Genomic DNA, 56722 nt, shown 5'->3' with positions numbered 1-56722 from the left:
TGCTCTGCGTGAGCTGACCAGCAGGGGTCAACAGGGCGGATCCGCCTACGCGTCGGCGTGAGCCGGTGGGTCGCCGTACCGCATGTCACCGTCGATGTACCGCTGTTGTACGGCCGTGACGGCGCGGACGACGAAGATGCCGGCCACGGCCGCGCCGATGACGGCCGCGTCGGAGGCGAGCAGCATCCACAGGTCCGTGTAGGCGCGGGCGATGAGCTCGTCCACCTCGTCGCCGTACAGGAGACCCACCCCGCTGATCAGCCCGATCAGCCACAGGGCCCACCACACGTTCAGGGAACGCGGCAGCCGCTCGCCCGGTGCGCTGTCCTGATGGACGTCCGCCACGATGCCGCGCGGGATCCACAGGTTGAGGACGGGTATCAACCAGCCCGCGTAGAGCCAGAAACCCGAGTGACGCGGCTGCTGTCCGGACAGGGTGCGTGCGTTGTCCCGCACGTTGTCCAGCCACAGCAGGAACACGATGGCGCAGAGCAGTGCCACGACTCCACCCGCCGTGTTGACCAGGTGGAACGAGTCCTCCAGCGAGGTCAGCGGCCGGTGCTGGCCGCCCCCCTGGTCCGGCGGTCCGGAGGCCGGTTCCCCTGTCACGGCCAGCCGGACCTCCCAGACGGCCCGCACCGCCCAGGCGGCGCCGGCAAGAGCGAGAAGGACGACGGCCAGCCGGGCCGAACCGCGAACGCCGCGCAGGCCGGAATCGGGGGTCTGGTCGGGGGGGCGGGGGGTTATGTGATCGTTCACAGGGGCATCTTCGCCGACGGCGAGCCGCCGACGCCAGGTCGGCATGCCCGGGCTGCGGGGCTCTTCACTCCTCTCTTACGCTCCGTACAGGTGCGCGGTGCGGTCCCAGTTCCCGCAGCACGTCGCCGAGTTGGGCCGTGGTGAGCGCTGGGCCCGGCAGAACGGCCGGCGCCGGGCGCAGGCCGTCCAGGAACAGGGCGAGAGGGCGGCACCAGGCATCCGGTGCGGTCGAGGCGGTCCCGGCGGTCGACGCAGCCGCGGCGGTCCCGGCAGTCGCGGCGGTCAGGGCCGGGACGGCTCGGCCCAGGGCGGCGAGGGCGAACAGAACGTCCTCCGTGGTGACGTCCCCGCGGATCGTGCCCTCCTCGCGCCCGCGCTCCAGCAGCAGCTCCATCGTCTCCCGGTTGTGCGCGTGCACGTCGTCCAGCGCCTCGATGCCCTGGACGTGGGTGGTCATGAGGTCGTTGGTGCCGCGGTCGGCGGCCAGGGTGCGGAAGACGGCCCGGAGATAGGTGTCGAGGCCGGTCCAGGCATCGGGCGCGGTCCGGGCCAACTCGCCCGCGGCGACCGTCTCGCCGAGCCGGCCGCGGAAGACGGCGTCGATGAGGGCGGCACGGCTGGGGAAGTGCCGGTAGAGCGTCGCGTTGCCGACGCCCGCCCGACGCGCGATCACGTCCAGCGGGGCCTGCAGCCCCAGCTCGGTGAACACCTCGTGGGCCGCCTCCACCAGGAGCTCCCGGTTGCGTCGCGCGTCGCGCCGCTGCGGGGCCGTTGCATCGCCTGCGCCGACGGGCATCGTCATCCTCCGGAAGAAGTGGGGAGCGATCCCCGGTACTGATGTTATCGTCGGAACATGAAGTGGGGACTACTCCCCGTTTCATGGCGGGTGGTCCCCACAGGGGAGGGACCACCCCCGACTTCGTCCCTGATCCTTCCTCCTTGATCGTTCATCGTTCGTCCTTCATCGGTCGTCCCTTCATCCATTCGCTCGGGAAGGCCTGGCGTGAGCGGAAACAGCAGCGGAACCGCACTCGTACTCGGCGGCGGAGGCCCGGTCGGCGGCGCATGGCTGACGGGGGTGCTCGCCGGCCTCGCGGACGCGGGCGTCGACCTCGACCGAGCCGACGTGGTGATCGGCACCTCGGCGGGCGCGGTCTTCGGCTCCCGGCTGGCGTGCGGGCAGTCGCCGCGGGAGCTGTACGAACGCCAGCTCACCGGCGACGACCGCATCGACCTTCACGTCACCCCGGCCCAGACGCTCCGCTTCCTGTGGGCGGCCCTCGGCTCCCGAGACCCCGAGCGCTCCGTACGGCGCCTCGGCCAGGCCGCCCTGGCCGCGCGCACCGCACCCGCGTCCGAGATGTACGCCGCCGTACGAGAGCTGCTCCGCGGGGCGACGGACTGGCCCGCACGGGCTCTGCGGATCGCCGCGGTCGATGCCGTGAGCGGCGAGGTGGCGGCCTTCGACGCGGACACGGAGGTCGGCCTCCTCGACGCGGTCGCCGCGAGCTGTGCCGTACCCCTTGTCTGGCCGCCCGTCGCGCTCGACGGCCGCCGCTGGATCGACGGCGGCAGCCGCTCCACCGCCAACCTCCAACTGGCCTGCGGATACCGGCGGGTGCTGGCCGTCGCCCCGATCCCGAGCGCCGTCGGTCCGCACCCGAGCGCGCAGCAGCAGGCCGCCGCGCTCACCGCCGAGGGGGCCGCCGTATCCCTCCTGCGGCCCGACCGCGCCGCCCGCCGCGCCATGGGCCGCGACCTGACCGCGAACACCCGCGTGCCCGCCGCCGCGCGTGCCGGATTCGCCCAGGCCACGGCGGCTGCGGCCGAGGTGGCGGACGTATGGCACAGCTGATCCCCGGACTGAAAGGCGATCCCGTGCAGGCGCCCACACTTCAGGAACTGGCCCCCGAGGGCCATGACCTGGCGACCGACCCGTACCCCGTCTACGCGGCCCTGCGCGCCAAGGGTCCCGTGCACCGCATCCTCGTCCCCGACAGCGGGGAGTGCTGGCTGGTCGTGACGCGGGACGCGGCCAGGTCCGCGCTCACCGATCCGCGGCTGCGCAACGACATCCGGCACTCCTCGTCCTGGCGCACGGACGGCGGCTACGCCCTCGGCCGCAACATGCTCCAGAGCGATCCGCCCGACCACACCCGGCTGCGCCGGCTGGTGGCGGAGCACTTCACGCCGGGGCGGATCGCCGCACTGCGGCCGGGGATCGAGGCGGCCACGGCCGAGCTGCTCGCCGCGCTGCCCCGGCAGGGAACCGCCGACCTGGTGAGCGGGTACGCGCTGCCACTGCCGGTCACGGTGATCTGCGACCTGCTGGGCGTTCCGGCGGCAGACCGCCCCGGCTTCCACCTCTGGTCGAACGAGCTGGTCCTGCCCACCTCGCCCGAGGCGGCGACCGCCGCGGCCGACGACCTGGCCGGCTACCTCACCGAACTGACCGCCCGGAAGGCCGCGGCCCCCGACGGCACCCTGATGAGCGACCTCGCATCCGACGCGTCCGGTCTCACCGCCGAGGAACTCCTCGGCATGGCCTTCCTGCTCCTGGTCGCAGGCTACGAGACCACGGTCGACCTGATCTCGGCCACGGTGTACGCACTGCTCGCCGATCCGGCCCAACTCACCTTGCTACAGGCCGACTTGAGCCTCGTACCGGCCGCGGTCGAGGAGTCCCTCCGCCACAACTCCCCCGTCCACTCCGCGACGTTCCGGTTCGCCGCCGAGCCCCTGGACCTCGCGGGCACCCACATCGCCGCCGGTGACGCGGTCCAGGTCTCCCTCGCCGCGGCCTCCCGCGACCCGCACCACTTCCCGGACCCCGACCGCTTCGACCTGACCCGCCGCCCGCAGGGCCACCTGGGCTTCGGCCACGGCCTCCACCACTGCCTGGGCGCCCCGCTGGCCCGCGCGGAGACGACGATCGCCGTGCGCATGCTCGTACGGCAGCGCCGCACGCCGGCCTTCGTCACCGACCCGGCCCAACTGACCTGGCGGACCGGCACGCTGCTGCGGGGGTTGACGGAGCTGCCGGTCGCCTTCGGCTGACGCAGAACGCCGGGGCGATGGGCCGGCCATCGTCCCGACGTTGCGAACTACCGCTTATCCGCCACTAGTTGGAGAAGTAGATGTACTTCCAGCCGGTGTACGTCGTCGAGTTGACCGTGTCGCCCGACGTGCCGTTGATGTACGCCGCCCGGACGCGGGCCTTGATGCCGGACTCGCCCGGGGCGCCCAGGTTCACGGCCGACTTGCCGTTCGTGCCGAGCGTGAAGTACTGGGGGCTGCCGTCGGTCTCGTACCACTTGCCCGCGTAGTAGACCTCGAGGTCGAGGCGCTGCTTGCGGCCCTGGTAGTACGTCATGGTCGTCGTGACCACCGGGGCCGTGTTCTTGTGGAACCAGTAGTACGTGTGCGAGCCGATCGCGGCCTTCTTGTAGTTCTTGGTGACGGCCGTGGAGACCTTGACCTTCGCGTAGCCGGTCGACTTGACGGTCTTCGGCTTGTAACGGGAGTCGCCCTTGAAGACCGCGGTGACGTCGGTGTCGCGGGTCATGTCCACCCACGCGGAGATGTTGCCGCTGGAGTCGACCGTGCCGCTCTTGATCAGCTTGTTGGGCTTGTCGCCACCGAAGGGGTTGGCCCAGATCTCGACGACGCGGTTCTTGTACGTCGTGCCGAGGTGCGCCGTGAACTTCACGTCGGCGCCGTACGAGTAGACCTTGCCGTTGTTGTTCACGGACAGGCTCGTCGAGGCGCGGGAGACGTCCACCTTGTCGGACGCCGTGACCGCGGAGTGGTCGGCGTCGCCGGCGTAGGTCACCTTGTAGGTGACCGTGCCGCCGGCCGGCGGGGTGTCGGAGAAGGAGTACGTGCCGTCCGCCTTCACCGTGACGACGGGCAGCGCCTTGCCGTTCGGGGAATCCAGGTCGGTACGGGTGACCTGGAGCTGCGCGCCGGCCGGCAGCGGGACCGTCGCGGACAGCTTGCCGGTGACGGTGAGCTTCGTGGCGCGGGTCGCGGTCGACGGGGCGTTGACCGTGAGGGTCGGGTTGTTCAGCGCCGTGTCGCTGAGCACCTTGAGGCTGTAGCCGCTCTCCGAGCCGACCAGCGCGAAGACCCGGGAGTTGTCCGGCGCCCAGGTGAGGCCGGCCGTGTTGGACGTGCCCAGGTCGTAGGTGTGCAGCGCCAGGGTGGCGTTGGGCTGGTACGTGAGGATCTTGTTGCCGTTGACCTGGGCGACCAGGCCGTTCGAGGCGATGTCGGCGCGCTGGCCGCTCGGGTAGGAGCCGGCCGCCTTGAACGCGCCGTCCGCGTAGGCGTCCCGGTCCTTGCCGTTGACCAGGACCTGTGAGCCGCCGGGCACCAGGTCGATGTCCCCGATGCCGTTGTTCAGGGAGTAGTCGCCGTTGTGCCAGGCGACCTGCGTGGGCTTGCCGCTCGACACGTCGAGCACGGCCATCGAGTCCGTCGACAGACCGGTCTCGCCGACGGCCAGGATGCCCGGCTGGGTCGGGTCGGTGTCCAGCAGGGCCTGGCCCCAGACCCTGGACGAGAACTGCTTCAGCGCCACCGGGTCGGTGCCGCTCGCCGGGTCCACCGTCGGGTCGACCGAGCCCAGGTCGCCGTCCCACTGGTCGCCGTAGGAGAACCACACCTTGCCGCCGCTGAAGGCGACATGGCGCGGGCCGGTGGTGGTGGAGACGGTGTAGCGGGCCTTGACGTCGAGGGTGGCCGCGTCGATGGCCCAGATCTCGTGGATCTCCGGCGCGGCCGCGTACACGGTCGCCCCGTCGTCCGAGACGGTGAGGTCACTGACCCCGGTGACTCCCCCCACCGAGCCGAGGACGGCACCGGAGTAGTCGGCGGCCGCGACGGTGCCGGCGGAGCTGTCGCCGACGAACACCCGCTTCAGGGCGCCGTCCGCCACGATGCCGCCGGGCGAGGTGACACGGGCCGTGGCCGCCGAGGCGGTGCCGGCCGCGACGACGCTCAGCGCCGCCGAGCTGAAGAGGACCGCGAGCGCTGTCGCGGTCGAAATGCTGCGCGTACGCACAGTGTTGTAACCCCCACGAAGAAACCCGGTGTGTGACCGGGGAGATGAGTGCGCCGCGCAGCACCCGGACATGACCGCTGGACTGCGGTGACGCGCGGGGCGCGGCTGCTGGGAGCAGCGTATGACATGGCTGTGACAGTTGAGGAGGGGGTTTTGGGTGTGAGGAGGTTCGGAGGAGAGCTTTTCTCTGCCGAATCGGCTCTCCGCTTGTCCGCCTCCGTCAGTCCCGGTCGTCCGCCAGGCCCGTCCGCCAGGCCCCGCCGTCCGCCAGGCCCCGCCGCCCGTCAGGCCGGGCCTCGCCGTCCGTCAGGCCCCGCCGCCCGTCAGGCCGGGCCTCGCCGTCCGTCAGGCCTCGTCCGCCTCGTCGCGTTGGAGCACCGTCACTCGGTGGAAGTTGCACAGGGCCATCAACGGTTCCGTCGCCGCCGGCAGGCTCTGCGGGCCCGTATGGGCCTTGAGGGCGACGCTGACCAGGCTGAGCAGCAGGTCGACGTCGGCGTCGCAGTCGAGGTGGATCGTCACCCAACGTGAGCCCGGCACCAGGCGGATGGCGGTCGACTCGGCGAAGTCGTAGTGCAGCCGCTGGATCGCGCGGGCGGTGAGATGGAGGTCCACATCCCGGTCGGAGTGGAAGTGCACGATCTCGTCCCGTGCGGAACGCAGCGCCCGGCCCGTGCCGCAGCCGGCCTCGCACGGGCTGAGGTCGGGCCAGGCGGCCAGCTGGTTCATGGCTTTCTGGGCCGGTGTCATGTGCCCATGGTGCGGTGCTCACCGCGCGGACACCAGACATTGTGGGATCCGTAACGCGTAGGAGACGTTGCTCACTTCGCCCCCTTTTCCCACGTGCTTCTCCCACGTGGGCACGGGCGGCAGGGCGAGTGCGGCGTTCCGGCCTCCTGCGGCCTGCCGGTCTCCGACACCTGGCGCCCGGCACGCGACACCCGGCACCCGGCACCCGGCACCCGGCCCGTGACGCAGCGGTCCCCCGCCCCCCGGATCACCCCCGTGACCTGCGGAAACGCGGAAGGCTCCGCAAACGCTCCCTTTCGGCGATAATTGGGGCATGAGTACGGCGACGCTTGTAACAGCGGCCACGTCGAGTGAGGTACTCAACGTGATCGCCGCCTTTGTCGGTGGCCTGATCATCGCTGGCGCATTGATCTGGGCCGTGCAGTTCGGCATGAGGGTCCGGGACCGCGAACTGCCGCGACCCAACCCGGACGAGCAACCCCACCTTCCTGACAGCGGTGCGGTCCGGGAGATGCGCGAGATGCGGGAACCGGACGAGGTTCCGCACGCGGAGGGCGGGCAGCGGCTCACGCCGTACGAGCTCCACACATCGGGAAGCAGGACACGAAAGGACCAGCACCGCCGGCGTTGGCTGCCCGGCTCCAGCGGCTCCTTCGGCAGTGGCGGCGTGGGGCGCTTCTGACGCACCAGGGCCTGACACCGACCGGCAGGGCTCACGCCTCACACCGACTGGATGGACGCGGGTCTCACACCGACTGGATGGGCGCGGGTCCCATGCCATCCGCAAGGACGCAGGCCTCACGCCATCCAGAAGAAGACCGCCGTCATGCGCTTGTCCTCCAGCGTCCGGCCGGAGTAGCCCGTCGCGCTGTGCACGAGGTTGGCGTTGTAGAGAAGCAGGCGGTTGTACTTGTGCGGGACGCGTACGTCCTCCTCGAAGGCGTCCGGCGCGACGAACCGTGTGCCCAGGGCCTCGACGAGGTTGTTGTGCGGGGCCTGGACGACGTTGCCGCCGAGCCGACCGCGGGGGAGCGACTGGCGGTAGAACGCGGTCCCGCAGTCCTTGGGGACGTCGGGGTTGAGGTACAGCACCGCCGCGTAGCGGCACAGCGCCCGCGAGTCGGTGTGCGGACGCGGCTCGCTCTCGCCCTCGCCGACCACCTGGATGCAGTTGTGGTTGAGGGTCCCGCCGCCGGGAGCCTGCTGCACCCACAGCTCCTTCGCCCCGGTCGACTTCTTCACCAGCCGTTCGACACGGGCGAGTTCGGCGGGTTCGAGGCCCGGCATGGTGCGCAGGCCCGGCCAGGTCTCCGAGGTGTACGGATACCCCTTGACCCAGTCGTCCTTGGCGAGACAGCGCTCCCGTACGGCGTCCACGTCCGGCAGGACGTCGTCCAGGACCCAGTAGTCGCGGCCCTTGGTGGGCTTGCGGTAGGGCAGGACGGGCAGAGCCGTGGGGAGTCTGCGGGGCTGTGGGGGCATGGGCCGAATCTAGGTCGGGGGGTCGTTTCGACTCTCCCGTGACTTGGTCAACTCCTCGTGGAGTTGGTCAACATTCCGTCAACCGGCCGGGGCCCGAGGGGCGTTACCTGCCTCACATCCCGAGGTTTTTACCAAATCAAAAGGTTCCGTGGCGCACCCCGACCGTACTCCTCTCCGTCCGACCCCGCAGATCTTCGGCGGGACCCTCGACCGGGCAGGAGGCACGGTGCGCTTTTCGCGGAATGCGATGGGAACCCTCTTCGTGGGCGGTGCGCTCAGCGTGACGCTGGTCGCGCTCGCGTATCCCGCGATGCTCGGAGTCAGCACCACATCGAGCTCGGGGACACGCATCATCGCGCAGACCCAGTGGGGGCCTCTGACGGAAGCGGACCGGGACTTCGTGGTCAAGGTGCGCGCGGCCGGGCTGTGGGAGTACCCGGTCGGGCAGATGGGCCTGAAGAAGGGGCAGAGCAAGGGGGTGCTCATCGCGAGCAAGCACCTGATCGACGGGCACGCGGCGCTGGACGCCAGCTGCCGCAAGATCAGCACGATGCTCAACATCACGATCCCGAACGTGGCCAGTCCCCAGCAGGTCGGCTTCGTCAACACGCTCGCCGCGGACCAGGGCGCGCAGTTCGACACGGACTTCGCCAACATCCTGCGCGTGACGCACGGTTCGATCTTCAACACGATCGCGAAGATCCGCTCGACGACCAAGAACACCGTGGTGCGGACCCTGGCCGACCAGGCGAACGCGACGGTCCTCGACCACATCACGGTCATGGAGCAGACCGGTCTGGTCAACTTCGACCAGGTCCTCTTCCAGGAGACGACCCCGCCGAAGCTGCCCTCCACGGACCTGACCCCGCCACCGCCGGCCCCGGGCCAGCCTGAGATCGTGCTCACCCCGCCGGTGGACAGCACCACCCAGCCGCCCATCCTGCCGGGCGAGTCGTCCGGCCAGGCGGCCGCCCCGAGCCCGTCGGTGAGATGAGGTGCGGGGCGGCCGAACGGATATGGAGCCGCCCGTTCCCTCTGTGGCGAAATCGTGATCGAACATTGAACCATCCTCGCGTCACCGCAGGTTGACACCGTTCGATCAGTGCATTCACCATGTGAGCACGCTGAGGCGCATGTGACCAGTGAGCCCGGTGTTCCTCAGACCATTCACCCCGGTACAGCCGGCTGCCGCATGCTGTCCTGCGCCGCCGTCGCCGGGTCTGTACACGTAAAAGTGGGGATCCTGCATGTCCATAGCGAGACGTGTCACCGCGCGGCGTTTCCTGGGTACGGGCGCCGCGTCGCTCGCCCTCTGTGCCGCCACCGTCGCCGCCGCCTCGGGCGCCTGGGCCACCGACGCTCCCGGTGGTGACGGCTGGAAGTCCGGCGGCGGCTACCAGCCGGGCACGGGCGCCGGCACCAAGACGGAGACGGACCGCTGCCAGTTCTCGCTGGACGGCTCCAACTTCTTCGACTCGGTCAAGGTCGACGACCAGACCCTGAAGCCGACCGACGGCGGCAAGATCCACGTCAAGGTCCGGGCGGCGGGCGACGCGACGACCTGCACGGCCTCCCTGGCCTCGTACCTGGCCCACGGCTCCTCCTTCGCCACCTCGGGCGAGCAGGTGTTCGTCGACTTCGACTCGGTGACGGTCAAGCAGGGGCAGACCGACTCGCTCGACATCGCGGTGCCGGACGCCGGCTGCTTCGCGCAGATCGACCTCTACCGCGGCGCCGTCAAGTTCGACGGCAAGCTCGACGCGAAGGACGGCTTCGAGCACGGCGACCTGCCCAAGGGCCCCGACCACCCGGTCATCAAGGACAAGCTGATCGCGTCGTGGAACGGCGGCACGAAGGACTGCACGACGTCCGAGGAGTCCCAGCCGCCGGCCACCCCGCCGGCGTCGACCCCGGCGACCGACCAGCCGTCGACGCCGGCGCAGGAGACGACCCCGCCGGCGTCCGAGACCCCCTCGACCGAGGCCCCGACCCCGTCCGCCTCGGCGCCCGCGCCCACCCCGAACGGTGGCGGCGGCGGTGACCTCGCGGAGACCGGCGGCGGCAGCGACTCCGGCATCATCGCCGGCGGCGCCGCGGCCCTCCTGGCCGCCGGTGCGGCGATCTTCGTGGTGACGAAGCGGCGGCGTACCGCCCGCTCCTGAACCATCCCCGATACGAACGCCCCGGAGACCCCCGCTCCGGGGCGTTCGTCATGCCAGGTCCGCGAACGCGCCAACGGCGTGGGGCCCTTGACCGCGCTCGGGTCGGTCCGCGAACGGTTCAGGCCCAGGGCTGGTCCGCAAACCCGTCAGCTCCCGCGCCTGCTCCCGGATCGGCTCGGCGCCGTGGTGCCGGGCACGCACTCCCCCATGGTGGCGCGGGTGGAGCAGCGCTGAGCGTTCCGGCCACCGAGGCGGCGTAGCGCCCGGTTCGGCCCGGTTCAAGGGCCCGGTTCAGGAGCCCGGAATCTCGACCGTCTCCAGGTACAGCTTCACAAACCGCTCCACGTCCACCTCCAACGCCACGTCCACGAGCGGCTGTTCGCGCACCCCCTCGTGGATCTCGGACTCTCCGGGGCGCGGGCGGCGGTCGACGACCGTCTGGCCGCGGGCCGGGCCCGGGGCGAGGGAGACCTCGACGGGCAGCAGGCTGGTGGTGATGCCGGCCGGGTCGACGACCGAGCACACCGCGCCCGCGTCGCCGAGGCCGCCCGCCTCCTCTGCCTCGGGGGCCTCGCCCGGGTGGGCCGGCCGGTGGGCGAGGAGTGCGCCCGCCAGCCGGGCGCCGGGCTCGGAGCTGGCGCGCAGCCGGTGCACGGCGGCGCTGGGGACGACGACCTGCGTGAACACGTCCAGGCCGTACATCGTGATCGGCACCCCTGCGGTGAGCAGGACCGCGGCCGCCTCCGGGTCGTGCCAGACGTTGAACTCGGCGACCGGCGTGGCGTTCCCGGTGGCCACAGCGCCGCCCATGAACACGATCCGCTCGATGTTGCCGGTCACCTCCGGGTGGGTGCGCAGGAGCAGCGCGATGTTGGTCAGGGGCGCCGTGGGGATCAGGGTGACCGGGCGCGGGGAGGCGAGGATCTCGCGGCGCAGCAGGGTGACCGCGTCCACGTCGGCGGGGGTGCGGGTGGGCGCGGGCAGGCCGAGGTCGCCCATGCCGTCGACGCCGTGCACGTGCGCCGCGGAGCGCGCCGGTTCGAGCAGCGGGCGCTCGGCCCCCCGGCCGACCGGGATGTCGGGGGCGCCGGCCTGCTCCAGCACGGTCAGGGTGTTGCGGACCACGCCGTCGACATCCGTGTTCCCGGCGACGCAGGTGACGGCCCGCAGGTCGAGCGCCGGGTGGCGTACGGCGAACAGCAGGGCCAGGGCGTCGTCGACACCGGTGTCGCAGTCGATGATCACCGGGATGGGCTGACCGGTCACGGCCGCGCTCCTCTCTCTCCGAGTGCCCCGGCAGGCAACGTCTGCCCGTCAAGAGCGGCGTCCGGTGCACGCTCTCGCCCGTGCCGGGTGCGGGCCCTCGTACGGAACGTACTTGGGCCGGTGCCCGGTGCCCGGTGCGGCGAGTGGGCGGCGCCTCCCACCCCCTTGAGGCGGTGGGAGGCGCGTGCCGGGCGTCGCGGCGAGGCGAACACTGCCTGTCGCGGGGCACTGGCTACGAGGACGACCCTACGCAGCCGCCCACAGTTCGGCGCCACGGGCTGCCGCACATACGCCGATCCGCTCCAGCAGCCGCTCCACCGGTACGGCCCCCGGACGCCGCCCGTCCCGCAGTCGTACGGCCGCCAGGTCGCCCTCGGCCTCCCGCTCGCCGATCACCGCCTGGTACGGCACGAGGCGTGCCGCCCGGATGCGGGCGCCGAGGGTGCCCTGCTCGGGCCCGGCGAGCTCGGCCCGCAGCCCGCGTGCCACGGCCCGGCGCACCACCTCCTGGCCCTGTGCCAGCTGCGCGTCCGACACGGGCAGCACGACGAGTTGCACGGGCGCGAGCCACGCCGGAAAGGCCCCGCCGTGCTCCTCGACCAGCTGCGCCACCGCCCGCTCCACGCTGCCGATGATGCTGCGGTGGACCATGACGGGGCGGTGTTTCGCCCCGTCGGGGCCGATGTAGTGCAGGTCGAAGCGTTCGGGCTGGTGGAAGTCGATCTGGACGGTGGAGAGGGTGGACTCGCGGCCGGCGGAGTCGGTGATCTGGACGTCGATCTTGGGCCCGTAGAAGGCGGCCTCGCCCGCCACGGCGTCGTACGGAACGCCGCTGCCCTCCAGCACCTCCTTCAGCAGCCCGGTGGCCCGCTCCCACAACGCCGGGTCGGCGACGTACTTGCCGCCCTCCCCCGGCAGGGACAGCCGGTAGCGGGCGGCGCGGATGCCGAGGTCGGCGTAGGCGCGGCCGATGAGTGCGAGGGCGTCGCGTGCCTCGTCCACCGCCTGTTCCAGGGTGCAGAAGATGTGGGCGTCGTTGAGCTGGATGGACCGTACGCGGGTCAGGCCGCCGAGGACCCCGGACAGCTCCGACCGGTACATGCCGCCCAACTCGGCGATGCGGAGGGGCAGTTCACGGTAACTGTGGGATCGGGAGCGGTAGATGAGGGCGTGATGGGGGCAGAGACTGGGCCGCAGCACGACCTGTTCGCTGCCCAGTTCCATCGGCGGGAACATGTCGTCGCTGTAGTGGGACCAGTGCCCCGAGATCTCGTAGAGTTCGCGCTTGCCGAGGACGGGCGAGTACACGTGCCGGTAGCCGGCCGCGCGTTCCTGGTCCCGGATGTACTCCTCCAGCGCGTGGCGCACGATCGCCCCGTCGGGCAGCCAGTACGGCAGCCCCGCGCCCATCAGCGGATCGGTGTCGAACAGGTCCAGTTCACGGCCGAGCCTGCGGTGGTCGTACATGGTCGGTCTCCTCGCGATTCAGGGGTCTCACGGGCGAGCGACCGACGACGAAGCCCCGGGGCACTCGCCCCGGGGCTTCGGACATCCAGTCCAGTGATCAGCGCGCCGGGACACTCTCCGGCGTCGTCGTGAACAACGAATGGGCGCGCTTCATGGGAGGACGGTAACGCGGGGCGGGGGAGAGGGCGACTCGTTTTCGGGGGTGGGGCGGGGCGGTCGTGAGTGCCCTTCCGGGCGGGAACGCGAGCGCCCTCCCAGGCGGCGCGGGTGGTGGGGTCGGCCGTGGGTGTGCCGCGGGTAACCCGGACGGACCGGCGCGCTGGTGAGGTGGCTCGGGGAGTGATCCCTTAAAGAGGCAACCGACCGTGACCAGGGAGGACTCCGATGACCCGCACCCCGCACCGTGTCCTCCTCGCCTCCGTGCTGTCCCTGGGGACCCTGGTGGGCGCGAGCGCGTGCAGCCTCGGTGCGCAGGTGCGAGTCCAGACGCCCGCCCCTTCGCGCAGCGCGAAGCCGGCGCCGACCGCGACCGCCCCTCCTTCCTCCCGCCCCCTCACCGAGGCCCAGGCGAACGCCGCGCTGGTGACCGAGGGCGATCTGGGAGCGCCCTGGGCGCCGACACAGGGGACCGCGACCTGGCGGGACGGTGTACTCAAGGCGACCGCCCAGGCACCCGACTGCCGACGGCTTCTCGACGCGCTGTACACCGACGACCTGTTCGGGGCCGCGAGCGGGCCACGAGCCGTGACCGGGCTCGACGACTCCATGGACCAGGCACAGTTGCGCTACCAGGTGCTGGCCCTGTCTCCCGCGGACGTGGACCGGACGCTGGCGTGGATGAAGACCTTGCCGGCGACGTGCGGCCGGTTCACGGCGGTCACCGACTACGGCTCCGTGCAGAGCGTCCAGGTCAGCGAGGCCGAACTGCCCGAGGTCGGGGACGTCCGGCAGGGGCTGCGGCTCACCTTCGCCGGGCGGACGGCCGATGGCGAACCGACCATGCTCACCCTGGACGTCGCCGCGGTCCGCATCGGTGACGACACCATCGCCCTCACCCACGGCGGCCCGGGCGAGGTGTCGGCCGACGCCACGAAGGCCTTCGTACAGGTGGGCGCACAGCGACTGGCCGACGTGCGCAAACAGGCGCGGCTGCGCGTGTAGCGCCGGAGTGCTCCTCCACGCCTGAGTCCGAGGTCGAGTGTGCGCCCGAATCCGCCCTTCGCGCCCGCGTCCGGCGTCTAACCGAGCTTGTCCACCGCCTCCTTGGCCTCCTTCAGGCCCGCGCCCGTCGCCTCCCGGTACGCCTTGATCGCCGCGATCTTCTTGCCGTCCCGCAGCAGGGCGTCCACCTCGTCCGACCACGGCTCCCGCTCGCGCAGCCCCAAGTGGTCAAGGATCAGGTCGAGTTTGTGCTCGACCCGGGCAACTCGCTTGTCCTGGCGGGAGATCCGGCTCTCGATGCTGCCGATGCCGAAGAGTATGAGCAGGGCGATCAGGGAGAAACCCAGTATGTCCATGCCACGATCTTAGGAGGGCTCAGCCGCCTTCCAGCGTCACCCGGTGCGCGACCACGTCGCGCGCCACCTCGAGCACGGTGCGTCCCTGCGTGAAGGCGCGGGCCCGCAGTCGGGCCGTCGCCTCGTCGGCGTCGACCCCGAGCAGCGCCATGATCATGCCGATGGCCTGGTAGACCTTGTCGTGGTCGGTGGCCAGCCCGCCCAGCCAGGGCTCTTCCTCGCCGCTGCCGTCCTCCTCCCGCGGCAGGACCATGAGGGCCAGCGTCATGACACCGGCCACCATCAGCGCACGGTGCAGCTCCTGTTCGGTCAGCCCGCCAGGGGTGGCACGGTAGAGGTCGAGGGTGCCCACGGTCACCGTGTCATTGCCCAGCGGCAGCGAGTACACCGCCCGCACCCCCGCCGCCGTCGCCTGCTGCGCGAACACCGGCCAGCGGCGCACGTCCCGGCCGGCCGTCAGATCGCAGGCGAGCACGGGGGCACCGGACTCGGATGCGTACAGAAACGGCCCGTCGCCGAGAGTGGCCTGGAGTTCCGCGAGATACGAGGCCTGGTCGCTGCTCGCGCCGAGTTGGACCGACATCCCCTCGCCGCGCAGCGACACGCTCGCGCCGACGACCGGCAGCAGCGTCACCGCGACCCTGCACAACCGGGCCGGAATCTCCCCGGGTTGCGCGTCACGCACCCCCTCGGCAATCACCTCGGCGGTCCTGAGCCGGTCCGGGTCGTGCTCCGTCCTTCGCGAACGGGCGTCGTGACCGGACGAGCGGGGCCCTTCCCCGCCGGGGCGGGGGCCGCCGCCAAAGAAGCCGTGACGGTCGTCCTCGGGCCGCACGACCACCGCCTCCTTCGGTCGCAGCGGGGCCAGCTTCGTGTCCGGGCTCCCGATGCGGACCCGCCGAAGCAGGGGGTCGAGGGGATCGGAACCGGCGTCACGCCCGCTCGGGACCGTTGCCCGAGTAACCCTGCCCGCAGGGGTGAAACGCCAGGAAGGGCAGCACAGCACCGTGGGGTCCGCACTGGTCACAGAGGAGGCTGTGCGGGTGCGGGGCCGAGGGTGGTGGTGCCGGGCTCCGTACGGTGGCCGAGGCCCGTCCGGTACGCGTCCAGGGCCGCCTCCACCCGGCCGGTACGGCGCAGCAGGTCGCCGAGCAGCCGGCACAGGTCGGCCAGGTCGCCGGCGGCACCGGCCCGCTCCAGCAGACTCAGCGCACGGACGTAGTGCTCCTCGGCGGCCTCCGTGTCGCGGGCGTCCTCGGCGATGATGCCGAGGAGGCGGTGGGCGGCTGCGGAGTGCAGGGCGCCGCGTTCGGGGCTGAGGTCGCTGAGCACGTCGTGCAGAAGGACCGCGGCCTCGTCGGACCTGCCGCGCCGGTGCAGCACGTCGGCGAGTTCGACGGCGACCTGGCTGCTGTAGAGGGCGGCACGCTTGGCGGAGAGCATGGTGAGCGCCTGCCTCAACTCACCCTCCGCGCGCTCCAGCTCGCCGTTCTGCGCGCACACGTATCCGCGCATCCAGTGGCAGTTGGCGAGCTCGGTGCGCAGCTGGAGTGTCCGGTACAGCTCGGCGGCCCTGGCGAGCGAGGCGTCGGCCTCGTTGATGCGGCCCTCGGCGAGCAGGGTGCGGGCGACCGAGCGGTGCATACGGGCGACGAGCGCGGGATCGCCGGACTGCGGGGCCAGCGCGAGCGCGAACTCGGCGGCCTGCGCGGCCCGGGCGTGGGCGCCCATGTCCATGTAGGGGCCGATCACGCTGGCGTAGAGCAGGAGGAGCGCGTCCGGATCGTGCAGTCCGCCGCGGTTGAGCTCGTCGAGCGTGGACTCCAGCAGGTAGACGGCGTAACGGAGTTCACCGGCCAGGTAGTGGGAGACGGCACGGCCGCGCAGGGCGGGTACCCGGCCGGGCAGCGGTACGTCGGCGAGGGCCCGCTCGGTGCGCTCGAAGTACTTCCGGGCGGCGGCCAGTTCACCGGTGTCCAGGGCGCACTCGCCGAGGCCGAGGAGGGCGACGGCCGACACGTCGGCCAGCTCGTTCTCCTCGGCCTCGGCGAGCAGCGCCGCGTACTGCTCGGCGGCCGCCTCCGCCTCGCCGCCCGCGAGTGTGCGCTGTGCCTCGGTCAGCCTGAGGCGCAGGTCGGTGGCGAGGCGGGCCGGACGCCCGGTGACCAGCTCGTCGTAGGCGATCCCGAGGCGCTCGGCGATGTGCCTCAGCGCCTCGCCGGAGGGGCGGACCCGGCCGGCCTCCAGGGTGGAGATGTAGGCGGGGGTGTAGGCGGGCTCCGCCAACTGCCGCTGGGTGAGTCCGCGTTCGGACCGCAACTGCTGCACTCTGCGACCGATGGTCACCGGATCGTCACGTTCCGACACGACAACTCCCCCTGGCCTCTTGCCGTTGCCCCTCGCCGACCCCTACGTTAAACGGCGTCTTAAGCACGTTTAACACAGCACTGTTGAGACGCTGTTGAGAGGTTGCCGTGCTCCGACACATCTCCGAGCGTTACGCCCGAGGGTTCGGCGCAGCCGTCGTCGCAGTGGCCGCCCTGGTCCTGGCCGCCAACGCGGGCCCGGCCAGGGCGGCCGACGCGAGGCCGGCCGCCCAGGTGCAGCAGGTTCACCACGGGGGCCAGGACGCCCACTGATCAGCAGTTCCAGGTCGCCCAGTACCACTGGCCCTTCAGCTCGCCGCTTGGGAGGAAGACCGGGGCCAGGACGTTGATGCCCGGGAGGCCGCCGTTGTGGCCGTAGTACCAGATGTAGTGGCCGTGGTTGCGACTGCCGTAGTGGACCTCCAGGTAGCCCTGGGAGTGGCGGACGTACGGCGCGAAGAACCAGGCGCCCTGCTGGCCGGCCGGGATGATCGAGGTGTGGGTCTCGGTCGCGGTGTGGGCACTGCCCACCATCCAGGTCTCGGTCTGCGAATCGCTGGACTTCACCCCGGCCTCGAACACGTCGCTGAAGCCGGTGGACACCTCCAGGGACGTCGCCTGCTCGTAGGAGTACTCGGTGCTCGTGGTGTTGGTGTCGGTGCGGGTGAGGGTCACGGGCTGGTTGCTGGCGCAATTGCTGATCACGTTGGAGGCCTGACGCCGCTTGCCGAGTTCGGTCTCGGCGTTCTGCTCGTGGTACTGGCACGAATCGGCGTTGTTGTTGTTGCAGTCCCAGATCACGTCCGGCGCGTCGTCACCCCAGCCGGGGGTGGTGTTGGCGCTGGCCGTCCCCGCGGAGAAGGGGACCAGCAGGAGGGCGAGGGCGGGGACCAGGACGGCCAGTTTTCCGCGGCCGGGCTTCTTGAGCTTCATGTGGGGGGGTTCTCCCGTCGAGGCTGTGGAAGTGCAGCGACGAGATGATGGTCGGAGCCACGGAGTTGTTCGGGCACCCGTTTCATCAGGGAAATCAATCCAATCAATCGCCGCTCGATCACCGTGTGTCACTCACCGCACACCTTCTGGTACGGCACGCCCGGCAGATACGTCTGCCACTGCGTCCGGGTCAGGCCGTTCCCTCCCGTCCGCGCGCACACCGTGTCCACGGCCCGCGCCGGATCGATCGGGTACCGCTGCAGCGGGACGTGGGCGCTGCCCGCGTACACCGTGCGGCCGTCGGAGCTGAAGGCGACGGTGTCGATCTGCTCGCCGGACGTCGTCAGGGGGGAGCCCAGTGGCTGCTGAGTGTGGATGTCCCACAGCTGGAGGCTGCCCGCCTCGCCGCCGACCGCGAGCGTGGTGCCGTCGGGGCTGATCGCGAGGGCGGTGACCGCCTCCGAGGTGTCGCCGAAGACCGCGTCGCCGATGTTCTCGGGGAGGGCGGCGAAGACGCTGGGCAGGGTCCCCGACCGCTGTCGCACCTTCCCGTCCCACAGCGCCACACGGCCGGTCTGGTCGCCCGCGGCCAGCAGCGAGCCGTCCGCGGCGAAGGCGAGTGCGCCGATGTCCTCGCTCTGGACCAGGTTCCGGCCCGTGACCCGGCCGGACGGCAGGGCGGCAACCCGGTTGTCGCCGACCAGCGCACTGCCGTCGCGGTTGACGGCGAGGTGGATGCTGGACAGGGACTTGAGAACGGCCGTCCGGCGGTGGTGCACCAGGTCCCAGACCTCGTCGGTGCAGGTGCCGATGCCGGGTGTGCGGGCGGCGTAGAGCGTGCCGGCCTCCCGGCCCAGGGCGATGGTCACCACCGCACCGGCCGATGTCCCGGTCGCGAGGTTGAGCGTCGTACGAACCCGGCGCCCGGTGAGGTCCCAGACCGTGAGGCGCTGTGCGGACACCTGGCTGCTGGGGGCCGCGACGGAGTACGCCAGCGTCCTGCTGTCGGGGGAGAAGGCCAGCAGAGCGGACGTGTACTCGGGGACCACCGGGGAGGAGGGGTCGCGGGAGACGGGGACGGGCGGGGCGGGCAGCGTGTGCAGCAGCCGGCCGTCGGCGGTGTCGCGGAGCCGGACGGTGTAGTGGTCGCCGGTGCGTTCGGCGGTGGCGAGGGTGCGGCCGTCGGGGCTGAGCAGCACGTTGTCCTGCGGGGTGCCCTGCCAGTCGGTGGTGACGGCGGCCGGGATCCACAGCGAGTGCACGGTGCCGCCCTCCAGATAGCGCAGCACGGACTGCTCGCCGTCCCAGGCCAGAGCGCCGTACAGGTGCTGGTTGTTCAGGGAGTACCGGAAGAACGGGGCGTTGGTCTCCGGCCGCCACACCCTGACCTCCCGGCCGTCGACGGTCGCCAGCAGCTTGCCGTCCTTGCTGAAGGCGAGGGACTTCACCCCGGTGTCCGCGAGGTCGGCCTGCCGTTTCCCGGACCTCAGGTCCCAGACGCGGACCCCCGTCGAGGTCACCGCGGCGAGCCTCCCCCCGCCTTCGGCCGGGGCGACCCCCGTCTCGCTTCGCTCGCCGCCGCCCAGGACCAGGTTCGACCGGCCCTCGCCGCAGGCTCCGCTCTCCTTCTCCCAGTGCCCGTGCACGGTGCGCCCGCTGCTCAGGTCCCGTACCCGCGGTGCCCTGGCGCCGACGGGGCAGACCGCGAGCAGCCGACCGTCGGCGCTCATCGCGACCACGTTCAGGCTCGCCGCCTGCGTCCGGTACAGCAGGCCGCCGTCCGCAGCCGAGCGCACCTGGACCGTGGAGTCGTCCATGTCGGTCACGACGTAGTTGCTGCCGCTGAAGTCGACGACCGCGTGCGCCGCCAGCCGGTCGCCGCGCCATCGCCCGGTGGCCGTGTCCCACAGCTGTACCCCGTGCTCCTGGGCGACCGCCAGCAGCCGTCCGTCGGGGCTCGCCGCCTGCACGCTGCCATCCGCGGGCAGCCGTCCGGAGGCGATGCGGCGGTGGTGTGCCACGTCCCAGGTGCGCCAGGTGCGGCCGTCGACGCTGAGCAGCGTACGGCCGGAATTCGTCAGGTGGCGGACGACCCCGTCGCCCGTCGCCGGGTCGCTGAGGGAGTCCGCCTCCGGCTGCCCGAGCGCGCCCAGCAGCGCCCCGCGGGTCTCCGGCAGACGGGCCGTGCGCCAGGCGCCGACGCCGAGCAGCTGAGCGGTGCGCGGGTCGGTCGTCCGCAGACCGTCCGAAACGGAGGCGATACGGCGAGCCGCGTCCTCGGTGCTCCGGCGCTCGTTGTCCCGGCTCTGCGTCCACGCGGACAGGCCGGCGATCAGGGCGATCGCGAGGACGGCCGCCAGGACGCCGACCGCGGTGCGTGCCCGGAGCGTGGAGCGGGCGGCGACCCGGCGTTCCGCGTCGCGGGCCGCGAACGCGGCGGTCAGGAAGTCCCGCTCCGTCGCGGTCAGCGAAGGCTCCTGCGTGGGATCCGGGAAGTGCTCCTCGGCGCGGTCGAGCCGGCTGCCCCGGTACAGGGCGCCGGGGTCGCGGTCGTGCTCCAGCCAGGTGCGGGCGTCATCGGTCAGCGCCCGGTGCCTCAACAGCCGCTCGCGGTCCTGCTCGATCCAGCCCTGCAGCCGCGGCCAGCAGGTGATCAGTGCCTCATGGGCGAGGTGGACGCCCTCCTCGTCGGCGGTCAGCAGCCGCGCCCGGGCCAGCCGCTCCACGACCACCGGGACGTCGGGGTCGGCCCACTCGTCCCGTTCGGAGAGGGTGAGGGGGCGGCGGGTGTCGGCGGTGCCCCGGCCCGGCTCGATCAGGCGCAGCAGCAGGTGGCATGCGGCGTCCCGCTGCGGTGCGGTGAGCTGCCCGTACACCTCCTCGGCGCTCGCCGCGATCGCGCCGCGGACCCCGCCGGCCGCCTCGTACGCGGCCAGTGTCAGCATCCGGCCCTTGCGCCGGCGCCAGGTCTCCAGCAGGACGTGCGAGAGCATCGGCAGGCCGCCGGGCTGGTCGAGGACCTCCTCGACGATCTTCGCGGTCAGTTCCCGCTCCACCAGGTGCCCGACCGCCTGCGCCGGTCTGACCACCGCGTCCCGCAGCTCGTCGGCGGTCATCGGGCCGACCAGGAGTCCGGCGCCGGACAGGGCGTCCGCCAGTTCGCGGTGCTCGGCGCAGCGGGCGTAGAAATCGGCCCGTACGGCGATGAGGACCTTCAGCCGGCGGTCCGGGTCGCGGGCGGCGAGCAGCAGGTCGAGGAAGCGGGCGCGCTCGGCGCGGTCCCGGCAGAGGGTGAAGACCTCCTCGAACTGGTCGACCACCACCCAGCTCTCCGGCTCCCCCTCGGCGGGTGTGAGCAGATGACCGTACGTCTGCGCGGGCCGGTCCCCCGGTGTGAGGACACGCAGGACCGCCGGCCGGCCGCGGCTCGCGATCTCGTCCCTGAGCCGCGGTATGAGACCGGCCCTGAGCAGGGACGACTTTCCGCTGCCCGAAGCGCCGAACAGCACCGCGAAACGGTGGTCGCACACCAGCCGGCTCAGCTCCTCGACCAGCCGGTCCCGGCCGAAGAAGAGCTGCCGGTCGTCCGGCTCGAACCGGGTGAGGCCCCGGTACGGCGGCGGCATCTCCTCGTCCTCTTCGCGCGCCGTCCCCGCCGCGTCGGCCTCGGCCTCCTTCAGCCGCGCCTCCCACTCGGCGGGATCAGCCCCGCAGGCGGACGCGAACCCGCGGACGGCGGCGAGCGACGGCAAGCGCTCGCCGGCCGCGGCCTGCGACAGCGTTGTCGCGGAGAACCCGGCGGTCTGGGCCATCGCCCGGTACGAGGGGCTGCCGGCGGCCTTGCGCAGCTCGCGCAGTTGATGTGCGAGGCGCTGCACGGGACCGGCCTCGGGATCCACAGGTCTTTCGGGTCGACCCACGGCACGCTCCTCTGCACCACTGGCGGCTTTCGTAAGACTTTCGTATGCGTCCGGAGTGACGAAAACCTTACGTCCCGACAAATTACGCGTTACTGGCTCACCGGAACTGAAGTGAATTGATTGCTTTGACACATGGGACGTGCCAATCAACCTTCCGGTTGCGAGTCTCGGCAGTGACTTCAGCAACGAGGAGAACGGCACCCCGTGTACGCCAGCGTCCTTTGCCATCTCGGCTTGGCGGCAGTCGTCTCATCCGCCCTGGTCGCGGGGATCGCGGTGTCCGCGTTGTCATCCCCGTCCACCGCCGCACCGGTCGTGCGGCTTCGCGCGGAACCTGCTGCTCCGCAGACCGCCGCGCCCTGCCCGACGTTGATCAGTTCGGTCAAAATCCGTCTCGAGTTCGATGGAAAGCCCTTCCACTGAACTCCCGGCTTGCCAGTCTTCGTCCCGACCTCCCGGATGTCATGTCCGGAACGAGTGGACCGTCGACTGGAGCCCCCCATGCCCCCAGCAGTCAGCACCACCACGCCCCACCGTCTCGCCAGGACCGCCGCCGTGGCCGGCAGCGCAGCCGTCCTCGCCCTCGCCCTGCCGGGCAGCGCCTGGGCCGGCGTCCTGCAGAACCTGCCGGAGAACGCGACCGCGTTCCAGAAGAACTTCGAGCCCCTGTACGACTACGACACGGACAGCTGCTACCCGGCCGCCGCCATCGACCCGAGCGGCACCCTCAACGGCGGACTCAAGCCGACCGGTCCGATCACCGGCGAGTGCCGCTCCGGCCACCTCGGCCGGGCCAACACCTACTCGCGGGCCAAGTGCAACAACGGCTGGTGCGGGATCATCTACGCCGGCTACTTCGAGAAGGACGAGGCGTCCCCGGGCATCGGCCACCGCCACGACTGGGAGTGCATGGTCGTCTGGGTCGAGCAGGGCGCCGACACCCCGTCGTACCTGTCCGCGTCCGCCCACGGCGGCTTCAGCACACACCCGGTCGCCGACGTCCCGATGAGCGGACAGCGCGTCGAGGCCGTCTACCACAAGGACGGCGCGTCCACCCACGCCTTCCGCTTCGCCAAGTGGGGCGAGACGCCGGAGAACGACACGGGTGCCTGGCACCAGGAGAACCTGATCACCTGGGACAACCTGGCGTCCAACCTCCGCGACATCCTGAACGCCTCCGACTGGGGCAACGCCAACTTCCCGCTCCAGGACGGCAAGTTCGCCGACCACCTCAACAAGGCCAAGCCGAGCGGCATCGCGTTCGACCCGTACGCCTGACCCGAACGGGCGGTGGCCGCCGGGCCACGGAATTGATTGCCCGCATGAACCGGCGTGCCTATCAACCATCCCCCTGCCAGGCTCTTGTACCGGGACCCCCACCCACGGCCGCCGACGCACACTCCCCCCGTAGCGTCGGCGGCCGTTCTGCGTACGCTGCCGTGGTGACCTCTCCCGCCGCCCGCACCGCGCTGGATCTCACCGCCGCCCTCCCTGTCGCCGGCCTGGAGGACTTCTACCGGGATCTGCACCGGCACCCCGAACTGTCCCTCCAGGAGCACCGCACGGCCGCCAAGCTCACCGAGCGGCTCACCAAGGCGGGGTACGAGACCGCCGAGGGCATCGGCGGCACCGGAGTCGCCGGGCTGCTGCGCAACGGCGACGGGCCCGTCGTCCTCCTGCGCGCCGACATGGACGCGCTGCCCGTCCAGGAGGAGACCGGGCTGCCGTACGCGTCCGAGGTGCCCGGTGTGATGCACGCCTGCGGGCACGATCTGCACGTGACCTGGCTGGCGGGCGCGGCCGAGGCGCTGGCCGCCGGGCGGGACGCCTGGTCCGGGACGCTGCTCGTGGTGGGCCAGCCCGCCGAGGAGACCGGACAGGGCGCGGCACGGATGGTCGCGGACGGGCTGTACGAACGTTTCGTACGGCCCGACGTGCTGCTCGGGCAGCATGCGGCTCCCGGTCCGGTCGGCTTCTACGCCCATTCGCCGGGCCTGATCATGTCGGCGTCGACCGACGTCGACATCGTCGTGCACGGCACGGGCGGACACGGTTCGCGGCCGGAGACGACCGTCGACCCGGTGGTGACGGCCGCGTACCTGGTGACCCGGCTGCAGACGGTCGTCTCCCGGGAGATCGCCGCCCGCGAGTCCGCGGTGCTGACCGTCGGGCGGATCGAGGCGGGCACCCGGCACAACATCATCCCGTCCGAGGCCCGCATCTCCCTCAACCTGCGCACCCAGTCGGACGAGGTGCGCGAGCGGATGATCGCCGCGATCCGGCGCATCGCGGCCGGCGAGGCGCTCGCCGCCGGATGCCCGCGGGAGCCCGAGGTGATGGTGGGTGCGACCTTCCCGGTGACCATGAACGACGCCGACACCGACCGCCGGGTCGCGGCCGTGCACGAGGAGGTGCTCGGGGCGGGGACAGTGCTGGACTTCGGCCCCGTGATGGGCAGCGAGGACTTCCCGATTCTGGCGCGGGGCGGGATCCCGTACTCCTACTGGTTCGTCACGACGACCCCGGCCGAGGTGTGGGACGCGGCGCCCGGCACCGACCTGATGGAGAAGTTCCTGGCCGTCCCGAGCAACCACAGCCCCCGCTTCGGGCCGGACCTGTCGACGATCACCCCGGGCGTGCGGACCCTGGTCTCGGCCGCCCTCGAATACCTCGCCTAGCCCCCGCCTAGCCCTGCGTCTGCAGCTGCCGCAACTGCCGCTGGACGTGGTCCAGCGCGCCCTGCCGACGCCCCGGCACGCGGGCGCGCAGGTCGGCGAGCGACGCCCCGAGCTCCCGCGCCGCCGTCGCGTCGCGGACCTGCCCCCACTGGTGGTGCGCCCGGTCCACGGCCGCCTCGACGGCCGCCGTGTCCGGGCGCTGCCCGGCCGACAACCGTGCGGCGGCCACGCCCAGCCAGGTACGGCAGCTGCGCGACGGATCCCCGGCGAACATCGCCAGGTCCGCGCGCACCTCGGCCCAGTGCAGGGCCTGTTCGGACCCCGGCCCGTGCGCCCGCACGGCGGCTTGTTCGTGGTGGGCGGCGAGCGCATCGGCATCGGGATGGCGCCCGGACCGGACGGCGACGGAGATGGCGGAGTGAGGATCGGCCTCACCGGCCGCACCGCTGTGGCGCCGGTCGGCATCAGTCAGCCGGTCGGGCGGCGCAACCGGCAGGAGATCCGCACCAGTCAGCCCGTCCGGCGGCGCAACCGGCAGGAGATCCGCACCAGTCAGCCCGTCCGGCGGCCCAACCGGCAGGAGAACCGCACCAGTCAGCCCGTCCGGCGTTTGAGGACGAGGCGGTTCAGGCCGATACGGGGGTCCGGGGGCGTAGCCCCCGGGGACAGCGGCCCCCGCGACACCCGGCGCCGCCAGCACGAGGTCCGCGTACCCGTCCACGCCCACCCGGGCCAGCGCCTGCTGGTGAAGCTCCGCCAGTTCGGGCCGGTGGCCACTGCGCAGGATCGTCGCCACGGCCTTCATGTACGTCGGCACAGCGACCGTGCGCCGGGACGGCGGCGGTGCGATACGCCCGTAGACGGCGTTGTTGCGCCCGGAGTCGAGGGGGTTCGCCCGCAGCCACTCCCAGGTCTCGGGGTCCGCGTGCAGGTCGAGGACGAGGGTCGTGGATCCGGCCGCGCGCAGCCGCAGTTCCTCCCGGATCCAGTGCCAGGGCAGAGCGGTGTAGCGCACCGTCGAGGGCGTCGTGCGGGCCAGCGCCAGGTGGGGCAGCCGCTGGCGCCGGTCGAGCTGCAGCTGTCCGGCGACGAAGACCGTGAGCGGCCCGGGGGCAGCCGCGGCCGCCCGCAGCCGGGTGAGCACGGCCTGCGGCTCCAGCGGGTCGGCGAGTTCGACGACGTTGGCCGTCTCCGTGCCGGACAGGACGCCGGGCGGGACGGCCGCGAGCACGGGGAGCACGGACGCCGCGTCCACCAGACAGCCCTTGGCCGCCGGGGATGCGGCGAGCAACAGCACGGTTCCCGGCATCGTTCCCTCCCCATCCCCCGTCGATCACTTAGGCAGCACCGTAACCGCTGCGGCTGCAAAGGTGGGTCTCAGGACCGCAAACGACCGTGCTCCGCCTCCCCCGGGACGACCTGCCGAACGGCCCGTCGAACGGCGAAGACCGTCGTGTCGTCGGCCGGCCGGCCGCCGCAGTGCCGCACCGTGCCGTGCCCCACACGCCGCAGATCGCGGCGGCGATACCCGGCACGAGCACGATCCAGGAGATGATCCGGAACTCGCCGGTGGTGTTGAAGTCGGCGATCATGATGGCCACGAGGAGCAGTGCGGGCGGCACCCAGGCGACGCTCCGCCCCCGCACCCGCAGCAGCTGGTGCCGCCGCACAGCGTCCGTGTGCCCGGCCCGCGGCAGCCGGTCGAGCACCTTCGTCATGGGCCCCAGAGAAACATGTCCCCCCTCCCCGCGCATCCGGGCTGCCGGCCGACTTGCCAGGGCCTGTGCCCAGGTGTGCTCTGGTAGTCGGGGGCGAGGAGAGAGAGGAGCGCTCTCATGGCTCATGCGGCACCCACGTCCGGCGGAATGATGGGCAAGGCCAGGCTGAACCGCACGGCCCGGCCCACCCGCACGCCCGACCTGTTCGACGAGCGGGTACATGCGGCGGGGCGGTACGGGATCCCCGTCGTACTCGGACTCCTCTACGGCTTCTGGGCGGCGGCCAACCGACGCGGCGGCGGCGAGATCACGGGCTGGAACATCCTGTTCGGCTTCGTCACCGCGGCCGCGTTCATCGCGCTGTGCATCGCCGTCGCGACGTTCGCGCCGCTGCTGAAGCGGGAACTGCACTCGCTGGTCAAGTCGGGGTTCGCCGGCGCCGCGGTCGGCTTCCTCTACAGCCAGACCGGCGAGTCGGTCTACCGGTCGGTGGCGCTGGGGGTGGTCGTCACGGCGGGCGTCTTCGCGGTGTTCTTCTACCGCTACTACACACGCGAGGACGCCGTGGGCAACCGCGTCCGCTGACGGGCACGAGAGCGCCCCACCCACCCGTCCGCCCCTGACCGGCGGGCGATTGCGGCGCGCCGCCCATCCAGCACCGGGCGGGCGTACGAGCGCGGCCCACGCACCAGCCCCTGACCGACGCGCGAAAGCCACCCACCCGTCCACCCCTGACCGGCGGACGAGCGCGGCGCGCCGCCCGTCCAGCACCGGGCGGGCGTACGAGCGCGGCCCACGTACCCGTCCGACACCGGGCGGGCGTGCAAGCGCGGCGTACCCCGGCGCTGACGCGCGTACGAGCGCGGCCCACCCGTCCGCCCCTGACCGACGCGCGAAGGGACCCACCTGCCCGCCCCTGACCGGCTGGCGAAAGCCACCCACCCGTCCACCGCTGACCGGCGGGCGAGCGCCGCCCACGCGCCCATCCAGCGCCGGACGGGCGTGCAAGCGCGGCGTACCCCGGCGCTGACGCGCGTACGAGCGCGGCCCACCCGTCCGCCCCTGACCGACGCGCGAAGGGACCCACCTGTGCGCCCCTGACCGGCGCCTACGTGCGGTGCACCCATTTGGAGTCGTACCGTTCGCGCACTCCGCCGCCGGGCCGTTGGCTGGAGGGGTGGCCCCACGTCCTGCGCGCCTGCGGAGCGCCCTGTCGGCGGCACTGATCGCCCTCGCCTGCCTGTTCGCGCCGTGCGGCGCGCTCGCGGCCTGGGCGGCGTACGACCTCGCCGACACGGGGCGCTACGTCACGACGATGGCGCCGCTGGCCGCGGACCCGGCCGTGCGCGACGCCATCGCGGACACCGTCGGCGCCGGAATCATGGACCAGGTCGACGACCGGGTGGACGTCCGGCCGCTGCGGGGCACCGTGCGCCCCTTCGTGCACGACGCGGTCCACTCCTTCACCGGTACCGAGACCTTCCGGCTGGCCTGGGACTCGGCGAACAGGGCCGTCCACGACGCCGTGCTGCGCGCCCTGCACGACGAGAGCGAGCGGGACGTCACCGTCGACCTCGCCCCCGTCACCGCCCAGGTCAAGCGTCAACTCGCCGTGGACCACGTGCCGTTCGCGAACCGTATCCCGGTCGAGCACACCGAGGTCTCCGTCATCCCGGTTCAGGAACTGGACCGGCTCCGGAAGGGATTCCACGTGCTGGAAGTCGCCGGTTTCTGGCTGCCCGTCGCCGCCGTCGTCCTCGCCGTCTCCGGAATCGCCGTCGCCACCTGCCGCCGCCGCGCGATCACCGCGACCGCGCTCGGCACGGCGCTCGGCGGCGCGCTGCTCGCGCTCGCCATCACGATCGGCCGCCGCCTCACCCTCGCCGACCTCCCCGAGGAGGCCCACCAGTCGGCCGCGGGCGCCGTCTACGACGCCCTCACCGCGACCCTGCGCCAGGCATCCTGGCTGCTGGTCGCCCTCGGCCTGACGGTCGCGTTCGCCACCTGGCTCAGCCGCCGGGTGCACGTGCGGGTGCGGGGCCAGGCACCGCAGGACGGGCCGCTCGGAGCGGATCCGGAGGCTGCCGACCTGGGCATGACCATGGCGCCCCCGGGCGACCCCGGTGACCCCCTTGACTGGCGCGGGCCGCGCACGCCAAGGACCTGAGCGTCACGTTCGCCGGTGCCCGCAGCAACCTGCCCGGCCCGCGGCGGACGGCGCGATGGCGACCCTCGGCTCGACCTGCTCAGCGGACGCCACGGGCGTCTCCCGCGACCTCGGCAAGTGTCCGCAACGCCCGCCGCAGGTCCGGCACCGCGGCCGACGCGAGCCCGAGTCTGACGGCGGCCGGGGTGCGGTGCGGGTCGACGGTGAAGGCGGGGCCCGGCGTGACGGCGATGCCGTGTGCGGCGGCAGCGGCCGTGAAGGTGTCCGCGCGCCAGGGGGCGGGGAGTTCCCACCAGGCGAAGTAGGCCCGCGGATCGGCCCGTATGCGGAAACCGGCCAGCTGCTCGGCGACCACTCGCTGTCGCAGCGCCGCGTCCTCGCGTTTCGCCGCCACCAGCCGCTGCACCGTCCCGTCCCCGATCCACCGCACGCCCGCCTCCAGCGCGAACCGCCCGGCACTCCACCCTCCGGACCGCACGGCCGCCGCCACCGCCTGTGCCCGATGCGGCGGTACGACGAGGAAGCCGACCGTCAGACCGGGCGCGACCCGCTTGGAGAGGCCGTCGACGACGTGGGTGAGCTGCGGGGCGAGCGCGGCGAAGGGGGCGTCCCCCGCCTCGTCGAGGAAGGACCAGATCCGGTCCTCGACGACGGGGAGCCCCAACTTGTCCACCACACCGGCCAGTTGCCTGCGCCGCTCGGTGCTCGTGGTCACGGACGTCGGGTTGTGCAGCGTCGGCTGGACGTAGAGGGCGGACAGCCGGGCACCCGCGACGGCCTCCGGGCGCAGGCCCTCGTGGTCCGTGGGGAGCGGGACGAGGATGATGCCGAGCCGGGCTGCGACCTCCTTGACCAGCGGGTACGTCAGCGCTTCGACACCGACCCGGCCACCGGGCCGGACCAGGGAGGCCAGCGCGGCGGCGATGGCCTGGCGGGCGTTGCCGGTGAAGAGCAACTGGCCGGGGGCCGGGCGCCAGCCGGGCGTGGCGAGCAGGGCCGCCACCGCCTCGCGGGCCGCCGCGGTGCCGTCGGCGGCCGCCGGACGCAGGGCCTCGGTGAGGACGTCGGGGCGCAGCAGCGGGGCGAGAGCGGCTGCGAGCAGCTCCGACTGGCCGGGCGCGGAAGGGTAGTTGAGCTCCATGTTCACCGGAGCCGACGGCGCCGGTTCGATGAGCGCGCGCCCCGTGGGTCCCGTAGCGGCGGCCCGCACGAAGGTGCCGCGGCCGACCTCGCCGACGACCAGCCCCCGCCGCACCAGCTCGCCGTAGGCCCGCTCCGCCGTCGAGGCGGCGATCCCGTACCGACGGGCGAACTTTCGCTGCGGAGGCAGCCGTTCGCCCGGCCGGAGCCGTCCGGCGGTGATGTCGTCGGCGATGCGGTCGGCGATGCGCCGGTACGCGTCCACGAGCCAAGCCCCCTGCTGTCATTGCACTGAGGGCAAAGATCTTATTGCACCGAAGAGTTGGGCCGACCTAGGGTCGAGGCCATGGCAGTCCAGGCAGTCCCTCTCGTCCTGATCCACGGCCACCCCTTCGACCGCACGATGTGGAACCCGCAGCTGGAGGCGTTCTCCGCCGCCCGCCGGGTGATCGCCCCCGACCTGCGCGGCTACGGCGCCTCCCCGCCCTCCCCCGCGATCACCCGCTTCGAGCAGTTCGCCGGCGACATCAGGGCCCTGCTCGACGACCTGTCGGTGGAGACCTGCGTCCTGGCCGGCCTCTCCATGGGCGGCCAGATCGTGATGGACTTCTACCGGCAGTTCCCCGACCGCGTCCGCGGCCTGGTCCTCGCCGACACCTTCCCGGCCGCCGAGACACCCGAGGGCGTCCGCGTCCGCCACGCCACCGCGGACCGGCTGCTGCGCGAGGGCATGGGCGGGTACGCCGACGACGTACTGGAGAAGATGGTCGCGCCGTACGCCGACGCGCGGGTCAAGGCCCACGTCCACGGCATGATGACGGCCACCTCCCCGCAGAACGCCGCGGCGGCCCTGCGCGCCCGCGCCGCCCGCCCCGACTACCGCGAGCTGCTGACGACCGTCACGGTCCCGGCCCTGGTCGTCGTGGGCTCCGACGACACCTTCACCCCGGTCCGCGACGCCGAGGCGATGCACGCGGCCCTGCCCGACTCGACCCTCCACGTCATCGAGGGCACGGCCCACATGCCGAACCTGGAGAGGCCGAAGGAGTTCAACGAGGCGTTGGACCAGTTCCTGGCGCGAGTGGACCTGCGCCCGTAACGTCGTGTCGGTGACCATTCAGCCCGTCCGGCGTACGGGGACGAGGCCCGAGGAGGGCCGCAGCGGGGGTCCGGGGGCCACGGGTCCGCGGAGGTTCGGCGCCGTGCTCTGCGGACTGCTTCTGGCCGGTGTGAGTGTCGTGGCCGGCTGCCGCGTCGCCGACAGCGACGGCATCACCCCCGTCCCCCAGGTCCTCGCCTTCCTGCCCTGGCTCCTCGCCCCGGCCGGATGCGCCCTCCTGCTCGCGCTGCTCGCCCGGTGGCGGCTGGGGATGGTCTGGTCGCTCGTCGTCCTCGGGCTGCTGGCGTGGTTCATCGAGCCGTACGGGAAGACGGACGACCCCGGTGGCACCCCGCTCGCCGAGTTCAAGGTGCTGACCTCGAACGTCGAGTTCGGGCGCGGCACCGCCTCCCTCGTCCCCGTGATCCGCGGCGACAGGCCGGACATCGTGTTCGTGGAGGAGTGCGAGTACACCTGCCAGGCCCGGCTGAAGCAGGAGTTCGGCGCCGACTACCCCTACCGGCAGGCCGTGGCGGCCGGGGGCTCCGAGGGGTCGGTCATCCTCAGCCGCTTCCCGCTCAAGGGCACCGCGGACGTGCCCGGCACCATGGGCATGCCCGGCGCCGTAGCCGACGTGCGCGGCCATGCCGTACGCCTCCAACTGGCGCACCCCATGCCGCCGTTGCCCGGCCAGGTCGGCCTCTGGCGCCGGGAACTCGGGCGACTGCGGGACACGGCCGCCGCCACCCGCACGCCCATGGTCCTGGCCGGCGACTTCAACGCCTCCCAGGACCACGCCGCCTTCCGCCGCATCCTCGACACCGGCATGCGCGACGCCGCCCGGCTCGCGGGCCACGACCGCACGCCCAGCTGGCCCGCCCGCACCGCGCCGACGTTCGGCGCCCAGATCGACCACGTACTGGTCTCCCGGGACTTCTCCGCGAGCAGCGCCCGTTTGGTGGGCGTGGCCGAATCCGACCACCGGGCGCTGCTGGTGGACATCACACTTCACCAGCGCCCGCACTGAGGTCCGCGCCGGGGCCGCCGCCGGAACGGACGGGTGCGGCCGCCCCGTGCAGGAGGGCGGCCGCACCGTGTGGGGGGTGGCGTCCGGCGGGAGTGCCTAGCGGGACTTGTGCAGCGCCTTGTCGAGGGCCGCCTGGAAGCCGCCGGCCCACAGCTGGTTGACGCGGGCCCGCTCGTTGGCGTCCGGGACGGAGTTCGTGCAGGACGGGCCGGGGCCGCCGCCCGACATCAGCTCGCTGCAGGGGCCTTCGTAGTGGTCGGGCAGACCGAGGACGTGGCCGGTCTCGTGGGCGGTGACGCGCGTGGAGTCGTACTGCTGGTTCTGCGCGTAGTCGAGGAAGACGTAGCCGCCGCCGTGACCGTCGGTCGAGGCGTACGAACCGCGGGAGTCGTTGCCCTCGCGGTAGCTGAAGTCGGCGTTCGAGCCCGACTGGAGCTTCACGTTCGACACCGAGCTGTTCCATATCTGGGCACTGCGGGCTATCTGGGCGCTGAACGTCGGCGCTCCGGAGGCGTTGTACACGACCGTGACGGCCGCCGCGCTGCTCGGGTGGGCGGCGCGCTTCTCGGCGACGGACTTGACGACCGCCTGGAAGAACGCCTGGTTTGCCTTGGCCTCGGCGGGAGACCCGGTGTAGCCGGAGTACGAGGTGGGAGCCGGGGCAGCGGCGGCGGGAACCGCCGCGCCGAGGCCGAAGGCGGCGAGGCTGAGGCCGACCGCCGCCGTGAGGATGGACGTGGACATGGAGGTGCGCTTGCGCATCGATGACTCCTAGGTGGGGGGTGAGCCAGTCGTCATCGGTGAGTTTCGGCGCCTGCGGGATCACTGTGATGATGGCAACCGCCGATAGCACGCCCCTATCACCCCGATCGCCGCCCTCTCAGTCCTCTCCGTTCTCTCCGTTCTCTCCCTTCTCTCCGAGACACCCAATTCGCGTGTGTCGGGCGGGATTTGTGCGTCTGGTGAAACCTTTGGTTCCGCTTTACGCTCCGAGGGATGGACCTCGAGGTGCGACACCTCCGCGCGCTGTGCGCCATAGCCGACACCGGCAGTCTGCACCGCGCCGCGCGTCAACTGGGCGTTGCCCAGCCGTCGTTGAGCACGCAACTGCGCCGTATCGAGCAGGAGCTGGGCGGCGCGCTGTTCGTCCGCACCCGCACCGGCTGCCGCCCCACTCCGCTGGGCGGCCTGGTGCTGAGCCGCGCCCGCCCCCTGGTGGCCGAGATGCGCTCCCTGGTGAGCGAGGCACGGGCCGCGGCGACGGGCGGTCCCGAGCTGCGCGTCGGCTCCACCGCGAGCAAGGCTCTGGCGGGCTGGCTGCGCCGGCTGCGCGCCCGCGGCCAGGACCCCACCCTCCACATGAACGTCTCCCCGAACGCCCTGCTGCGCATGGTCGCCGACGGCCAGCTCGACGTCGCCTTCGTGCACGAGGTGGAAGGCAGCCCCCTGCGCATCCCCGAGGGCCTGCGGCTGCGCACCCTGATGGAACGCGAACCGCAGTTCGTGTACCTGTCGGCCGACCATCCGGCGACCGCGCACCCCGTGGTCGACGTCGGCGAACTGGCCGGCGACCGCTGGATGATCGACCCCACGGTGGACGGCGAGTGGGACGCCGTGCAGCGCATGTTCCGCGGGGCGGGCATCAGCCCGCACGTCCTGCACGGCGACTACCACACGGCCACCGCGCTGGTCGCGACCGGCGAGGTGGTCACCGTCTGCCAGCCGACCGCCCTCTCCCACCCCGACATGGCGGTACGCCGCCTCCAGGGCGACCCGCTCGGCGTACGCCTGCTGCTGGCGGCCCGCACGGAGACGGACCTGGACGGCGCCCTGCCCGCACTGGAAGAGGCGTACTGGGACTCGGCCCACCAGGCACCGGCGTATCGGGAGTGGCTGGAACGGGAGGGTGCGGGGGGTGTGCGGGGCATCCGGAGGCCGGCGCCGGCCCTCCCGTAGGTCATCTTTCAGAAGCCGTCCGCATACCGATCGACCGTCCTGAACAGCTGGATTCGAATCGGCGACCTTCCGATCCGTAGGATCGGGCAGGGCACCATAAGGAGTGCCTACCTCTCACTTCGATCGCACAGGTTGGGGATCATGTTCGTCTGTGTGCCGTCGCTGCCGTCAGCTCTGAGCGGCGGCATCCCTTTGCGGCGTTGTGTCGGACGGAATTGCTGGCATGGCCCTGCCCCGCGGGCGACCGTCACGTCCTTCGACCGCTAGCCGTCGCCCGGAGCCGGAGCCCGACGGGCCGGCTCCCGCCTGGCGGACGGCGTTGGAGACCGCGGCCTCCGTACGCGCCAAAAGGGGGGATCGCTGACAGGGCCGGACCCGGTCGTTCGCGGCAAGAAGGGCAGCAGGTGCCAGACGGGGGCACCGTAAGCGTTCACGCCCCAGACGTGAGCGTTGACCAGGGCCTGATCGTCAGCCCTGTAAATCGAGTTGTAGAGGGTGGTGGCATGGGTCCGCACCTTGATGCCAGGTACCCCGACAAGGGGGCGGTAGTGCATCAGCGCGAGGCGGCAACGGGACTGGATACCGTGACCAAACTTCTCTTCGTCGCCACGCTGTTGGACGTTTGAGCTGTCCGCGTCGCCGAGCGCAATACGGACTGCACAGCCCTCGGCCGCTCGCTCCTTCAAGAGCTCGTTGAATCTCGGGTACGCCTCGTGCAGGAAGACGGCGGCGTACACCAACACGTCGATGTGCTCCCGGGCCTGGGTCAGCATGTCCACGAAGGTGGACACGGGGACGTCCGCCCGCTGGTCGTTTGCATGACGGCAACGGCCAACGACCAAAGGACCGGCCGCGTGGTGGCTGGTGAGGAGCTGTCCGACAGCCTCACCAACTTCGTGATCGTCCACAACGGGCAGTCCCGCGAGCGGGCTGAGCGGATCGCGGACCAGGCGGTGGCCTTCGTGGTCACCGCCGCGACCGCGACCGTTCCCCATGGTCCCGTCGGACGACGTGGACCTCGGTCTGCACGCGCTCATCCTGCACACGAAGGAGTACGCCACGCTCTGCGACCAGCACGCGGGCCGTTTCCTCCACCACAACCCCATGCCGAGCGGAGGGCCCCGTGACCCGCAGAAGGTCGCCGTCTCCGTTCTCGCGATGAAGGCGGCCGGGTTCGTGGTCTTCGACGACCTGTGGACCGTGGACGGCACGAACCTCGCGCAGTGCGACTCGGACTGCGGCCGTCCGTACGGTCAGGAATATCAGGACTAACACACGACAGCAGCGACGCGGCCGGCCTCGACTCGTGGTCGGCCGCGTTCGCCCGGAAGGAGAACAGACGTTTTCCTGGTCACCCCCTGAACTGCCGATCGTGGTGCTCGACGCGCTCATGCCCACGGCTCAGCGCCTGGTCCTCGACCGCCGGGGCTCCATGGTCTGGGAGGTGCAAAGCCATCGCGGCCACTACGCCGTGAAGGTCGGCTATCCGATCGAGGCCACGACCGAATGGTCCGCCCAGCCCTGGACCGCCCTCGCCCCCGCACGTGAAGGGGCCGTTCTGCTGCGCCTCGGCCTGGTCGACCTCGCATACGGCGAATGGGAGCGCGGAACCTGGAACTTCCAGCCGTGGCACGAAGGGCCGGACCTGTACCAGCTCTGGGAGCCTTGCCGTAGGCCGGACTCGTCCATCGCACCGCACACCAGCGTGGCATTGGGCTGCGTCGAAGCCCTGGCCGAACTCCACGCCAAGGGCTGGGCCCACGGTGACGTACAGCCCGCCCACTTCATCATCTGCCCGGAACGAACGCACCTCATCGACCTCGCCCTAGCCCGAGGCGGCCACGTGCCCGAGGGATACGACTTCCCGTTCCGCGGCTGCCTGGTCCACTACGAGGCACCGGAGATGGCCCGCAGCGTGCTCGACACCGGAGAAGCCGAGCCGACGCAGGAAGCCGACGTGTACGCGCTCGGCGCCTCCCTGCTCATCTCCGCCACCGGCTGGCGAGCCGTCGAGTACCCGGACGACGCCCTGCGCGCAGTCCAACGGGAAGCCGTGGCGGACGGCAGGCGCCGGCCCGTGAAAGCGCCCGGCAAGCTGGGTGACCTGATCGACGTGATGCTCAGCCACGCTCCCGAGGATCGCCCCACCATCTACGAGGTGGACAACGCCCTGAGCTGCCTCTGAAACGCGTGCCCCGCCCGTGTGCTGCCTTCAGGGCGCTTGGGCGGGGGGCTTCACCCATTGCCCTGATCGCCGTGGACGCCTTCGCGTAGCCGCGTTCGCATACGCGACACGCCCCGTACGACTCAAGTGCCGTACGGGGCTCAGGCATTGTGTTGCCTACGACCGGCCCTGCTGGGGGGAAGGTTCGGGGCATACCATCCCTCCCCAAGATCGCCATCTTGGGCCGCTAACCTTACGTGTCGGCCCTGGCCAGGGATTGACGGCCTTCAACTCACTCGAAGGATTGCGCACATGGGCATTCTCACTCTCCTGCGGAACGCGTTCGGCAAGTCACGCAAGGGGCGTGCCGCCGAGGCAGAGGGTGCGGACCGAACTCCTTCGCGGACCTCGGAACCGACCGTCCCCGCACCGTCCCCCGAGCCCCAGCCGACGGCATCCGCGCAGATCCCGGAGCCGCGGACGACCCCCGCCGAGTCCACCAAGGACGAGCACGAACTGGTCTCAGCTGCCTTCAACAGCGTGACGGTGCCGAGGCCGGCGGAGTCGGTGGAGCCGACAGCGGCGAACCCGACGGTCGCGGAGAGGCAGGTCGGGGAGCCGAAGGCGGAGGAGGTGCCCGAGCCGACGGTGGTCGAGCCGACCGCCCCGGAGGCCGTCGAACCGACGGTGACGGAGGAAGCGCCCGAGCCTGCCGTGGAAGCGGTGGCCGAGGAGCCCACGTCCGAGCCGGAGCCCGAGGCTGCAGTGGCTGAGGAGCCCGTCGCGGCGGTCGAGCCGGAGCCGGTGGCTACGGAGGCCGAGCCCGAGACTGCGGCGGAGGTCGCGGAGGAGCCGATCGCGGAAGCCGAGGCCGAGGCCGCGACGGAGCCGACGCCCGAGCCCGAGCCGGCCGCCGAGGTCGCCCCCGCGCCCGCGCCCGAGGCGGTGATCGAGGAAGCCCCCGAGCCGGAGCCCTCGCCGGCCGCGGAGGCCGAGCCCGAGACGGAGGCGAAGCCTGAGGCCGAGACGGAGGTCAAGCCTGAGGCCGAGCCCGAGACCCTCGCCGAACCGGAGCCCGAGCCCGAGTCGGCCGCCGTGGTCGCCCCCGCGCCGGAGACTGTCGAGGAATCGGAGCCGGTGGCGGTTTCCGCTCCCGAACCGGAGACCGAGGCGGACGCCGAGGTGGCGCCCGAACCGCAGCCCGAGCCGGTGGCCGCGTCGGCGGACGACACGGTTTCCGCTCCGGAGCCCGTGGCCGCCGCGGTGGACGAGCCCGCAGCCGCCGATGGCGAGGACGCCCCACAGGGGCCAGTCGCAGTCGACGACGAAAGTGGTACGGGTGGTGCGGGTGGGAGCAGCAACCCGGCCGCAGACCGGGGGCCCGTGCCCGTCCCCGCAACTCTCCGCACGGCGTACACCGCAGCCGAGGCCACCCTCAAGGCCACCGGCCTCACCGGCACCGCCGCCAAGGTCTACCTCGTCCTCGACCGCTCCGCGAGCATGCGCCCGTACTACAAGGACGGCTCCGCACAGGCGCTCGCCGAGCAGACCCTCGCCCTCGCCGCCCACCTCGACCCCCAGGGCGCCGAGAACACCACGGTCCACGTCACGTTCTTCTCCACGGAAGTGGACGGCACCGGCGAACTCGCCCTCACCGACCACGAGAACAAGATCGACGACCTGCACGCAGGGCTCGGCCGCATGGGCCGTACCAGCTACCACGCGGCCGTGGAGGACGTCCTCACCCACCACGCCAAGGAAGCCCCCGGCACCCGGGCCCTGGTCGTCTTCCAGACGGACGGCGCCCCCGACGCCAAGACCCCCGCCAACCAGGCCCTCACGGACGCGGCGAAGAACCACCCCGCCGTCTTCTTCTCCTTCGTCGCCTTCGGAGACCCGGAGAACAAGGCCTTCGACTACCTCCGCAAGCTGAAGCTGGACAACACGTCCCACTTCCTCGCCGGCGCGACCCCGCGCGAGCTCACGGACACGGAGGTCTACGAGGGCATCCTGGCGAACTGGCGCCCGTAACCCCCGAAGATCACCAGGCGGCCGCCCCTTCCCACACCGTAAAACGGGAAGCGGGCGGCCCACCCGTGTCGGCTACGATTTCAAGGTTCGCAGCGAAGCAGGAACCGCGGACCAAGAACCACGAAACCGACCTGGGAGCAGCCCCCGATGGCTCGACACCTCATCACCAGCGCCCTTCCGTACATCAACGGAATCAAGCACCTGGGCAACATGGTGGGGTCCATGCTCCCGGCGGACGTGTACTCCCGCTACCTCCGCCAGCGCGGTCACGACGTCCTGTACATCTGCGCGACGGACGAGCACGGCACCCCGGCCGAGCTGGCGGCGAAGGAGCGGGGTCTTCCCGTGGACGAGTTCTGCGCGCAGGCGCACGACGCCCAGAAGGCGGTCTACGACGGCTTCGCGCTGGCCTTCGACTACTTCGGCCGGAGTTCCAGCTCCCAGAACGTGGAGATCACCCAGCACTTCGCCCGCCGCCTCAACGAGAACGGCTTCATCGAGGAGCGGGCGATCCGCCAGGTGTACAGCCCCGCCGACGGCCGCTTCCTCCCTGACCGCTACGTCGAGGGCACCTGCCCCCACTGCGGCTACGACAAGGCCCGCGGCGACCAGTGCGAGAACTGCACCCGGGTCCTGGACCCCACCGACCTGATCAACCCGCGCTCGGCGATCTCCGGCTCCACGGACCTGGAGGTCCGCGAGACCAAGCACCTCTTCCTCCTCCAGTCGAAGCTCCAGCACGAGGTCGAGGAGTGGGTGTCCCGCCACGAGGCGGACTGGCCGCAGCTGGCCTCCTCCATCGCCCGCAAGTGGCTGACCGAGGGCCTGCACGACCGCGCGATCACCCGCGACCTCGACTGGGGCGTCCCCGTCCCCGCCGACACGTGGCCGGAGCTGGCCGCGGCGGGCAAGGTCTTCTACGTCTGGTTCGACGCCCCGATCGAGTACATCGGCGCGACGAAGGAGTGGTCGGACCTCGACCCGGAGAACCGCGACTGGAAGTCGTGGTGGTACGACGTCGACACCGACGTCCGCTACACGGAGTTCATGGCCAAGGACAACGTCCCCTTCCACACGGTGATGTTCCCGGCCACCGAGCTGGGTGTCCGCGAGCCGTGGAAGAAGGTCGACTTCGTCAAGGCCTTCAACTGGCTGACGTACTACGGCGGAAAGTTCTCCACCAGCCAGAAGCGGGGCGTCTTCACCGACCACGCCCTGGAGATCCTCCCGGCCGACTACTGGCGCTACTTCCTGATCGCCAACGCTCCCGAGTCGGACGACTCGTCCTTCACCTGGGAGCACTTCACGGCGACGGTGAACAAGGACCTGGCCGACACCCTCGGCAACTTCGTCAACCGCGTCCTGTCCTTCTCCAAGAAGCGCTTCGGCGAGGACGTCCCCGCGGGCGGCGAGCCGGGCGAGGCGGAGACGAAGCTGGGCGAGCAGATCGCCGAACTCCTCGCCGAGTACGAGTCCCAGCTGGAGGCCCTCCAGTTCCGCAAGGCGGCCGCGGCCCTGCGCGCCCTGTGGTCCGCGGGCAACTCCTATCTGGAGGAGAAGGCCCCCTGGCTGGAGATCAAGACGGACAAGGACGGCGCGGCCCTGACGCTGCGCACGGCGATGAACCTGATCCACCTCTACGCGGTGGTCTCGGAGCCGTTCATCCCGACGACGTCGGCCACCATGCGCCAGGCGTTCGCCCTGCCTGACGACACCGCAACCTGGATCACCCCGGACGAGGCCAGGTCCCTCACGGGGGTCCCCTCAGGCACCCCCTTCACGGTCCCGCCGGTCCTGTTCGCCAAGCTGACGGACGAGGACCTGGAGACCTACAAGGAGCGCTTCGGCGGCGAGCCCGCGTAGGAACCGTGAGAAATGGGGCTCGGAAGGCGGAACAGCTTTCCGGGCCCCGTATTGTTCCGCCATGGCAGTACCCGAAGTCGTCCCGATCGCCTACGTGCCCAGGCACCGGACCGAGTCCATCGGCCGGTACGCGGACGGGCAGTTCCTGGCGTCGATCACCTATGCCTTCCCGCGGGGATTCCGTCTCGACCACGGCTGGGAAGAGCACAAACGTCTCTACGCGGTGCTGCACACCTTCGACCCCGAGGGCCGCTACCGCGACTCGGAGATCTGGTGTGCCGGCACCTGGGCCGAGCAGATGCGCGATCCGGACGGAGACGGGTCGGTCATGCAGCGCGCCCGTGTCCACCTGGCGAAACTCCTGCGCAGCCTGCCTCGCCGCTCCTACACGGACATCGCGATACGACCGTTCCAACTGACCGTCGACGACGTGCAGTTCGGCCTGGTGATCCGCGAGGACGACGGGGAGAGCTGGGCCGAGCTCTACCCGGACCGCCTCGCCTTCGGCGACCCCTGGGACGGCACGTACGACACCTGACCGGCCCCGGCCGCCCCGGCTCCCTGCCCCGTAACGCCGGTGAGTCGGTGAGTGGGTGAGTCGGTCAGCCTGTCAGCACCCCGGTGCCGGTCGTCGGGGCCGGGTCCCTCGCAAGCCCCAGCGCCTCCCGTGCCGTGGCGACATGCCGCAGCCCCTCCTGCGCCGTCCGCGTCACCCGCTCGAAGTCCGCGGCGGTACGGGCGTCGGAGAGCAGGGCCCGGGCGGCGCGATGGCACTCGGCGGCGTCCGCGAGCGACTGCCCCGCCGACCGGCCGCCTGTCGCCCGACTGCTCGCTCCCGGCGGCATCAGGCTGCCGCCCAGCCGTATCAGCCAGCGGTTGGCCTCGGCCTCCGCGTCCAGGTCGGTCCTGCCCCGGACCGCCTGCGAACGCCGCAGTGCGACGACCGCACCGAGCGCCCCGACGACCAGGAGCGCCGAGAACGCGATCGCGTACCCCATGGCGTCCTCCTTGCACGAGCTGTGCATCAGGGTGCCCAAGGGAAAGGGCTCGAAACCGACGTTGGTTTCGAGCCCTTCGTATCCGCCTGAGATCCGTGCGCTACTTCGGCTGCGGCTTGCGCACCGACAGGTGCAGTTCCTTCAGCCGCGCCTCCTCCAGCTCCGTCGGCGCGCCCATCATCAGGTCCTGGGCGTTGCCGTTGAGCGGGAAGGCGATGGTCTCGCGGATGTTCGGCTCGTCGGCGAGCAGCATCACGATGCGGTCGACGCCGGGGGCGATGCCGCCGTGCGGCGGGGCGCCGAAGCGGAAGGCGCGCAGCATGCCGGCGAACTTGTCCTCGACGGTCTCACGGTCGTAGCCCGCGATCTCGAAGGCCTTGAGCATGATGTCGGGCTCGTGGTTACGGATCGCGCCGGAGGACAGCTCGACGCCGTTGCAGACGATGTCGTACTGCCAACCCAGGATGTCCAGCGGGTCCTGGGTCTCCAGGGCCTCCAGACCGCCCTGCGGCATCGAGAAGGGGTTGTGCGAGAAGTCGATCGCGCCGGTCTCCTCGTCCTTCTCGTACATCGGGAAGTCGACGATCCAGCAGAACCGGAAGACGCCCTCCTCGAAGTGCCCGGCACGCTTGGCGGCCTCGACCCGCACCGCGCCCATGATCTTCGAGACCTCGTCGAACTCGCCCGCGCCGAAGAAAACGGCGTGGCCGGCGGCCAGCGACAGGCGCTTGGTCAGCTCGGCGACGTTCTCCTCGGTGAGGAACTTGGCGATCGGGCCGGTGAGGGACCCATCCTCGGTGACGCGCACCCAGGCCAGGCCCTTCGCGCCCAGCGAGACGGCGAAGTCGCCGAGCTGGTCGAAGAACTTACGGGGCTGGTCCTGGACCCCCGGCACCGCCAGGGCGCGCACGTGCTTGCCCGCGAACGCCTTGAACTCCGAGCCGTCGAAGACGTCGGTGATGTCGACGAGCTCCAGCTGGGCCCGCAGGTCCGGCTTGTCGGAGCCGTACTTCAGCATCGCCTCGCGGAACGGGATCCGCGGGAAGGGCGAGGTGACATGGCGGCCGCCGCCGAACTCCTCGAACAGTTCGGTCATGAGCTGCTCGATCGGCTGGAAGACGTCTTCCTGCTCGACGAAGCTCATCTCGACGTCGAGCTGGTAGAACTCGCCCGGCGAACGGTCCGCGCGGGCGTCCTCGTCACGGAAGCAGGGCGCGATCTGGAAGTAGCGGTCGAAGCCGGAGATCATCAGCAGCTGCTTGAACTGCTGCGGCGCCTGCGGCAGGGCGTAGAACCTGCCCGGGTTCAGCCGGGAGGGGACCACGAAGTCGCGGGCGCCCTCGGGGGAGGTCGCCGACAGGATCGGCGTCGCCATCTCGTTGAAGCCCAGCGCCGTCATCTTGTGCCGGATCGCCGAGATGACCGACGTACGCAGCAGGATGTTGCGGTGCATGCGCTCGCGGCGCAGGTCGAGGAAGCGGTACTCCAGGCGGCGCTCCTCGTTCACCCCGTCCTCGGTGTTGATCGTGAAGGGGAGCGGGGCGGCGGCGCCGAGCAGCTCGACCTCGCCGACCTCGACCTCGATCTCACCGGTCGGCAGGTCCGGGTTGACGTTGTCGGCGCCCCGGGAGACGACCTTGCCGTCGACGCGGACCGTCGACTCCTTGGTGACCTTGTCGAGGGCCTCGTAGGCCGGGGTTCCAGGGCGGGCGACGAGCTGCGTGATGCCGTAGTGATCACGCAGATCGATGAAGAGGATGCCGCCCAGGTCGCGCCGATTGTGCAGCCAGCCACTCAGCCGGACGTCGGTGCCGACGTCAGAGGCGCGGAGCTCGCCGCAGGTGTGGGACCTGTACCGATGCATCGTCGTTCATCCAGCCTTCGCGGATCGGGGGTACGTTTCACGTGAAACAACCCCAGGGTACCGGGCACCCCACGATCAGCTCCCCACCATTAAGACGGGTCAATCGGTGGCACTCCTCGATCACCTCTCCATAAAGTGGGGCAATGCGCACTGGTGAGCCTCTGCCCGCCGTGGGGGAGGTTCTCGCCGCCCTCGCGACCGGCCTGTGGCACTGGGACACCGCCACGGAACTGGTCACGGTCGATGCCGAAGCCGCCCGGCTCCTCGGTCTGCCCGCCGTCCAGACGACCCTCACGGAAGCCCGGGCAAGGGCCCGTCTCCACCCGGTCGACTGGAACGAGATCATCGCCGTCGTCGGGCTGGCCGTCACGGAGGGCACGCTGGCAGAGGTGCGGATCCGGATCATGGACGAGCACGGACGGGTGATCCGCGTCGTCCGCTCCCGTTCCAAGCCCTCTTTCGACCCCGGCAAGAAGTCGTTCCAGCTGATCGGCACCCTCCAGGAGGTGACCGAGCCGACGCCCGGCACCCCGGCCGGACGCAGCGCCGTCACCGGCGACTGGCGGCGGTCCAGGGAGGCGTTCCTGCTGGACGCGGGACGGGCGCTGGCCGAGGCACGGTCCACGGAGGAGGTGCTGCGGGTCGCGGCGGGCCTGTCGATGCCGGGGTTCAGCCCCGACGGGCTCGCGGTGTTCGGCGTCGAGGGCGACCGGCTGACGATCACCGGCCACCACGGGGCCCAGCCCGGCGATGACGGCCCCTTCTCCCACATGTCCCTGGACACGGACTATCCGGCCGCCGAGGTGGTCCGCACCGGCCGCGCCGTCTACATCTCCACCCCGGAGCAGTACAGATCCCGCTACCCGGTCACCTGGCCGCTCGCCTCGTCCTTCGGGCGCCACTCCTGGGCCTTTCTGCCGCTGACCGTGGCCGGCCGCACGATGGGCGCCTGGATGGCGGCCTTCGCCTACCCCGTCACCTTCAATCCCGACGAGCGGTCGGTGCTGACGACGGTCGCCCGCATGCTCGCCCAGGCACTGTCCCGCGCCGGTGTCGCCGAGACCGAGCGCGCGCTGACGGACGGCCTGCAGCGCTCGATGATGCCGACGCTCGGCCCGCAGATACCGGGCATGAACGTCACCGCCCGCTACGTCCCCACCGGGGGCGGGCTCCAGGTCGGCGGCGACTGGTACGACATGATCCCGCTGCCCAACGGCCGTATCGCCCTGGTCATCGGCGACGTCCAGGGCCATGACGTCCGGGCGGCCGGTCTGATGGGCCAGCTCCGCATCGCCCTGCGCGCCTACGCCTCCGAGGGCCACCGCCCCGACGCGGTGCTCTCCCGTGCCTCCCGCTTCCTGCACGGCATGACGGACGGAGCTGCCGAGGACGACGCCCACTCGGACCTGCGCTTCGCGACCTGTCTGTACGTCGAGGCCGATCCGGCGACCGGCACCCTCGACATCGCCCGCGCCGGGCACCCCGACCCGGCCATCCGCATGGCCGACGGCACGGTGATGGCCCGTCCGACGGCGGGCGGCCTGCCTCTCGGCATCGACCCGGACGCGGACTACCCGACCACCCGGATCGCCCTCGAAGCCGGCGAGACCATGCTGGTCTGCACCGACGGCCTGATCGAGACCGGCGGCCACGACCTGGAGAGCGGCTGGCAGCGGATCCGCACGATCCTGGAGGAGCACAAGGGCGATCTGGAGGAACTGGCGGACGCCCTGGTGCAGGGCGTGCACGGACCCTCCTCCCACCACACCACCGGCCCGCTCGCCGACCGGCGCGAGGACGACATAGCCGTACTGCTGCTGAGCCGGCCGGGGGAGGGCTACGGCGAGGCACTGTTCCTGCCGTCGCCGGTGCGCCGCACCATGCTCTCCGTCGCACAGGCGGAACCGGAGCGGGTGGCGGTGGCCCGTCAGCAGCTGCGTGAGCTGCTCCACGACTGGCCCTCGCCCGACCAGGTCGACTCCGCGGTGCTGCTGGTCTCCGAGATGCTCACCAACGTCCTCGTGCACACCGACGCCGACGCGCTGCTGCTGGCGGAGGTGCGGGGCGAACCCGGGAGCCGCCGGATGCGGATCCAGGTCAACGACACCAGCGACGCCCTCCCGCACAAGCGCCGCCCCGGCGAACTGGCCTCCTCCGGCCGCGGATTGATCCTCATCGAGCTGCTCGCGGACGCCTGGGGCGTGGACCCTCAGGGCGAGGGCAAGAGCATCTGGTTCGAGCTCTACGAATCCGGAGGCTCGGCCGAGCCCCCGGACGGCTCGGGTTCGGCGTAGCGCGCCCGCAGTTCGTGTACGACCGCGAAGCCGGCCGCGGCGAGCGGTACGGCGAGCAGCATGCCGAGGATCCCCGCCACGGACGCCCCAGCCGTGATCGCGACCATCACCACCGCCGGGTGCATCTGCGCGGTCCGGCTCTGGATCACCGGCGTGAGCACATGCCCCTCCAGCACCTGCACGGCGAGGACGACGCCGAGTACCCACAGCGCGATCACGAACCCGCGGTCGGCGAGCGCGACCAGCACGGCGACGGCACCGGAGATGAAGGCGCCGAGGTAGGGGATGAAGGCGCCGACGAACACGAGCGCGCCCAGCCCCACGGCCCCCGGCACACCCAGGACCAGCAGTCCCACGGTGATGCAGACGGCGTCGATGAGCGCGATGAAGGTGGTACCGCGCATGAACCCCTCGACGGCCTCGAAGGCCCGTCGTGCCATGGCCTCCAGCGTCTCGCCGCCCGGCCCCGGAGCGATCTCCCGGACCAGGCCGGCGGCCTTGTGCGAGTCCCGCAGGAAGAAGAAGACGAGGAACAGCGCCAGCACGGCCATGGCGATGCCCTCGCCCACGACGCTGACCCCGCTGATGACGTTGGACGCGGCCGTCCCGCCGAACTTGGTGAGCAGGTCCTTCGCGTTCGTGGCGAGGTCGTCCAGCGAGGTCCCCGCGGCCCCGAAGTGGTCGGCGACCCCCTGGCCCGCCTCCTTCAGCGAGGCGACGATCTCGTCACCGGTGTCGACGAGCGCGGCGACGACGATGTACACGGCTCCACCGACGACGGCCACGACCGCCACGCAGGTGAGCCCGGCGGCGAGGGACCGGTTGACCCCGGCCTTCACGAGCCGCCGGTGCAGGGGCCCCAGCAGGGCGGTCCCGAGCAGGGCGAGCAGCACCGGCACCACGGCCGTACGGAACGCGGAGCACAGCAGCACCCCGACGTAGACCACTCCCGCACCGAGCAGCACGACAGCGCACCAGGCGGCGAACCGCCGGACGGGGTCGGGAAGGAACTGCACCCGTCCAGCGGATCACGCGCGTGCATGCGCTGTCCTGCGCGAACGACCCAGCCGGGTGAGATCCGGCGGTGCGTCGCTCGCGGTCCTACAGGCCGCCCTCGGTCATCCCGTGCACCGCGGGGATCGTCCCGAGCCGGCCCTTCTGGAAGTCGTCGAAGGCCTGCTGGAGTTCCTCGCGGGTGTTCATGACGAACGGGCCGTAGTGGGCCATCGGCTCACGGATCGGCTGCCCGCCCAGGAGTACGACCTCCAGGTCCGGCGCGTTGGAGTCCTGCTTGTCGTCCGCGCGGACGGTCAGGGACCCGCCGGCACCGAATACCGCCGTCTGCCCCTTCTGGACCGGACGCCGATCAGCGCCCACCGCACCGCGCCCCGCCAGCACATACGCAAGCCCGTTGAAGTCCTCGCGCCACGGCAGCGTGATCTCCGCGCCCGGCGCCAGCGTCGCGTGGATCATCGTGATCGGCGTGTGCGTGATGCCGGGACCCTGGTGACCGTCCAGCTCACCGGCGATGACGCGCAGGAGCGCGCCGCCGTCCGGGGTCGTCAGCAGCTGGACGTTGCCGCCACGGATGTCCTGGTAGCGCGGGGCCATCATCTTGTCCTTGGCCGGGAGGTTCACCCACAGCTGCAGACCGTGGAAGAGGCCGCCGGACATGACGAGGGACTCCGGCGGCGCCTCGATGTGCAAGAGGCCCGAGCCCGCGGTCATCCACTGGGTGTCGCCGTTGGTGATGGTGCCGCCACCGCCCTGCGAGTCCTGGTGGTCGAAGATGCCGTCGATGATGTACGTGACGGTCTCGAAGCCGCGGTGCGGGTGCCAGGGGGTGCCCTTGGGCTCACCCGGCGCGTACTCCACCTCGCCCATCTGATCCATCATGATGAACGGATCCAGATGCCGGTAGTTGATCCCGGCGAACGCCCGGCGCACCGGGAAGCCCTCGCCCTCGAACCCGCTCGGCGCGGTCGTGACGGCGAGTACGGGACGTGCCACGGCATCGGCCGACGCGGTCACGCGCGGCAGCGTCAGCGGGTTCTCGACGGTCACTGCAGGCATGTCGGTACCTCCTTGTGTACGACCACTTTAGTTGAGCGTTGAACTTTCTACCAGCCCCAACAGAGAAAGCCCGGAGGACATTCCCTCCGGGCGTCGGGTACAACGGGGCGGTGGACGTCAGCCGCGTGCGCGGCTGTCAGCCGTACATCCTGCGCATCGCGAACTCGACCATCTGCTCCACGGCCTTCGCGTCGAAGACCATGCGGTGCTCGCCCTCCATGTCGAGGACGAAACCGTAGCCGGTGGGCAGGAGGTCGATGACCTCGGCTCCCGTGATCACGAAGTACTTGGACTCCTTGCCCGCGTACCGGCGCAGTTCCTTGAGCGAGGTGAACATGGGGATCACCGGCTGCTGGGTGTTGTGCAGGGCGAGGAAGCCGGGGTTGTCGCCGCGCGGGCAGTAGACCTTCGAGGTCGCGAAGACCTGCTGGAAGTCCTCCGCGGACAATTGGCCGGTGGTGAAGGCCCGCACCGCGTCCGCGAGGGACGGCGGGGACGGCTCGGGGTACAGCGGCTGCTGCTGCCCGTAACCGCCCGGGCCCTGCTGCGGCTGGGCGTACTGCTGCTGGGCACCCGCACCCACGTTCTGGTCGTAGCCGTACATGGGCGCAAGAGTACTGAGTCACAGATGACCCGTTCGGGGTTGCTTCTTATTACCGACGGGTAGCATCATCGTAGCTACTTGTTGGTATGTGAACTAGCGCGAGGAGCTACACCCGGTGCCTCGCCGATCTCTTTAACGGAGCCGTCGCCATGGGGCACTACAAGTCGAATCTGCGCGACATCGAGTTCAACCTCTTCGAGGTCCTGGGGCGGGACAAGCTGTACGGCACCGGCCCGTTCGAGGAGATGGACACCGAGACCGCGAAAAGCATCCTCCAGGAGATGACCCGGCTCGCGGAGAACGAGCTGGCGGAGTCCTTCGCGGACGCGGACCGCAACCCGCCGGTCTTCGACCCGGAGACGAACACCGCCCCGGTCCCCGCGTCCTTCAAGAAGAGCTACAAGGCCTTCATGGAATCCGAGTACTGGCGGCTCGGCCTGCCCGAGGAGGTCGGCGGCACCACCTCCCCGCGCTCCCTGATCTGGGCCTATGCGGAGCTGCTGCTCGGCTCGAACCCGGCCGTGTGGATGTACGCCTCCGGCCCGGCGTTCGCCGGCATCCTCTTCGACGAGGGCAACGACGTCCAGAAGCACATCGCGAAGATCGCGGTGGAGCGCACCTGGGGCTCGACCATGGTGCTGACCGAGCCCGACGCGGGCTCGGACGTCGGCGCCGGCCGTACCAAGGCGGTCCAGCAGGAGGACGGCTCCTGGCACATAGAGGGCGTGAAGCGGTTCATCACGTCCGGTGAGCACGACATGGAGGAGAACATCCTCCACTACGTCCTCGCCCGCCCGGAGGGCCACGGCCCCGGCACCAAGGGCCTGTCCCTCTTCCTCGTCCCGAAGTACCTCTTCGACTTCGAGACCGGCGAGCTGGGCGAGCGCAACGGCGTGTACGCGACGAACGTCGAGCACAAGATGGGCCTCAAGGCGTCCAACACCTGCGAGATGACCTTCGGCGACCGGCACCCCGCCAAGGGCTGGCTGATCGGCGACAAGCACGACGGCATCCGCCAGATGTTCCGCATCATCGAGTTCGCGCGGATGATGGTCGGCACGAAGGCGATCTCCACGTTGTCGACGGGCTACCTGAACGCGCTGGAGTACGCCAAGGAGCGCGTCCAGGGCCCCGACCTGGCGAACTTCATGGACAAGAGCGCGCCCAAGGTCACCATCACGCACCACCCGGACGTACGCCGCTCGCTGATGACGCAGAAGGCGTACGCGGAGGGCATGCGTGCGCTGGTGCTCTACACGGCCTCCCTCCAGGACGAGATCCAGGTCAAGGAGGCGGCCGGCGAGGACATCTCCGCGCTGGAGGCGCTGAACGACCTGCTCCTGCCGATCGTCAAGGGCTACGGCTCCGAGAAGGGCTACGAGCAGCTCGCCCAGTCGCTGCAGACCTTCGGCGGCTCCGGCTTCCTGCAGGAGTACCCGATCGAGCAGTACATCCGCGACGCCAAGATCGACACCCTGTACGAGGGCACGACGGCGATCCAGGGCCAGGACTTCTTCTTCCGGAAGATCGTCCGCAACCAGGGCGCGGCCCTCAACTCCCTCGCCGAGGACATCAAGAAGTTCCTCGCGCTGGGCACGGGCGGCGAGGAGCTGGCCGGCGCCCGCGAGCACCTCGCGAAGGCCGCCGTCGAGCTGGAGGCCATCGTCGGTCTGATGCTGACCGACCTCGCGGCCACCGAGCAGGACGTCAAGAACATCTACAAGGTGGGCCTGAACACCAGCCGTGTGCTGCTCGCCTCCGGTGACGTGGTCGTCGGCTACCTGCTGCTCAAGGGTGCCGCGATCGCCGCCGAGAAGCTGGAGACGGCGTCCGCGAAGGACACAGCGTTCTACACGGGCAAGATCGCGGCGGCGAAGTTCTTCGCGGCCAACGTCCTGCCGGGTGTCACCGGCGCCCGCAAGCTCGCCGAGGGCGTCGACCTGGACCTGATGGAGCTCGACGAGGCCGCGTTCTAGCCTGCCCGGTTCCGGGTTCCGCGTTCCCTCGTTCTGGGTAGCCAGAACTCCACATCGCCCTCACGAGGGCCCGCTCCCCTTCACGAGGAGTGGGCCCTCGTACGTCGTTAAGGTGAACCCCATGAGCGAACCCCCCCGCTTCGACCGCGGCCACACCGACGACCTCATGTCCTTCCTGACGGCCAGTCCGTCGCCTTACCACGCGGTGGCGAGTGCCGCCGAGCGGCTGGAGAAGGCAGGCTTCAGGCAGGTCGCGGAGACGGACGCCTGGGACGGGACGAGCGGCGGCAAGTACGTACTGCGTGGCGGCGCGATCGTGGCCTGGTACGTCCCCGAGGGCGCGGCGCCCCACACGCCGTTCCGCATCGTCGGCGCGCACACCGACTCCCCGAACCTTCGGGTCAAGCCGCAGCCGGACACCGGCGCGCACGGCTGGCGCCAGGTGGCCGTGGAGATCTACGGCGGGCCTCTGCTCAACTCCTGGCTCGACCGCGACCTGGGCCTGGCCGGCCGGCTGACGCTGCGGGACGGCTCCACGCGTCTGGTGAACGTCGACCGGCCGCTGCTGCGTGTCCCCCAGCTCGCGATCCATCTGGACCGTTCGGTGTCGACGGAGGGCCTCAAGCTCGACAAGCAGCGCCATCTGCAGCCGATCTGGGGTCTGGGCGGCGATGTGCGCGACGGGGACCTGATCGCCTTCCTGGAGGAGACCGCGGGGCTGGCGGCGGGCGAGGTCACCGGCTGGGACCTGATGACGCACTCCGTGGAGCCGCCGGCCCACCTGGGCCGGGACAAGGAGCTGCTCGCGGGCCCGCGCATGGACAACCTGCTGTCGGTCCACTCCGGCGTGGCAGCACTCACCGCGGTCTCGGGCGCCGACCCGGACTGCATCCCCGTACTGGCCGCGTTCGACCACGAGGAGAACGGCTCGCAGTCGGACACGGGCGCGGACGGGCCGCTGCTCGGCAGTGTGCTGGAGCGCTCGGTGTTCGCGCGCGGAGGGTCCTTCGAGGACCGGGCGAGAGCCTTCGCGGGCACGGTCTGTCTCTCCTCGGACACGGGCCACGCGGTGCACCCCAACTACGCGGAGCGCCACGACCCGACGCACCACCCCCGCGTCAACGGCGGCCCGATCCTCAAGGTCAACGTCAACAACCGCTACGCCACGGACGGTTCGGGACGCGCGGTGTTCGCCGCCGCCTGCGAGAAGGCGAACGTCCCCTTCCAGTCCTTCGTCTCCAACAACTCCATGCCCTGCGGCACCACGATCGGCCCGATCACCGCGGCCCGGCACGGCATCAAGACGGTCGACATCGGCGTCGCGATCCTCTCGATGCACAGCGCACGGGAGTTGTGCGGCGTGGACGACCCGCATCTGCTGGCGAACGCCCTGGTGGCCTTTCTGCAGGGGTAGTTCCGTGATGGGCGGTTCCGTGACGTGCGGTTCCGCCAGTTCCGAGACGTGAGCGATCGCCTCCGCATGGGCACGGGCGGGGCGGGTACCCGCAGTTGACCGGGCGACCGGGAAGGCCGGAGAGACCGGACCCACCGGACCGGGCAGGGAGGCGACGCGCATGGGCCTCGGCGGATGCATCATCCTCATCGCCGCGGGAGCCATCCTCACGTTCGCGACCGACTGGCAGATGAAGGGGGTCAATCTCGACGTGGTCGGGATCATCCTCATGATCGTCGGACTGATCGGCGTCAGCACCTTCAGCGGCATCGCCCGACGTCGGCGCGTGGTGGTGCCGCCCACGACGCCGGTCGTCGAGGAGGAACGACACCACCACCGGGACGGCTACAGCGACGGCTACGGCGTCTGAGCGTCCATCCCGGCGAGCGCAAAGTCGGTACCAAGGCCCGCACAGAGGCCGGCACCAGCAGGAGGCGGCCCGTCCCCTCCACCGTGAGGCGGACGGGCACGCCCCTGTTCCTGCCCAGCCGCCCCGGCCGGCCTGAGGGGCGCGGACGTTCAGTCGGCCTTCCCGGCCCGCTGTACGAGGTGACGCTGTGCGCGCCCACGCCCGAGGTACGGATGAACCACGGGTTCTTCACCCTGGCCGGGGTGCCGGGGCTGGACGCGGTGGACGAGGCCGACACCCTCGTCGTGCCCGGCCGGCCGGACAACGTCGTACCGCGCGGCGAGGCCGTCCTGGAGGCGATCCGGCGCGCCCACGCGCGGGAGGCGCGCGTGATGAGCCTGTGCACCGGCAGTTTCGCGCTCGCCGAGGCCGGGCTGCTGGACGGGCGGCGGGCCACCACACACTGGATGTGGGCCGAGACCTTCCGCGAGCTGCATCCGAAGGTCCTGCTGGAGCCCGACGTGCTCTTCGTCGACGAGGGCGGCATCCTGACCGCCGCCGGCAGCGCCGCCGCGCTCGACCTCGGCCTACACGTCATCAGGAAGGACCACGGCGCCGAGATCGCCAACGCCGTCGCCCGGAGGCTGGTCTTCGCGGCCCACCGAAACGGCGGACAGCGGCAGTTCGTGGAGCGGCAGGTGCCTCAGGTGCCCGAGGAGTCGCTCGCGCCCCTGCTGGCGTGGGCGCAGGAGCGGTTGGGGGAGCCGCTGACGGTGGCGGACCTGGCGGCCCGTGCGGCGTTCTCGCCCGCCACGCTCCACCGGCGCTTCCGGACGGAGCTCGGGACGACGCCGCTGGCGTGGCTGACGGGGGAGCGGGTGGCGTTGGCCTGCCGGCTGATCGAGCGTGGGGAGGAGCGGCTGGACGTGGTGGCCGCGAGGAGCGGTCTCGGGACCGCGGCGAACCTGCGCGCGCGTGCGGCGCGAGACCGGACTCAGCCCGTCGGCCTACCGGCGGCGTTTCGGACCGGCCGCCGGGGAAGCGGTAACGGCATGAGATTCCTCGTACGCGACCGACTCCTCGGCTTCGGTGACGACTACTGGATCGAGGACGAGCACGGCAACAAGGTGTTCCTCGTCGACGGCAAGGCCATGCGTCTCAGGGACACCTTCGAGCTGAAGGACACGCAGGGGCGCGTCCTCATCGACATCCACCAGAAGATGTTCGCCCTGCGCGACACCATGGTGATCGGACGGGACGGCCAGGCCTTCGCCCGTATCAAGCGCAAGCGTCTGTCGCTGCTGCGCAACCACTACCGGGTCTCCCTGGTCGACGGCACCGAGCTCGACGTCAGCGGCAAGATCCTCGACCGGGAGTTCGCCGTCGAGTACGACGGTGAGCTGCTGGCCGTCATCTCCCGGAGGTGGCTGCACGTCCGGGAGACCTACGGCGTCGACGTCGTACGGGACGACGCGGACCCGGCGCTGCTGGTCGCGGTGGCGGTGTGCGTGATCCACCTGGCGGAGAAGGAACGGGAGGACGACTAGCGGCGCGGGGGTTCCAGTCCCAGCATGCGGTCCTTCAGGGCCGGGAACTGCTCGCGCGTGGCCGCGACCTTCGCCGGGTCGAAGTCCACGGTGAGGATCTCCTCGCCCGCCCCTGCCTGAGCGAGCACCTCGCCCCACGGATCCACCACGATCGAGTGACCCGCCTGTGGAACTCCCGCATGCGTCCCGGCCGTTCCACAGGCAAGCACGAACGCCTGGTTCTCGACCGCCCGCGCCTGGGCCAGCAGCGTCCAGTGCGCCCGGCGGCGCTCCGGCCAGCCCGCCGGGACGACGAAGGTCGCGGCGCCGGCGTCGACGAGACCACGGAAGAGTTCGGGGAAGCGGAGGTCGTAGCAGGTGGCGAGGCCGAGGGTCGTCTCTGGCAGACGGACTGTCACCAGTTCGCGCCCCGCGCCCATCAACACGGCCTCGCCCTTGTCGAAGCCGAAGCGGTGGATCTTGCGGTAGGCGGCGGCGAGATCACCGGAGGGGGAGAAGACGAGGGAGGTGTTGTAGAGGGGGCCCTCGGGGTCACGTTCGGGGATCGAGCCCGCGTGCAGCCACACGCCCGCGTCGCTCGCCGCCTTGGCCATCGCCTCGTACGTCGGCCCTTCGAGCGGTTCGGCCTCGCTGCCGAACTCCTGGTAGGCGAAGGCTCCCGTCGTCCACAGCTCCGGCAGCACGACCAGATCGGCCCCGGCCTGTTCCCGTACCAGCGAAGCCACCCGCCGCCGACGCGATTCGACCGATTCGCCCTCTTTTACGGCGATCTGGATGAGAGAGGCGCGCACACTACCACCGTCCTGGCATTCGAGCCGTCCACACGGGCCTACGATCGTCACACGAAAGCACTGCCGGGGTGCCTCAGGGCAGCGTAACTTAGCGTTCCAAGACACCCGCCGACAGCCACCTCCCACTGGCAACGCCGCCACCACCAGCCCGTGTACCGACCGCCGAGGGGTCCCGTTCCGTGAGTCTGCATCCCACCCTCCAGCCCTACGCCGACGCCTGGACCCACTCCATCGAAGCGATATCCGAGCTGGTGGGACCACTGGCGGAGGGAGAGTGGAACCGGCGGACGCCGTGCCCGGGCTGGTCGGTCCGTGACGTGGTCTCCCACGTCATGGGTCTGGACTGCGAGATGCTGGGCGACCCGCGCCCCATCCACACGCTGCCGCGCGACCTCTTCCACGTCACCAACGACAGCCAGCGCTACATGGAGATGCAGGTCGACGTCCGCCGCCACCACACGGCGCCGGAGATGACCTCCGAGCTGGAGTACGTGATCATCCGCCGCAACCGCCAGCTGCGGAACGAGTCGCGTGACCCGGGCACCAAGGTGCGCGGCCCGCTCGGCAGCGAACTCGGCCTCGAAGAGTCCATGCGCGCCCATGCGTTCAACGTGTGGGTGCACGAACAGGACCTGCGCGCCGCCCTCGGCCGCCCCGGCAACCTCGACTCCCCCGGCGCGCACATCGCACGTGACGTGCTCCTCGCCGAGCTGCCGAGGATCGTCGCCGACGACGCGTCCGCGCCGCGCAGTTCGGCGGTCGTCTTCGACGTGCACGGCCCGATCGAGTTCCTGCGCACCATCCGCGTCGACATCCAGGGCCGGGGCACCCTGGAGACCGCCCCCGCCCTCGGCCCCGCCGCCACCCTCACCCTCGACTGGGAGACGTACGTCCGCCTGGCCTGCGGCCGGGTGACGCCCGCGGCCGTGGCGGACCGGGTGAAGGCGGAGGGGGACCCGGAGCTGACGGGCGCGATCCTGCGTAACTTCACCGTGACGTCGTAGGGCGTCGCCCGAGGGCACCACAGCAAACCCAGCGGACACAGCGGACACGTCAGCGGTGAAGGCGGTTCGCGGCGGGCACCCCGCCTCACACCGGCAGGTGCACGGTCTTCACACCGGCGTGCACGGACCTCACACCGGCACGTGCACGGTCTCTACCCGACTCGCCACCAGGCGCTCCCGCTCCCGCCGGGCGACCCGCCCGCGCAGCCGCAGGATCTGGCTGATGCCGAGCGCCTGGAGGACGAAGACCGAGGAGAACGCGACGGTGTAGTCGTCGCCGGTGGCGTCCAGCAGCACCCCGATCGCGAACAGGGTGGTCATCGACGCGACGAAGCCGCCCATGTTGGTGATCCCGGAGGCGGTGCCCTGGCGCTCCGCCGGGTTGGCCGGCCGCGCGAAGTCGAAGCCGATCATCGACGCCGGTCCGCACGCGCCGAGCACCGTGCACAGCACGATCAGCAGCCACATCGGGGCCCGGTCGGCCGGGTAGGCCAGCGCCGCCGCCCACACGGTCGCCGTCGCCGCCACGGTCCCGAGCGCCAGCGGCAGCCGCGCCACGTGGTGCCGGGCGATGACCTGGCCGTAGACGAGCCCCACGACCATGTTCGACAGGACGACCAGGGTGAGGAGTTCGCCGGCCGTGGCCCGGGACAGGCCCTGCGCCTGGACCAGGAACGGCATGCCCCACAGCAGCAGGAACACCATCGCCGGGAACTGGGTCGTGAAGTGCACCCACAGCCCGAGCCGCGTCCCCGGCTCCCGCCAGGAGGCCGCGATCTGCCGCCGTACGTACGCGGCGCCCTGGTGCGGGAACGGCTCCGGCTCGCACCCCTCGGGGTGGTCCCGCAAGAACAGCAGGAGCAGGACGAGTACGACGACTCCGGCCAGCGCGCTGCCCGCGAAGGCGGCCGTCCAGCCGACCCCGTGCAGCAGCCGGGCCAGCACCAGCGTGGAGACCAGGTTGCCGGCCATGCCCGCGAGTCCCGCGAACTGCGCGATCAGCGGCCCGCGCCGCGCCGGGAACCAGCGGGTGCCCAGCCGCAGCACGCTGATGAAGGTCAGCGCGTCACCGCACCCGAGGAGCGCGCGCGAGGCGAGGGCCATGCCGTAGGAGGGGGAGAAGGCGAAGCCCAGCTGCCCCGCCGTGAACAGCACGACCCCGATGGTCAGCACCTTCTTGGTGCCGAGCCGGTCCACCAGTAGGCCGACGGGTATCTGCATGCCCGCGTACACGAGCAGCTGCAGGATCGAGAAGGTCGACAGGGCCGACGCGTTGACGTGGAAGCGGTCGGCGGCGTCCAGGCCGGCGACCCCGAGGGACGTACGGAAGATGACCGCGACGAAGTAGACGGAGACGCCGATGCCCCACACCGCCATCGCGCGCCGGCCGCCCGGCGGATCACCCGGCAGGGTGAGCCGGGAGGCAGAGGAGGCCGAGCTCATCGGACCTCGCCCCGGGCCAGGTGCGAGAACCAGCTGATGTGCCGGTGCACGACCCCGACCGCCTCCTCCGGGTCCCCGGAGCGCAGCGCCCGGAGGATCTCCTCGTGCTCGGCGAGGGTCTTGGCGATCCGGTCGGGGTGGGAGTGCATTACGGCGACGCCCATCCGCAGCTGGCGGTCGCGCAGTTGGTCGTAGAGCCGGGAGAGGATCTCGTTTCCCCCGCTGCGGACGATCTCGGCGTGGAAGCAGCGGTCGGTGACGGCGGCCGCGGCGAGGTCGCCCGCGGCGGCCTGCGCCTTCTGCTTGGCCAGCAGCTCCTCCAGCCGCTCGACGAGGCCCGCCGGGGCGGGCACGGCCTTGCGCGCCGCATGTCCCTCGACCAGCAGCCTGGTCTCCACCACGTCCGCGATCTCCTGTGCGGACACGGACAGGACCAGGGCTCCCTTCTTCGGGTAGAGCTTGATCAGCCCTTCCACCTCCAGCCGCAGCAGTGCCTCGCGCACGGGAGTGCGGGAGACCCCCACGGCCTCGGCGAGTTCGCCCTCGGTCAGCAGGGTCCCGCCCTCGTAGCGGCGCTCGAGAACTCCCTGCTTGACGTGGGTGTAGACGCGGTCGGCGGCTGGTGGCTGCTTGGCGGTCAGAGTCCCCGGACTGATCATGCGAACAGCATAGATACAACACGTACGCATGAAGGCGCCCGTCCATCATGCGGACCGATCACCCGGGAGATCACCTCAATGGATCACCTTTGCGGGAACCCGCCTCTGCAACCACACAACCTTCTGTGCTAATTACG

General features: G+C 71.2%; 49 protein-coding genes and 4 pseudogenes (1 of these 53 running past the window's edge). 28 read left to right on the top strand and 25 right to left on the bottom strand.

What is annotated here, in order from left to right; genetic code table 11:
- Positions 1-17, top strand: the end of a protein-coding gene (locus ACYUED_RS22670; protein ID WP_491294110.1) for an SCO2400 family protein. Its footprint begins 913 nt before the window's first position; 17 of the gene's 930 nt are visible here — the last part of the coding sequence; the start codon falls outside the window, past its left edge; it ends in the stop codon at positions 15-17.
- A gap of 28 nt (positions 18-45) precedes the next feature.
- On the opposite strand, the gene ACYUED_RS22665 is transcribed toward ACYUED_RS22670, so the two are convergent.
- Both ACYUED_RS22665 and ACYUED_RS22660 read right to left on the bottom strand, forming a co-directional pair.
- Positions 46-759 (bottom strand): DUF4328 domain-containing protein, encoded by a 714-nt coding sequence (locus ACYUED_RS22665; protein WP_491294109.1) that lies wholly within the window; start codon positions 757-759, stop codon positions 46-48.
- A gap of 64 nt (positions 760-823) precedes the next feature.
- Positions 824-1555 carry a TetR/AcrR family transcriptional regulator gene (locus ACYUED_RS22660; protein WP_491294108.1) on the bottom strand — a complete coding sequence of 244 codons (732 nt, stop codon included), beginning with the start codon at positions 1553-1555 and terminating at the stop codon, positions 824-826.
- A 207-nt stretch (positions 1556-1762) separates the two neighbouring features.
- Between ACYUED_RS22660 and ACYUED_RS22655 the strand changes: the two genes are divergently transcribed.
- On the top strand, positions 1763-2614 hold the full coding sequence (locus ACYUED_RS22655) for a patatin-like phospholipase family protein (RefSeq protein ID WP_491294107.1): 852 nt from the start codon (positions 1763-1765) through the stop codon (positions 2612-2614).
- Entirely contained in the window at positions 2602-3816 is a 1215-nt protein-coding gene (locus tag ACYUED_RS22650) for a cytochrome P450 family protein (RefSeq protein WP_491294106.1), read from the top strand. Before ACYUED_RS22655 ends, ACYUED_RS22650 begins: the two co-directional genes overlap by 13 nt.
- Before the next feature lie 64 nt (positions 3817-3880).
- Here the strand turns inward: ACYUED_RS22650 and ACYUED_RS22645 are convergent, their stop codons facing one another.
- Positions 3881-5824, bottom strand: coding sequence for a YncE family protein (locus tag ACYUED_RS22645; protein WP_491294105.1), 1944 nt, complete (start codon positions 5822-5824; stop codon positions 3881-3883).
- A 345-nt stretch (positions 5825-6169) separates the two neighbouring features.
- The gene (locus tag ACYUED_RS22640; RefSeq protein WP_491294103.1) at positions 6170-6574 is read right to left on the bottom strand and encodes a luciferase domain-containing protein; all 405 of its coding nucleotides are present in this window, start codon (positions 6572-6574) and stop codon (positions 6170-6172) included.
- Between the two features lie 313 nt (positions 6575-6887).
- On the opposite strand from ACYUED_RS22640, the gene ACYUED_RS22635 reads away from it, so the two are divergent.
- Entirely contained in the window at positions 6888-7256 is a 369-nt protein-coding gene (locus ACYUED_RS22635; protein ID WP_491294101.1) for a DUF6479 family protein, read from the top strand.
- A 116-nt stretch (positions 7257-7372) separates the two neighbouring features.
- Here ACYUED_RS22635 and ACYUED_RS22630 read toward each other — a convergent pair whose 3' ends face one another.
- A complete protein-coding gene (locus tag ACYUED_RS22630) occupies positions 7373-8056 on the bottom strand; it encodes a DUF6445 family protein (RefSeq protein ID WP_491294100.1) in 684 nt (227 codons plus the stop codon).
- A 247-nt stretch (positions 8057-8303) separates the two neighbouring features.
- Here ACYUED_RS22630 and ACYUED_RS22625 point away from each other — a divergent pair, with 247 nt between their 5' ends.
- Positions 8304-9050, top strand: a complete 747-nt coding sequence (locus tag ACYUED_RS22625) for a DUF4142 domain-containing protein (RefSeq protein ID WP_491294098.1) — start codon at positions 8304-8306, stop codon at positions 9048-9050.
- A gap of 253 nt (positions 9051-9303) precedes the next feature.
- Positions 9304-10218, top strand: a complete 915-nt coding sequence (locus ACYUED_RS22620) for an LAETG motif-containing sortase-dependent surface protein (RefSeq protein WP_491294097.1) — start codon at positions 9304-9306, stop codon at positions 10216-10218.
- A gap of 291 nt (positions 10219-10509) precedes the next feature.
- Here ACYUED_RS22620 and ACYUED_RS22615 read toward each other — a convergent pair whose 3' ends face one another.
- Positions 10510-11484, bottom strand: a complete 975-nt coding sequence (locus tag ACYUED_RS22615) for a nucleoside hydrolase (RefSeq protein ID WP_491294095.1) — start codon at positions 11482-11484, stop codon at positions 10510-10512.
- Positions 11485-11730: 246 nt separating this feature from the next.
- Positions 11731-12951, bottom strand: coding sequence for a threonine--tRNA ligase (thrS, locus tag ACYUED_RS22610; RefSeq protein ID WP_491294094.1), 1221 nt, complete (start codon positions 12949-12951; stop codon positions 11731-11733).
- 384 nt (positions 12952-13335) lie between these two features.
- Between thrS and ACYUED_RS22605 the strand changes: the two genes are divergently transcribed.
- Positions 13336-14112: a hypothetical protein gene (locus ACYUED_RS22605; protein ID WP_491294093.1), complete on the top strand. Its 777-nt coding sequence runs from the start codon at positions 13336-13338 to the stop codon at positions 14110-14112.
- Positions 14113-14189: 77 nt separating this feature from the next.
- Here the strand turns inward: ACYUED_RS22605 and ACYUED_RS22600 are convergent, their stop codons facing one another.
- The 3 genes from ACYUED_RS22600 to ACYUED_RS22590 all read right to left on the bottom strand — a co-directional run bounded on the left by ACYUED_RS22600 (position 14190) and on the right by ACYUED_RS22590 (position 16835).
- Positions 14190-14468: a ribosomal protein L7/L12 gene (locus ACYUED_RS22600; RefSeq protein ID WP_491294092.1), complete on the bottom strand. Its 279-nt coding sequence runs from the start codon at positions 14466-14468 to the stop codon at positions 14190-14192.
- 19 nt (positions 14469-14487) lie between these two features.
- Positions 14488-15309: a GAF and ANTAR domain-containing protein gene (locus ACYUED_RS22595; RefSeq protein ID WP_491294090.1), complete on the bottom strand. Its 822-nt coding sequence runs from the start codon at positions 15307-15309 to the stop codon at positions 14488-14490.
- Between the two features lie 182 nt (positions 15310-15491).
- Positions 15492-16835: a helix-turn-helix domain-containing protein gene (locus tag ACYUED_RS22590; protein ID WP_491294088.1), complete on the bottom strand. Its 1344-nt coding sequence runs from the start codon at positions 16833-16835 to the stop codon at positions 15492-15494.
- 107 nt (positions 16836-16942) lie between these two features.
- Between ACYUED_RS22590 and ACYUED_RS22585 the strand changes: the two genes are divergently transcribed.
- A complete protein-coding gene (locus ACYUED_RS22585; protein ID WP_491294087.1) occupies positions 16943-17107 on the top strand; it encodes a hypothetical protein in 165 nt (54 codons plus the stop codon).
- On the opposite strand, the gene ACYUED_RS22580 is transcribed toward ACYUED_RS22585, so the two are convergent.
- Both ACYUED_RS22580 and ACYUED_RS22575 read right to left on the bottom strand, forming a co-directional pair.
- Positions 17108-17767, bottom strand: a complete 660-nt coding sequence (locus ACYUED_RS22580) for a hypothetical protein (RefSeq protein WP_491294085.1) — start codon at positions 17765-17767, stop codon at positions 17108-17110.
- A gap of 128 nt (positions 17768-17895) precedes the next feature.
- Complete coding sequence (locus ACYUED_RS22575; protein WP_491294084.1) at positions 17896-21687, bottom strand: nSTAND1 domain-containing NTPase; 3792 nt, start codon at positions 21685-21687, stop codon at positions 17896-17898.
- Positions 21688-21891: 204 nt separating this feature from the next.
- On the opposite strand from ACYUED_RS22575, the gene ACYUED_RS22570 reads away from it, so the two are divergent.
- The 3 genes from ACYUED_RS22570 to ACYUED_RS22560 all read left to right on the top strand — a co-directional run bounded on the left by ACYUED_RS22570 (position 21892) and on the right by ACYUED_RS22560 (position 24365).
- Positions 21892-22110, top strand: coding sequence for a hypothetical protein (locus ACYUED_RS22570; protein WP_491294082.1), 219 nt, complete (start codon positions 21892-21894; stop codon positions 22108-22110).
- 78 nt (positions 22111-22188) lie between these two features.
- On the top strand, positions 22189-22965 hold the full coding sequence (locus tag ACYUED_RS22565) for an NPP1 family protein (RefSeq protein WP_491294081.1): 777 nt from the start codon (positions 22189-22191) through the stop codon (positions 22963-22965).
- A gap of 164 nt (positions 22966-23129) precedes the next feature.
- Positions 23130-24365: an amidohydrolase gene (locus ACYUED_RS22560; protein ID WP_491294079.1), complete on the top strand. Its 1236-nt coding sequence runs from the start codon at positions 23130-23132 to the stop codon at positions 24363-24365.
- Positions 24366-24372: 7 nt separating this feature from the next.
- On the opposite strand, the gene ACYUED_RS22555 is transcribed toward ACYUED_RS22560, so the two are convergent.
- Entirely contained in the window at positions 24373-25674 is a 1302-nt protein-coding gene (locus ACYUED_RS22555) for a hypothetical protein (protein WP_491294077.1), read from the bottom strand.
- 181 nt (positions 25675-25855) lie between these two features.
- Positions 25856-26083: pseudogene (locus tag ACYUED_RS22550) on the bottom strand (serine/threonine-protein phosphatase); the annotation flags it as partial.
- Positions 26084-26200: 117 nt separating this feature from the next.
- On the opposite strand from ACYUED_RS22550, the gene ACYUED_RS22545 reads away from it, so the two are divergent.
- A complete protein-coding gene (locus tag ACYUED_RS22545) occupies positions 26201-26668 on the top strand; it encodes a hypothetical protein (protein WP_491294076.1) in 468 nt (155 codons plus the stop codon).
- Between the two features lie 592 nt (positions 26669-27260).
- Entirely contained in the window at positions 27261-28250 is a 990-nt protein-coding gene (locus ACYUED_RS22540) for a hypothetical protein (protein WP_491294075.1), read from the top strand.
- A 79-nt stretch (positions 28251-28329) separates the two neighbouring features.
- On the opposite strand, the gene ACYUED_RS22535 is transcribed toward ACYUED_RS22540, so the two are convergent.
- A complete protein-coding gene (locus ACYUED_RS22535) occupies positions 28330-29655 on the bottom strand; it encodes an aminotransferase-like domain-containing protein (RefSeq protein WP_491294074.1) in 1326 nt (441 codons plus the stop codon).
- 81 nt (positions 29656-29736) lie between these two features.
- Here ACYUED_RS22535 and ACYUED_RS22530 point away from each other — a divergent pair, with 81 nt between their 5' ends.
- Positions 29737-30489 (top strand): alpha/beta fold hydrolase, encoded by a 753-nt coding sequence (locus ACYUED_RS22530; RefSeq protein ID WP_491294073.1) that lies wholly within the window; start codon positions 29737-29739, stop codon positions 30487-30489.
- A gap of 103 nt (positions 30490-30592) precedes the next feature.
- On the top strand, positions 30593-31516 hold the full coding sequence (locus tag ACYUED_RS22525) for an endonuclease/exonuclease/phosphatase family protein (RefSeq protein WP_491294373.1): 924 nt from the start codon (positions 30593-30595) through the stop codon (positions 31514-31516).
- 96 nt (positions 31517-31612) lie between these two features.
- On the opposite strand, the gene snpA is transcribed toward ACYUED_RS22525, so the two are convergent.
- Positions 31613-32278 (bottom strand): snapalysin, encoded by a 666-nt coding sequence (snpA, locus tag ACYUED_RS22520; RefSeq protein WP_491294071.1) that lies wholly within the window; start codon positions 32276-32278, stop codon positions 31613-31615.
- Between the two features lie 234 nt (positions 32279-32512).
- Here snpA and ACYUED_RS22515 point away from each other — a divergent pair, with 234 nt between their 5' ends.
- Positions 32513-33472 carry a LysR family transcriptional regulator gene (locus ACYUED_RS22515; protein ID WP_491294070.1) on the top strand — a complete coding sequence of 320 codons (960 nt, stop codon included), beginning with the start codon at positions 32513-32515 and terminating at the stop codon, positions 33470-33472.
- Between the two features lie 263 nt (positions 33473-33735).
- Here ACYUED_RS22515 and ACYUED_RS22510 read toward each other — a convergent pair.
- Positions 33736-34284 (bottom strand): annotated as a pseudogene (locus tag ACYUED_RS22510) (hypothetical protein); the annotation flags it as partial.
- 6 nt (positions 34285-34290) lie between these two features.
- Between ACYUED_RS22510 and ACYUED_RS22505 the strand changes: the two are divergent.
- The 5 genes and pseudogenes from ACYUED_RS22505 to ACYUED_RS22485 all read left to right on the top strand — a co-directional run bounded on the left by ACYUED_RS22505 (position 34291) and on the right by ACYUED_RS22485 (position 40068).
- Positions 34291-34744 (top strand): annotated as a pseudogene (locus tag ACYUED_RS22505) (glycine-rich domain-containing protein).
- Positions 34745-34862: 118 nt separating this feature from the next.
- Positions 34863-35657 (top strand): protein kinase domain-containing protein, encoded by a 795-nt coding sequence (locus ACYUED_RS22500; protein ID WP_491294371.1) that lies wholly within the window; start codon positions 34863-34865, stop codon positions 35655-35657.
- Positions 35658-35948: 291 nt separating this feature from the next.
- Positions 35949-37667, top strand: a complete 1719-nt coding sequence (locus ACYUED_RS22495) for a VWA domain-containing protein (RefSeq protein ID WP_491294069.1) — start codon at positions 35949-35951, stop codon at positions 37665-37667.
- A gap of 147 nt (positions 37668-37814) precedes the next feature.
- Complete coding sequence (metG, locus tag ACYUED_RS22490) at positions 37815-39530, top strand: methionine--tRNA ligase (RefSeq protein WP_491294067.1); 1716 nt, start codon at positions 37815-37817, stop codon at positions 39528-39530.
- A 61-nt stretch (positions 39531-39591) separates the two neighbouring features.
- On the top strand, positions 39592-40068 hold the full coding sequence (locus ACYUED_RS22485) for a hypothetical protein (RefSeq protein ID WP_491294066.1): 477 nt from the start codon (positions 39592-39594) through the stop codon (positions 40066-40068).
- Between the two features lie 64 nt (positions 40069-40132).
- Here ACYUED_RS22485 and ACYUED_RS22480 read toward each other — a convergent pair whose 3' ends face one another.
- On the bottom strand, positions 40133-40528 hold the full coding sequence (locus tag ACYUED_RS22480; RefSeq protein WP_491294064.1) for a hypothetical protein: 396 nt from the start codon (positions 40526-40528) through the stop codon (positions 40133-40135).
- Between the two features lie 100 nt (positions 40529-40628).
- Positions 40629-42392: an aspartate--tRNA ligase gene (aspS, locus tag ACYUED_RS22475; protein WP_491294061.1), complete on the bottom strand. Its 1764-nt coding sequence runs from the start codon at positions 42390-42392 to the stop codon at positions 40629-40631.
- A gap of 143 nt (positions 42393-42535) precedes the next feature.
- On the opposite strand from aspS, the gene ACYUED_RS22470 reads away from it, so the two are divergent.
- Positions 42536-44686 carry a SpoIIE family protein phosphatase gene (locus tag ACYUED_RS22470; protein WP_491294060.1) on the top strand — a complete coding sequence of 717 codons (2151 nt, stop codon included), beginning with the start codon at positions 42536-42538 and terminating at the stop codon, positions 44684-44686.
- Here ACYUED_RS22470 and ACYUED_RS22465 read toward each other — a convergent pair.
- The 3 genes from ACYUED_RS22465 to ACYUED_RS22455 all read right to left on the bottom strand — a co-directional run bounded on the left by ACYUED_RS22465 (position 44635) and on the right by ACYUED_RS22455 (position 47363).
- Complete coding sequence (locus tag ACYUED_RS22465) at positions 44635-45702, bottom strand: AI-2E family transporter (RefSeq protein WP_491294059.1); 1068 nt, start codon at positions 45700-45702, stop codon at positions 44635-44637. The two genes, ACYUED_RS22470 and ACYUED_RS22465, sit on opposite strands and share 52 nt — an antisense overlap.
- Positions 45703-45787: 85 nt before the next feature.
- Positions 45788-46759 carry a pirin family protein gene (locus ACYUED_RS22460; RefSeq protein WP_491294057.1) on the bottom strand — a complete coding sequence of 324 codons (972 nt, stop codon included), beginning with the start codon at positions 46757-46759 and terminating at the stop codon, positions 45788-45790.
- A gap of 136 nt (positions 46760-46895) precedes the next feature.
- Positions 46896-47363: an SseB family protein gene (locus ACYUED_RS22455; RefSeq protein ID WP_030939169.1), complete on the bottom strand. Its 468-nt coding sequence runs from the start codon at positions 47361-47363 to the stop codon at positions 46896-46898.
- A gap of 149 nt (positions 47364-47512) precedes the next feature.
- On the opposite strand from ACYUED_RS22455, the gene ACYUED_RS22450 reads away from it, so the two are divergent.
- The 5 genes and pseudogenes from ACYUED_RS22450 (at position 47513) to ACYUED_RS22430 (ending at position 52688) form a co-directional block, all read left to right on the top strand.
- Entirely contained in the window at positions 47513-49339 is a 1827-nt protein-coding gene (locus ACYUED_RS22450) for an acyl-CoA dehydrogenase (protein ID WP_491294056.1), read from the top strand.
- A gap of 121 nt (positions 49340-49460) precedes the next feature.
- On the top strand, positions 49461-50753 hold the full coding sequence (locus ACYUED_RS22445; RefSeq protein WP_491294054.1) for a M18 family aminopeptidase: 1293 nt from the start codon (positions 49461-49463) through the stop codon (positions 50751-50753).
- 160 nt (positions 50754-50913) lie between these two features.
- Entirely contained in the window at positions 50914-51162 is a 249-nt protein-coding gene (locus tag ACYUED_RS22440; protein ID WP_266518039.1) for a DUF6458 family protein, read from the top strand.
- A gap of 152 nt (positions 51163-51314) precedes the next feature.
- Positions 51315-52197, top strand: a pseudogene (locus ACYUED_RS22435) (GlxA family transcriptional regulator); the annotation flags it as partial.
- A complete protein-coding gene (locus ACYUED_RS22430) occupies positions 52194-52688 on the top strand; it encodes an LURP-one-related/scramblase family protein (protein ID WP_491294051.1) in 495 nt (164 codons plus the stop codon). The pseudogene ACYUED_RS22435 and the gene ACYUED_RS22430, both read left to right, overlap by 4 nt.
- Here ACYUED_RS22430 and ACYUED_RS22425 read toward each other — a convergent pair.
- Complete coding sequence (locus ACYUED_RS22425; protein ID WP_491294049.1) at positions 52685-53479, bottom strand: carbon-nitrogen family hydrolase; 795 nt, start codon at positions 53477-53479, stop codon at positions 52685-52687. The two genes, ACYUED_RS22430 and ACYUED_RS22425, sit on opposite strands and share 4 nt — an antisense overlap.
- A gap of 179 nt (positions 53480-53658) precedes the next feature.
- Between ACYUED_RS22425 and ACYUED_RS22420 the strand changes: the two genes are divergently transcribed.
- Complete coding sequence (locus ACYUED_RS22420; protein WP_491294047.1) at positions 53659-54483, top strand: maleylpyruvate isomerase family mycothiol-dependent enzyme; 825 nt, start codon at positions 53659-53661, stop codon at positions 54481-54483.
- A gap of 129 nt (positions 54484-54612) precedes the next feature.
- On the opposite strand, the gene ACYUED_RS22415 is transcribed toward ACYUED_RS22420, so the two are convergent.
- Positions 54613-55926, bottom strand: coding sequence for an MFS transporter (locus ACYUED_RS22415; protein WP_491294045.1), 1314 nt, complete (start codon positions 55924-55926; stop codon positions 54613-54615).
- Positions 55923-56585 (bottom strand): GntR family transcriptional regulator, encoded by a 663-nt coding sequence (locus ACYUED_RS22410; RefSeq protein WP_491294042.1) that lies wholly within the window; start codon positions 56583-56585, stop codon positions 55923-55925. The genes ACYUED_RS22415 and ACYUED_RS22410 overlap by 4 nt, the downstream gene beginning before the upstream one ends.
- Between the last annotated feature and the right edge of the window lie 137 nt (positions 56586-56722).

It is taken from the genome of Streptomyces sp. DF42, assembly GCF_058267695.1.
Note: the sequence above shows the minus strand (reverse complement) of the source record. Positions and strands in the feature narration are given on the sequence as shown.

Excerpts from the sequence above, each read along its gene's own strand:
- ACYUED_RS22410 (WP_491294042.1), bottom strand. The coding sequence starts at position 56,585 with ATGATCAGTCCGGGGACTCTGACCGCCAAGCAGCCACCAGCCGCCGAC.
- ACYUED_RS22470 (WP_491294060.1), top strand. The coding sequence starts at position 42,536 with ATGCGCACTGGTGAGCCTCTGCCCGCCGTGGGGGAGGTTCTCGCCGCC.
- ACYUED_RS22625 (WP_491294098.1), top strand. The coding sequence starts at position 8,304 with ATGGGAACCCTCTTCGTGGGCGGTGCGCTCAGCGTGACGCTGGTCGCG.
- ACYUED_RS22600 (WP_491294092.1), bottom strand. The coding sequence starts at position 14,468 with ATGGACATACTGGGTTTCTCCCTGATCGCCCTGCTCATACTCTTCGGC.
- ACYUED_RS22450 (WP_491294056.1), top strand. The coding sequence starts at position 47,513 with ATGGGGCACTACAAGTCGAATCTGCGCGACATCGAGTTCAACCTCTTC.
- ACYUED_RS22630 (WP_491294100.1), bottom strand. The coding sequence starts at position 8,056 with ATGCCCCCACAGCCCCGCAGACTCCCCACGGCTCTGCCCGTCCTGCCC.
- ACYUED_RS22460 (WP_491294057.1), bottom strand. The coding sequence starts at position 46,759 with ATGCCTGCAGTGACCGTCGAGAACCCGCTGACGCTGCCGCGCGTGACC.
- aspS (WP_491294061.1), bottom strand. The coding sequence starts at position 42,392 with ATGCATCGGTACAGGTCCCACACCTGCGGCGAGCTCCGCGCCTCTGAC.
- ACYUED_RS22545 (WP_491294076.1), top strand. The coding sequence starts at position 26,201 with ATGGCTCATGCGGCACCCACGTCCGGCGGAATGATGGGCAAGGCCAGG.
- ACYUED_RS22640 (WP_491294103.1), bottom strand. The coding sequence starts at position 6,574 with ATGACACCGGCCCAGAAAGCCATGAACCAGCTGGCCGCCTGGCCCGAC.
- ACYUED_RS22445 (WP_491294054.1), top strand. The coding sequence starts at position 49,461 with ATGAGCGAACCCCCCCGCTTCGACCGCGGCCACACCGACGACCTCATG.
- ACYUED_RS22650 (WP_491294106.1), top strand. The coding sequence starts at position 2,602 with ATGGCACAGCTGATCCCCGGACTGAAAGGCGATCCCGTGCAGGCGCCC.
- ACYUED_RS22440 (WP_266518039.1), top strand. The coding sequence starts at position 50,914 with ATGGGCCTCGGCGGATGCATCATCCTCATCGCCGCGGGAGCCATCCTC.
- thrS (WP_491294094.1), bottom strand. The coding sequence starts at position 12,951 with ATGTACGACCACCGCAGGCTCGGCCGTGAACTGGACCTGTTCGACACC.
- ACYUED_RS22480 (WP_491294064.1), bottom strand. The coding sequence starts at position 40,528 with ATGGGGTACGCGATCGCGTTCTCGGCGCTCCTGGTCGTCGGGGCGCTC.
- ACYUED_RS22430 (WP_491294051.1), top strand. The coding sequence starts at position 52,194 with ATGAGATTCCTCGTACGCGACCGACTCCTCGGCTTCGGTGACGACTAC.
- ACYUED_RS22415 (WP_491294045.1), bottom strand. The coding sequence starts at position 55,926 with ATGAGCTCGGCCTCCTCTGCCTCCCGGCTCACCCTGCCGGGTGATCCG.
- ACYUED_RS22485 (WP_491294066.1), top strand. The coding sequence starts at position 39,592 with ATGGCAGTACCCGAAGTCGTCCCGATCGCCTACGTGCCCAGGCACCGG.
- ACYUED_RS22660 (WP_491294108.1), bottom strand. The coding sequence starts at position 1,555 with ATGCCCGTCGGCGCAGGCGATGCAACGGCCCCGCAGCGGCGCGACGCG.
- ACYUED_RS22455 (WP_030939169.1), bottom strand. The coding sequence starts at position 47,363 with ATGTACGGCTACGACCAGAACGTGGGTGCGGGTGCCCAGCAGCAGTAC.
- ACYUED_RS22530 (WP_491294073.1), top strand. The coding sequence starts at position 29,737 with ATGGCAGTCCAGGCAGTCCCTCTCGTCCTGATCCACGGCCACCCCTTC.
- metG (WP_491294067.1), top strand. The coding sequence starts at position 37,815 with ATGGCTCGACACCTCATCACCAGCGCCCTTCCGTACATCAACGGAATC.
- snpA (WP_491294071.1), bottom strand. The coding sequence starts at position 32,278 with ATGCGCAAGCGCACCTCCATGTCCACGTCCATCCTCACGGCGGCGGTC.
- ACYUED_RS22495 (WP_491294069.1), top strand. The coding sequence starts at position 35,949 with ATGGGCATTCTCACTCTCCTGCGGAACGCGTTCGGCAAGTCACGCAAG.
- ACYUED_RS22500 (WP_491294371.1), top strand. The coding sequence starts at position 34,863 with ATGCCCACGGCTCAGCGCCTGGTCCTCGACCGCCGGGGCTCCATGGTC.
- ACYUED_RS22605 (WP_491294093.1), top strand. The coding sequence starts at position 13,336 with ATGACCCGCACCCCGCACCGTGTCCTCCTCGCCTCCGTGCTGTCCCTG.
- ACYUED_RS22620 (WP_491294097.1), top strand. The coding sequence starts at position 9,304 with ATGTCCATAGCGAGACGTGTCACCGCGCGGCGTTTCCTGGGTACGGGC.
- ACYUED_RS22565 (WP_491294081.1), top strand. The coding sequence starts at position 22,189 with ATGCCCCCAGCAGTCAGCACCACCACGCCCCACCGTCTCGCCAGGACC.
- ACYUED_RS22635 (WP_491294101.1), top strand. The coding sequence starts at position 6,888 with ATGAGTACGGCGACGCTTGTAACAGCGGCCACGTCGAGTGAGGTACTC.
- ACYUED_RS22515 (WP_491294070.1), top strand. The coding sequence starts at position 32,513 with ATGGACCTCGAGGTGCGACACCTCCGCGCGCTGTGCGCCATAGCCGAC.
- ACYUED_RS22580 (WP_491294085.1), bottom strand. The coding sequence starts at position 17,767 with ATGAAGCTCAAGAAGCCCGGCCGCGGAAAACTGGCCGTCCTGGTCCCC.
- ACYUED_RS22555 (WP_491294077.1), bottom strand. The coding sequence starts at position 25,674 with ATGCCGGGAACCGTGCTGTTGCTCGCCGCATCCCCGGCGGCCAAGGGC.